Source organism: Nocardioides pymetrozini (genome assembly GCF_046058985.1).
Taxonomy (GTDB): Bacteria; Actinomycetota; Actinomycetes; order Propionibacteriales; family Nocardioidaceae; genus Nocardioides.
In genome coordinates this window covers 1,780,941-1,837,213 of record NZ_CP175556.1, presented here as the reverse complement: position 1 = coordinate 1,837,213, position 56,273 = coordinate 1,780,941, and the positions used below count along the sequence as shown (strand labels likewise).

Genomic DNA, 56,273 nt, shown 5'->3' with positions numbered 1-56,273 from the left:
TTCGCGAACTGGCCGGCCCGGAAGGTCGCCCAGGTGCCGTAGGAGAACTCGTCGTGCACCCAGTCGTGCGCGGCGGCGTCGAGCACGACGGCCTCGGGGCAGTACTCCCGTACGGCGCGCTGCACGTCGGCGAGGTCGGAGACGTCGACGCGGTCGTGCTCCGGCGCGAAGCAGACCAGCACCGTGCCCTCGGGCGAGTCGTGCATGGCTCCGACGTAGTCGAACGAGGTGCCCCAGCCGTAGCCGCTGATGTCGTCCGGCACGTTCTTCGCCAGGGCCCACACCTTCTGCCCCTGGCCGGCATGGTTCTCCCGCGAGGCGGCCAGCTTGTCCGCGGGGAGCGCGGGCTCCCAGGTGATGTCCTTGAGCACGCCGATGGGCACCGTCACGAGGACCCGGTCGGCGGTGGCGACGCCCCCGTCGTAGGAGACGGTCACGCCGTCCTCGTGCTGCGAGACGAGGCGCACGGGCGAGGACAGCAGCAGCTCGCCGTCGATGTCGGCGCGGATGGCGTCGGCGAGCGACTTCGTGCCGTGGGTGAAGGTGTAGCCGAGCACCGACGCCTGGACCATGCCCCACAGCGAGTTGTCCATCGCGGCGCACCAGCGGATGATGTCGAGCGCCGAGCCCACCGACTCGTGCGCGTTCGCGCACCCGCAGAACCAGGAGATCAGCAGCTCCCGGGCGTTGCCGGTCAGCCCCGCGTTGTCGGCCCACTCCTCGATCGGCACGTCGAGGTCGGCCAGGTCCTGCTCCGACAGCGGCCGGGTGTAGTCCAGCCGGTCGCCCGCGGCGAGCAGCTGGCGCACCGCGTGCTCGAGCTCGCCGTACTCCGCGGGCGTGCACGGCAGCAGCGTGTCGAGGACCTTCCCACCGGCGGACCAGGTCATCCGCTCCGGCAGCACCGAGTCCTGGATCGGTACGCCGTAGCGCTCGACCTCGCCCCAGACGTGGGTCTGCTGCGGCACGATCCAGGTGCCGCCCATCTCCAGCCCGACGCCGCCGAGGAGGTCGGTCCGGTACCAGGTGGAGCCGCCGATGCGGTCGCGCGCCTCGAGGACGAGCACTCGGCGACCGGCCTTCCCCAGCTCGCGGGCCGCGGTCAGGCCGGCGAAGCCGGCGCCGATCACGATGACGTCAACGTGCGGTGGGTTCATCGGACACTCCTGGTCGAAAAACTGAGTACCCGTTCAGGGTGAGCCACGCCACGACCCACAGCACAGGGGGCGATCCTCCAATATCGACGAAGGCCGTTGGAGGAATCTCCAGCGTCAGCAGGCGAACTGGCGCCGGTAGCTCTGCGGGCTCACTCCGCGCACCCGCACGAAATGGTGGCGCAGCGTCGCCGCGTTGCCGAAGCCGACCTCGCCGGCGATCCACTCCACGGGCTGCTCCGTGCGCTCGAGCAGCTCCTCCGCCGCCGCGACCCGCTGGCGGGTCACCCAGTGGTGGGGGGTCGTCCCGGTCTCCTCGCGGAAGCGCCGGGCGAAGGTGCGCGGCGACATCAGGGCCCGCTTGGCCAGGGCCTCGACCGAGTGGTCCTCGCCCAGGTTCTCCACGATCCAGGTCAGCAGCGGCCGCAGCGTGTCGGCGTCACAGTCCGGTACGGCGCGCGCGATGTACTGCGCCTGCCCGCCGTCGCGGTACGGCGGCACGACCGCACGCCGCGCGACCACGTTGGCCACGGCGGCGCCGTACTCCTGGCGCCAGATGTGCAGGGCCGCGTCGAGCCCGGCGGCGCTGCCCGCGCCGGTGACGATCTGACCGGCGTCGACGTAGAGGACCTCGGGGATCACCTTGGCCTTCGGGAACAGCCGCTGCAGCCGCTCGGTGTGCATCCAGTGGGTGGTGCACTCCAGGCCGTCGAGCAGGCCCGCCTGCCCGAGGACGAACGAGCCGCTGCACACCGACATCAGCCGCGCGCCTCGGTCGTGCGCGGCGCGGATCGCCTCGATCACGGCGGGCGAGGCCTCGACCTCCTTGATCGCCGGGATGCCGACCAGGTCGGCCTCGGCGACCCGGTCCAGTCCGTGCGCGGCCTGCATGGTGAAGCCCATCGAGGTCCGCAGCGGGCGGTCGTCCTCGGCGCACACGGCGAAGTCGATCGCGGGCACGCCGTCCTCGGTCCGGTCGATGCCGAACGCCTCGCACAGGATGCCCAGCTCGAACGGGGCGACGCCATCGAAGGCCAGGACGGCCACATTGGTCAGCACCGGACCACTGTCGCAGGCGTGTGGCAGAAAATCAACGTAGTCCGTCTTTTCTGCCACTGGTGGCAGGATCTGCATGGGAGAAGAATTTCTGCCATGACCACGGCACTGATCTCCCTCCTCCTGACCCTGATGCTCCTCTCCGCTCTGGCGGCCCTCGTCGCCTGGGCGCGCCACGACCGGCTGTCCGCCGGCCGCGTCCTCCCCGACCACCGGGCCGCGGCGCACCGCGAGCGTCGACCCAGCGCCGCCGAGCTCGCCGAGGCGGGGACCACCCGGCGTTCAGCCCTCCCCCGCGCCGTCCGCACGGAGCGGCCCCGCGCCGCGCACCGGCCCCGCACCACCCTGACCCACGCGTCCTGAGCGAAAAGCCCGAAGGCCCCGACCATCCGGTCGGGGCCTTCGTGCTGCTGCGGGTGTCAGTTGCCGCCGGTCAGCTTCTCGCGAAGCGCCTGGAGCGCCTCGTCCGAGGCGAGCGAGCCGCCGCTGGTGTCCTCGGCCGGAGCCGAGGAGTACGAGCTGGCGTCGCCGGCCTCGATCTCGGCCTGCTTGGCGTCGGCCTGCTGCTTGACGTGGGCCTCCCAGCGAGCGTGCGCCTTGGCGTACTGCTCCTCCCACTTCGCACGCTGCTCGTCGAAGCCCTCGAGCCACTCGCCCGTCTCCGGGTCGAAGCCCTCGGGGTAGATGTAGTTGCCCTGCTCGTCGTACGTCGCCTCCATGCCGTACAGCGTGGGGTCGAACTCCTCGACGTCCGCGGCGGCGGCCGTCTCGTTCGCCTGCTTGAGCGACAGGGAGATCCGGCGACGCTCGAGGTCGATGTCGATGATCTTGACCATGACGTCGTCGTTGACCTGGACGACCTGCTCCGGGATCTCGACGTGGCGCTCGGCCAGCTCGGAGATGTGGACCAGGCCCTCGATGCCCTCCTCGACCCGCACGAACGAGCCGAAGGGGACGAGCTTGGTGACCTTGCCCGGGACGATCTGACCGATCTGGTGGGTCCGGGCGAAGTGCTGCCACGGGTCCTCCTGGGTCGCCTTCAGCGACAGGGAGACGCGCTCGCGGTCCATGTCGACGTCGAGGACCTCGACGGTGACCTCGTCGCCCACGGTGACGACCTCGGACGGGTGGTCGATGTGCTTCCAGGACAGCTCCGAGACGTGGACGAGGCCGTCGACGCCGCCGAGGTCCACGAACGCACCGAAGTTGACGATCGAGGACACGACACCCTTGCGGATCTGGCCCTTCTGAAGCTGGGTGAGGAAGCCGTGGCGCACCTCGGACTGGGTCTGCTCGAGCCAGGCGCGGCGCGACAGGACCACGTTGTTGCGGTTCTTGTCGAGCTCGATGATCTTGGCCTCGAGCGTCTGGCCGACGTACGGCTGCAGGTCGCGCACCCGGCGCATCTCCACGAGGGAGGCCGGGAGGAAGCCGCGCAGGCCGATGTCGATGATGAGACCGCCCTTGACGACCTCGATGACGGTGCCCTCGACGACGCCGTCGGCCTCCTTGATCTCCTCGATCGTGCCCCAGGCGCGCTCGTACTGGGCGCGCTTCTTGGACAGGATCAGGCGACCCTCCTTGTCCTCCTTCTGGAGGACCAGGGCCTCGACCTTGTCGCCCACCTGGACGACCTCGGACGGGTCGACGTCGTGCTTGATCGACAGCTCGCGCGAGGGGATGACGCCCTCGGTCTTGTAGCCGATGTCGAGCAGGACCTCGTCACGGTCCACCTTGACGATGGTGCCGTCGACGATGTCGCCGTCGTTGAAGTACTTGATGGTCTGGTCGATGGCGGCCAGGAAGTCCGCCTCCGAGCCGATGTCGTTGATCGCGACCTGGGGCGCGTTGTCATCGTAGGCGCTCGGCAGCGGGGTCGAGAGGGTGCTCGTCATGTAGTCGGTCAGTCCTTGGAGTGGGCAGAAGTAGTCGGAATAGTGCGTTCGCGACCTCGCCGCCACGAGGGCAGGCGGGGACGCAGACGTTCCAGAGTACGCGCCGCCGCAGTCGGGAGTCCAACCGGCGGGCACTATCCTCTGCAAGCGTGCAGGACCGCCAGGACGTCGAGGCATGGCCGCATCCGCCCGTGACCGCCCACCGGCGGGTCGCCGACGAGGATGAGTCGCGGCGCGCCAACGGCGCCGACTGGGACCGGTACGCCGACGAGTACCAGGCCACGCACGGCGACTTCCTCGGCGACGCCGGCTTCGTCTGGGGCCCGGAGGGCCTGACGGAGGAGGCGGCGAGGATCCTCGGCGAGGTCCGGGACCGCGACGTGCTCGAGGTCGGGTCCGGAGCCGGCCAGTGCTCGCGGTGGGTACGCCGCCAAGGAGGCCGTGCCGTCGGGCTCGACCTGTCCTACCGCCAGCTGCAGCACTCCCGCCGGATCGACCAGGCCAGCGGACTCGTCGTCCCCAGTGTCCTCGGCACGGCCACCGCCCTCCCCTTCCCCGACGACAGCTTCGACGTGGTGTTCTCCTCCTTCGGGGCGCTGCAGTTCGTGGCCGACATCGACCTGGCGGTCGCGGAGACCGCGCGAGTCCTGCGCCCCGGGGGGCGCTTCGCCTTCTCGATCACCCATCCCACGCGGTGGATGTTCCCCGACGACCCCGGCGAGGAGGGTCTGACGGCCACCCAGTCCTACTGGGACCGCACTCCCTATGTCGAGGTCGACGACGAGACCGGCGCGACGTCGTACGTCGAGCACCATCGCACGCTCGGGGACTGGGTGACGCTGCTCTCCGACGCCGGCTTCCGGATCACCGCGCTCCTCGAGCCGGAGTGGCCCGAGGGCCACGAGCGCCTCTGGGGCGGCTGGTCAGGGACCCGCGGCCGGCTGACGCCGGGCACGGCCATCTTCGGCGCCGACCTCCTGAGCGGTCAGGACTCGCCACTCCCCTAGGCCCTTGGGCCCAGCCGCCTCCGGGGCTTAGGTCCTGATTGCCAGCCGATCGGGCCGACAGCCCTGCCAGGCAGCCGCTCCCTCGCCAATAGTGGGACCAGGAACCGTGCTGGAGGGAGCACCCCATGTCCGTATCTCAGGCTCGCCGGCGGATCAGGTCCGTGGCGATGTTCGGAACGTCCGTCGCCACGGCGGCGACCTTCGCCCTGGGGGTGCCGCTCGCGACCCCGGCGCACGCCGACCCGCTCCCGGCCGCGTTCAGCGGCTCGGCCCACGCCGACCTGGTCAACGTGCCGGCGGACGTGCTCGACGCCGCGGCGGCGAGGGTTCCCGTCGGGCACTCCGCCACCAGCGTCGACAGCAGCGCTCCGTCGGCCAACGTGACGGCGTCGGGCGCCAACCTCGACGCCGCGCTGCTCGGCCTGCCGATCGCCGTCGACGACACGTCGGTCACTGCCCCGCCCTCGGCGAGCGCGTCGGGTCCGCTGGACCCGGTCACCGTTCCGGTCCTTGCCGACCTGGGCCTGATCACCAGCGCCGTCGAGGCGAACTACGTCAGCGCGATCGAGTGCCCGCCCGCTGTGGGCGGCGAGCGCCTGCTCGGGCGCTCGACCACCTCGGTGGCCTCGCTCGGCCTGCTCGGTGGGGTCGCCCAGGTCGACGCGGTCCAGGCGACGACGACGACCAAGCTCGTCGACGCCGACGCGGACGGGTCCTCCACCATGGTGTCCGAGACCTCCACGTCGGTCGGCGACGTCCGCCTCCTCACCGCGGTGGCCGGCGGCATCACCGTCCGCGTCTCCGACGATGTCGTCACTCGTGCCACCTCGGACGGCGCGACCGGCACCGCCGGCGTCGTGACGCCCAACCTCACCGCCGACGTCATCGTCGGCGGCATCACGGTCGCCGAGGTCACCGCGAACGGCGGTCTGGTCGACGTCCCGATCACCCTCGGACTGGCCAACGTCTCGCTCAAGATCGGCCTGGCCAACTTCACGGACTCCTCGACCGGGGCGAGCGGCGCGGGGGCGCTCGACGCGGTCCTTCGGATCCAGCTGGCGGCCGACCTGCTCGGCACGGACCTCGCCGACCTCGACCTCTCGATCGGCGCCGGCAGCGTGCAGGCGACGGCTCCGACGGGCGGCGTCGAGTGCGACGAGCTCGACCCGGCCGCCACCGTGATCGCCACACCCGCCGACGGCGCCACCGTCACCGACGCCACCCCCACCATCACCGGCACCGGCGAGCCCAACTCCACCATCACCCTCGTCATCGACGACGGCACCCCCATCACCGTCCCCGTCGACGCCACCGGCAACTGGACCCACACCCCCACCACCGACCTAACCGAAGGCAGCCACACCATCACCGCCGACGGCAACGCCAACGGCACCGGCATCGACGACACCACCACCTTCACCGTCGACGCCATCCCCGCAGCCGCCACCGCGATCACGACACCCGCCGACGGCGCCACCGTCACCGACGCCACCCCCACCATCACCGGCACCGGCGAGCCCAACTCCACCATCACCCTCGTCATCGACGACGGCACCCCCATCACCGTCCCCGTCGACGCCACCGGCAACTGGACCCACACCCCCACCACCGACCTAACCGAAGGCAGCCACACCATCACCGCCGACGGCAACGCCAACGGCACCGGCATCGACGACACCACCACCTTCACCGTCGACGCCATCCCCGCAGCCGCCACCGCGATCACGACACCCGCCGACGGCGCCACCGTCACCGACGCCACCCCCACCATCACCGGCACCGGCGAGCCCAACTCCACCATCACCCTCGTCATCGACGACGGCACCCCCATCACCGTCCCCGTCGACGCCACCGGCAACTGGACCCACACCCCCACCACCGACCTCACCGAAGGCAGCCACACCATCACCGCCGACGGCAACGCCAACGGCACCGGCATCGACGACACCACCACCTTCACCGTCGACGCCGTCACGCCGCCGAAGGACTCCGACGGCGACGGGTTGGACGACGAGGCCGAGAAGGCGGCGGGGACGGACCCGACGAAGGCGGACACCGACGGCGACGGGCTCGGCGACGGCCGTGAGCTGCGCGGACCCACCGGCTGCGTGACGGTCGGCGGGGCCCTGGGCCACACCGACCCGCTGCGGCCCGACACCGACGACGACGGCCTGGCCGACGGTGCGGAGGTCAAGGGGATGGACCTCCAGCAGGCCTACTCCACCAACCGCGGCCGGCCGAAGAGGACCAAGGCCAAGGTCATCGGCGTGGTCCGCACCAACCCCTGTGTCCAGGACACCGACGGCGACCGCCTCACCGACTACCAGGAGGTCGTCGGTATCCGGGTCGGGCAGCGGATCGTGCGCTCGAAGGCCAACGGTGGTCCGTACAAGGTCAAGGTCCGGATGACCGACCCGACCCGACCCGACACCGACCGCGACGGCCTCACCGACCACGAGGAGGTCACCGGGTCGAAGAACAAGCGCTACCAGAAGCGCAAGACCGACCCGACCCTGGCCGACACCGACTGGGGCGGCGGTCGTGACGGCCGCGAGGTGCGTGGGAAGACCGACCCGAGCCGCCACGGCTGAGTGGGCCCACCCGAACTAGGGTGGCGCCGTGGATGCGGAGGAGATCGCCAAGTCGGCCGCGCTCGAGCACCGGCACTGGTGGTACGCCGCCCGCCGCGCCCTCGTGCGACGTACGGTCCGCACGTGGCCGGCGGGCCGAGCGATCGACGTCGGCTGCGGCATGGGCGGGAACACCGCGGTCCTGCGTGAGCTGGGCTGGCAGGCCGTCGGCGTGGAGTACACCGACACGGGCGCCGGCATCGCCGCCGGCCGCGGGATCCCCGTGGTCCGGGGAGACGGCCGTCGGCTGCCGGTGGCGGACGCGTCGGTCGACCTCGTGATGTCCACCGATGCCTGGGAGCACATCGACGACGACGTGGCGGTCGCCCGGGAGACGGCGCGGGTGCTGCGCCCCGGGGGCAGGGTCCTGGTCGCCGTGCCCGCCGGCATGGCGCTGTGGAGCGGGCACGACGTCGCCCTCGGTCACGTCCGTCGCTACGAGCGGCAGCAGCTGGCCGACCTGGTGACGGGCGCGGGACTGGTGATCGACGACCTGTGGTCGTGGAACGTGCTGCTCCGGCCGGTGGTGCGCGCCCGGCGGCGGAGGAAGCACGCCGCCGAGAGCGAGATGGAGGAGGTCCACCCGGTCCTCAACGCAGGTCTGCGCGCCACGCTCGCCGTCGAGCGCGGCCTGCCGGTCCGCCGCCTTCCGGGGGTCAGCCTCGTCGTGGTGGCCCACCGCCCCGCAGAGGCCGGAGGGGGTGGCTAGAGGCGGTAGATCCTTGGCTCCAGCAGTGCTCCGTCGCCACGGCGCAGCTCGGGTCGGACGATGTCGTCGAACGCGACCGGCGTACGTCGGCGTGGCCTGCGCAGCGTGAGGACGGAGGTGAGCGCCCGCGCCACCAGTGCCTCCGCGCCGCGGGTGTGGTGTGCCTGGGCGTTCACGGTCCGCTCGACGAAGGCGGGGTCGTGCGTGCCCTCGGTGCGCACCGGCTGGGTCCCCGTCCAGCGCAGGGCGATGACGTTGTGGTGGTGCCGACTGTCGATCAGCCGCTTGACCGGCTGGGCCAGGTCCGTGCGCTGCAGGTACGCCTCGATCTCGGGATCGAAGCTGGGCGCCCGCTTGGCCTCCAGCACCAGGGTCGGCGGCTCGGTCGACCGGTCGAGGCGACACCACCACAGGTGGCTGGGGAAGTCGATGATCTTCGCCGCGGACGCCTCGGGCACCTCGATGTAGCCGGCGCGTGCCACGCGGGTCAGCTCGCCGACCACGGCGACGGGGTCGGTGACGTGCTCGAGCACATGTGAGCAGATGGCGTAGTCGAAGACCCCGTCGGCGAAGGGCATCGCGGCCGCGTCGGCGTCGAACAGCGGCCGGTCCACGCGCGTGCGTCCCGTACCGGACCGCTGTCCCGCGAACGCGTCGTCGGGATAGCGGTCCAGCAGCACGTCCGCGCGCCAGGAGGGCTTGTCACCGCTGCCGACGTCGAGGACCAGGCCGTCATCGGGGATCGGCAGCCCGATCCGGCTGTCGTAGAACGCCCGCAGCCGCTGCGTGATCTCCATGGTCCGTCCAACCTAGACGACAGGCCCTCCGATGGCTCAGACGCCGGCGAGCTCGTGGTCCCGGCGTCCGGCGCGGCGGTCACCGCCGCGCCCTGCGTGCCGACCGAGGAGCAGACCGCCGACGAGCAGGCCTGCGCCGAGCAGCACCAGCAGGGCCGGGAACATCAGCCGCATGCCGCCGAGCAGGGTGCTGTTGGACTTCGCGTCCGCCACGAGGTCGTCGACCTGGGCCTCGGTGTAGTGCACGGTGCCGGTGAAGGCGGGGACGCTGGTGCCGTCGTACCGCAGCTCCTGGACGCGGTCCTCGACCCGGTTGACGGGCGAGCCGGTCGCCGGCTCGACGTAGAAGGTCCGGGTCATCTCGTACCACATCTCGGCGTCGACGGAGGCCTCTGGCGAGCCGAAGACCGAGCCGGGCACCTCGCGGGTCTCGACCATGGTCGGCTCGACGTGCTGCACGAACTTGTAGACCGTCAGCCCGTCGATCTTCTCCTCGCCCTCGAACTTCGCGTCGACGGCCTTGCCGACGGTGCCGTCCCAGACCGGGTACGCCGTCTTCTGGGTGTCGAACGGGAACTTGTAGATCTGGCCCTTGCGCAGGGCCGGCTCGCGCTCGCCGGCCGCGACCTCGGTCCAGGAGTCGCAGGTCTTGCAGTCCACGGCCGCACCGCTGGTGCCGTCGAAGGGCGCGCGCTCACGGGACTGCTGGAAGACCGAGCCGTCGGCGCGGGTCACCGTGGTCGAGTTGACCCACACCACGACGCCGTCGGGGGTCTTGGCGCCGCTGTCGGCGATGGTGCGCGAGCTGATGTCGAGGTCCGTGGTCTCCGGCGCGAGCACCTGGGGGTCGGAGTTGAACACCTGCGCGTCCTCCGCCTCGAGCTTGGTGACGCCCTCGTAGTCGGGCGGGACGGTGGCGAGCACCGGGTAGGCGTAGAAGCGGACCAGGGCGGCCGCGACGATCAGGAAGACACCGAGTCCGACGGACACGGCGGCGAGCTTGCTGCGCATGGACGGAGAACCTCTCAGACGGCCACGCGAGCGTCGCGTGGGTGGTGACGGTCGGGCAGCGCGGAGACGCGCCCGAGGAGATGGATGGTCAGGTCGGCGGCGTGGAGGCGCATCTGCGACCAGTCGTACTTCGCCGCCCAGGCGCGGCACGCGTCCGCGCGCAACTGCCGGGCCCGCGGGTCGGCGGCCTCCGCGAGCGCGCCGGTGAGCGCGGCGGTGAGGCGCTCGACGACGTCGCTCGGCTGCTGGCTGTCAGGGACCAACCAGCCGCTCTCCCCCGGCCGGATGGAGTCGCGCAGGCCGGGGACGTCGCGGGCGACGGTCGGCACGCCGTGGGCGGCGGCGTCGATCACCGCCTGCCCCCAGCCCTCCGCGTCGGAGGCGCACACGTGGACGGAGGCACGCGCGAGGAGGGCGTCCTTGTCCGCCGTCGGCAGGAAGCCGTGGAAGGTGACCTGGTCGGCGAGGCCGAGGTCGGCGGCCAGGGCGACCAGCCGCTCCTGCTCGGGGCCGCGCCCGACGACGTCGACGCTCAGCCGGCGACCGGCCAGCTCGGCCCGCTCCTGGGCCCGACGAATCGCCGTCAGCGCGAGGTCGACCCGCTTGTGGGCCACGAGGCGGCCCAGCACGACGATCCGGTCCGGGTCCTTCGCCGCGGCGTCGACCTGCTGGGGGTCCGGCAGCTCGGCCCCGTTCTCCAGGATCCGGATGTCGCCGGTCCAGCCCAGCTGGTCGCGCATCTGGGCGACGGTGGAGGCCGACACGGCCGCCGTGACGTGGCGGCGGTAGACGCGACGCATCGCGACGCGCTCCATCCAGCGCCCGAAGGCGGCGACCGGCGCCGGGAAGTGCACGGCGAACTGGGCCTGGTGCACGTGGTGCACGACCAGCAGCGCCGGCGTGCCCCGCCGCAGGACGAGCGGGGAGAACGACGGGAGGCCGCAGGCCGGGTCGATGACCGCGTCGATGCGGCGCCGGTGCCGCAGCAGCCAGGCCAGCGCGAACAGGTAGAAGGTCAGCGGTCCACCGCCACGACGTACGGCGATGCCGTCCCGGTCCTCGCGTGCGGCCTGCCCGCCGTCCCTCCCGCGCTCGCGGGCCGTGACGAAGTGGACCTGCGCGCCGGCCTCGGCCAGCGCCCGCGCGAACTGCCAGGCGTAGATCTCGGCGCCGCCGGCGAGCGAGTGGTCCAGGTCGCGCCAGTTCACGACGACGACGCGGGCGCCGGTCAGCGGCTCGGGGGCCCTCATCCGCGGCTTCCGGCCAGCGCCACCGCGGGCACGGAGACCGGCGCGGGGCGCTCGAGCGCGCGGCAGCGCCACGCGATGCGCGCCAGCTCGGCGAAGGACGCGGCGCCGTGGCGGGACGGGACGAACGTCGATCCGGGCACGTCGGTCCAGGTCACGGGGATCTCCTGGATGTCGGCTCCGGCGGCGCGCAGGCGCACGAGGAGCTCGACGTCGAACGAGAAGCCGGCGGTCTCCAGCTGCCGGGCCGCCTGACGGGCCAGGGGGCCGCGCAGGAGCTTGAACCCGCACTGGGTGTCGGCGATGCCGGGCACCAGCCGTCCGGCCAGGCTGCGGTAGGCCGCGGCTCCCACCGACCGGGTGCGACAGTGCCGCGCCTCGGTGCGGCTCCCGGCGACGGCACGCGAGCCGATCACGACGTCGGCGCCCAGCAGCAGGCGCCGCCAGGCCTCCTCGATCGCCTCGAGTCCGGTGGCGCCGTCGGCGTCCATGAAGCACACCAGATCCGCGTCGGTGGCGAGCAGGCCGGCGCGCACGGCGGCGCCCTTGCCGCGACGGGCGCAGCGCACCACCCGCACGGGCAGCGCGGCCGAGTCGGCCGCGCGCGCGACCTCGGCGGTGCGGTCGGAGCTCGCGTTGTCGACGACGAGCACCTCCACGCGCCCGAGCACCCCGCGGTGCGCCGTCACGTGACGGCGCAGCTCCCGCAGCGTGCGCGGCAGCCGGCGCTCTTCGTTGTACGCCGGAATGACGATCTGCAGCATCGGACCCTCCCAAGCCGTCTGCTCGACCCGCCTCCCTGCGGGGGCGGGCATACGACGAGCCGTTCCGCCGGGGACGAGCCGTCAGCAACGGCGTCCGCGGGGCGCGGCGAAGGGCGACCTACTGGTCGGCGTAGCTGTAGAGCTTCTCGTTGCTGACGGTCTTGTGCTCACCCTGCGCGGCGTTGACGCCGGCGACGAGGACGGCGGTCGAGGCGAGGGCCCCGACGACGGTGGCGATGATCGTGTTCATGCGACGGTCCCCTCCCAAAGACCGGCACAGAGCATCACTCCCCATGACTCTCATGACTGTGATGCCCGTTACTCCCAGACCGGAGTATCCATGCGGCACCGGTCAAAAGCAAAAGAATCGCGGAAGTATGGCCGATCGACACCAGGGCCTGGCGCGATCGGTCGGTTTCCGCCCGGGCCTCGGCCACCGGACCGTCGGCCGCGAGGTCCACGAGAAGGAGCCCGCCGTCGTCGTACGCCACCCGGCCGGTGGGCACCTCGGGTCGGCCCATCCCGCGCTCGACCAGGACCCAGCGCACCCCGAGTGCCCGCAGGGCGCCCGCGGGCTCGGGGTCGGCCAGGGCCAGGGTGGCCGCGACCACCCGCGGGTCCTCGGGCGGGACGACCTGGTCGGCCAGCAGTACCCGGTCGTCGACGAGCACCTCGCCGGGCAGCAGCCGTGGCGCGGGGTCGAGGACCGCGCGACGGTGGTTCCAGGCCCAGCCGCGGTAGGAGCCGGCCCACGGCAGCACGACCGTGGTGTCGTCGTCGCCGACGAGCGCGGCGACGTCCTTCCACGCCTGCGGGTACGACGACCGCTCCAGCTCCCCCAGGCCGCCCCAGGCGAGGCTCGGAAGCAGCAGCAGCGGCGCCGCGACGACCAGGGCGACCGCGCTCCACAGGGCGCCCGTCCCCGGACCGATGCGCGCGCGCAGCGCGGCGACGCCGTGCGCGGCCCCGACGGCCAGCACCAGTCCGAGCGGGGCGAGGAAGCGGTGCGAGTCGCGCAACAGCGCGAGCCCGGGCACCGGCCCGGCCAGCTGCTCGAGCAGGTCGGCGCCGGCGGGCACGGCCGGGACCAGGGCGACGAGCACGGCGCCCGCGCCCAGCAGACCCCACCGCCAGCGGTCCGGCCCGCTGCGCGTCAGGCCGCCCAGCGCCCCGAGGCTCAGGAGGCACGAGAGCAGCACGATGACGGCGCTGGTGCGCTCCTCCGGGACGATCGAGGTCTTCCAGATCCCGCCGAGCGAGAGGACGCTGGCCGCCGTACCGGCAGCGGACTCCGCGCGCGCTGCGAAGCCCTCGAAGACGCCGTCGGTCGTCACGCTCGCGGTGCGCGCGGTGAGCGCCGGGACCGCCCAGGTCAGGTTCGCCGCGACGGCCAGCACAGCCGCGCGCCACCAGACCCGGGCGTCCGTCCCGAGGGCGAGCACGGCGAGGACGCCGACGGCCATCACCCCGCTCGACGGGCTGCAGACGGCCGCGAGGACCAGCGTGACGGCCGCCGGGCCCCAGTCCCGCGGGTCGGCCCGCAGCCGCAGCCCCGCACGCGCGACCCAGGGCAGGAGGAGGTAGCCCACCAGGATGGCCCACTGGCCGATGAGCAGTCGCTCGGCGACCCAGGGATTCCAGCAGAACAGCGTGATCGCGGCCGCGCGGGCGTACCACGCCTGCGTCCGCACGAGGCGGGCCACGCCGAGCCCGCCGGCCAGGAAGCCCCCGACCAGCAGCAGGCGCTGGACGACGCTGCCCGGAACGACGTGGGTGGCGAGGGAGACGAGGGCGTCCATGGGGACCGCACGCGGCAGCGCCCCGTCGAGGCCGAGCCAGGAGCTCTTCCACGGCTGGCGGTGCACGAAGACCATGTCACCGAACAGCCAGTATCCGCCGCCGGCGAGGAGGGGCCCGAGCACCAGCGCGGTGACCGCGGTGGTCACGGCGACGTCGGGGCCGGGCCGCCTCACCGCGGCTCCGGGGTGGACCGCCGTACGGCGAGCGCGGCCGCCAGCCCCAGCGCGATCGCCGCGCCAGTCACCAGGTCGACCGGCCGGGCGGGCAGCGCGGGCCCGTCGGCCAGGGCCCGCGTCAGGGCCAGCAGCGCGCCGACGAGCAGGGCCGCGACGATCGCCTGGACCACCCGAGGCCACCGTGACAGCACGACCCCGAGCGCTCCGGCGACGGCGACCACCGGCCCGCCCACGGCGCCGGCGACGAGAGCGGCGACCACCAGCGCCACCGCCAGGCGCCGCCGCGACATCGGTACGTCGAGCGGGGCGGGCTCGGCCGGCGCCTCCGGGCTCGGGGCGCCACCGGGGCGCCCGCGCAGGCGCCGCAGCGCACCGGCGAGCAGGATGCCGAGCGCGGCGAGCAGCACCGCGCCGAGCAGGCCGAGTCCCGCCACCAGGGCGACGAGGTAGCCCCGCTGCGGGGCGAAGGTCAGCTCGACCTCGCCGGCGGCGTCGGCCGGGAGCAGCCAGCCCTGGGCCCAGCCGTCGACCGTGATCCGCTCGAGCTCGCGGCCGTCGACCGTGGCCACCCAGCCGGCGTTCACGTTGTGGGGCGAGGACAGCAGCGCCGACTCCCCCGCGCCGACCTCGAGCCGCACGCGGGTGTCCGACGCCGACAGCAGCCGGACGCTGCGCGAGCGGGCCGGGCCTCGCTCCGGCTCGGCGCCGCCGTCGACGGAGTCGAGGGTGAGGTTGACCGGCTGGAACTGCTCGGTGGAGCGCAGCTCGACCCGGTGCTCTCCGGGGCTCAGCCGCAGTGGTCCGGTGCCGTCGCAGGGCTCGAGGGCGAGCTGGCCGGCTGCCACGACGTCGCCGAGGAGCCCGTCGACCCGCGTGTCGACGGTCCGGCCGTCGACGACCAGCTGCGGCCCGAGACCGCACACGGCACCCGTCGCGCCTGCGCCGTCGAGCGGCATCCGGGCCCGCCCACCGACCAGCCGGAGCTCGCCGATCCCCAGCGGGGTGCCCTCGATGCGGCCCGCCGTACGGCCGAAGGTGACGGTGAGCCGGCGCGCTCGGAGGGGCTCGAAGGCGCCGTAGCCGGTGAGGTCGACCTCCCGGAGCTGCTCACCGGAGGCGGTCTCGGCCCGGATCACCGCGTGGTCGGGGCGCACGGCGACGCCGGCGGGCGGGGTCACGACGAGGCGCCGCAGCGTGCGCTCGCGGCCCAGGTCCACCGTGAGCATCGGCTCCTCGTCGCGGGGGTCCGCCACCCACGAGGTGGCGGCGTTCCCGTCGTGGGCCATGCGGGGCGAGACCGCGGGGTCGACAGCGAGCCACGACGAGCCGGTCATCGTCGCCCCCGCGAGGGGCTGCAGCAGGGTTGCCGTGGCGGGCCGGCTGCGGCCGACGACGAGGCCGCGGACGCGGAACCGGCCCCCCGTGCCGAGGGTGAAGGTGCGGTCGATGCCGGTGGCCTCCTCGGCCGCCCGGGCGCGATAGCGCCCGCAGTCCGGGCCGAGCAGGGTCAGCACGCAGGCGCGCGCCTCGGGCGCCGCCGAGAGGATCAGGTCGGGTGGTCCGTCGGTCGACGCCTCCGGCAGCACCAGGGTGCGCCGCGGGGTGACCCCGTCGATCTGCAGCTCCGCCACGCCCACCGGCGACTGCTCGGACGCGGCCTCGAGGACCTCGACCCGCACGCGGTCGGCGCGGACGTCCAGCCGCACCGCGCCGGCGCCGGTGAAGGGGTCCGCCCGCAGCACGCGGCTCTCGCCGCCGGCGGAGACCCGCCACCGCGCCACGCGGTCCACCCCCTCGTCGCCCGGCTGGGACAGGCGCACGGTGCCCACGCTGCGCTCACGACCGAGGTCCACCTCGAGCCACTGGTCCTCGGCGTCGACATACGGGCTGGGTCGCCAGTACGTCGACGGGTCCCCGTCGAGCGCGGACCACGGAGCGTTCTCCGGGTGCACGGCGCCGAGCGAGCTGGTCCAGGCGCGCGACGACGACGCGTCGACGCCCGCGACGCCCTCGTAGCGCGCCGCCACGGGCTCGGCGCCGGCGGCGCCGGGATAGTTCGGGACCACCCGGTCGCCGTGGTACGGCTCCCCCGGCGCCATCACGTTGCTCTCGGCGTCCTGGATCCGCCCGAACGCGCGCTCCCGCAGCCGGTAGCCGTCCCCGACCACCTGGGCGGCACGCTCCCAGCCGGGCTCGCCGGCGAGCACCATCGCCTGGGCGGGTCCGACCAGCCCGCTGCCGACCGCCGCGACGGCGGCCTCGACGGAGCCGGCGACCGTCACCGTGTCGGCGACGTCGCGCACGTCGTACCCGCCGGTGCCGACCTGGGCACCGATCGCCGGCTCGACCTCGAAGACCTCGATGGCCGGCCCGAAGTCCAGCCGGCCGAAGGTCGCGACCGAGTGCAGGCCGGGCGAGCGTCCGAGCGCGACGCCGACCAGGCTGGCCGACGTGGCCTGGGAGACATCCGGGTCCAGGTCGTGGCGCACCAGGACCGTGTCGATGCCGATCCGGTTGAGCAGGTGACGCAGGTACGGCGACCCGGATCCCGTCTCCAGGTAGGTCTCCATGGCGGAGAACAGCCGGATCGTCGCGGGCGGCGTGAGCGGGACCTGGGAGCGGGTGATCCACGGGCTCCGGGCCACGGCCTCCATCGGCTCCTCCATGGTCCAGCCCCACTGCTGGATCCCGAAGCCGGAACCGGGGATGACCCAGGTGGCACCGGCTCCCTCGGTCGCCTCCGAGCGCTCCTCGAGGAAGGTCGCCGCCTCCCACCAGTACGACGGCAGCTCCTTCCACCCCGGCGTGCGGGTGTCGGCGGTCGCGATCGGCTGGACCATCGCCAGCAGGCCGCCGGCGAGGGCCACGGCGAGGCCGCCGGCCGCCAGGCGCCGGACGCGGGGGCGCCACCGGCTCCGCGCGGGCTCCGCGGCACGGCGGCGACTCAGGGCGCGGAGCAGGTCGTCCACGAGGACACCGAGGCCGACGGCGATCGGCACACGCAGCACGGGGTCGGCCTTCGGCACGTTGCGCAAGGGAGCGAGCGGACCGTCGAGAAGGTCGCGCAGGGCCTGGCTGAACGGCCCGTCGAGTGGTCCGGTGTGGGCGATCACCTGGCAGGTGAGGCCGAACCCGGCCGCGAGCAGCAGCGGCGTGCGCCAGGCGCTGCGCATGCGCAGCAGCCCGACGAGACCCGCGACCGCGACGATCCCGGTCCCCAGCACCAGCCACGGCTCGTAGCCCAGGTCGTAGCCCGCCGGCCACCAGCGGTCGCCGCCGACGGAGATGAAGCCGACCCAGTTGCTGGCCCCCCGCAGGACGGAGGCGAAGCCGGAGCTCGAGGTGGTCGCGCGGGCGTCCTCGACGAAGTCGTAGAAGGGCGGGCTGTAGGCCCCGAGCCGCAGCAGGGACAGGATCCACCAGGCGCTGACGGCACCGACGAGGGCGAGCCAGCCGACGCCGAAGCGCCAGCTGAGCCGGCGGCGCAGCACGGCCCAGACCACCACGATCGCCAGCAGTGCGGCAGGCGCCGCCGTGGCGGTGCCGTTGACGCCCCCGGAGCACGCGAAGGCCGCCGCCGAGAGGACGGCGGCGTTCCGCGGCCGCATCCTCCCCTGGGCGGCGAGCACCAGCGGGAGAGCCGCCCACGGAAGTACCGCTCCGGGAAGGATCTCGGCGCTCCGGGTGCCGATCTCGGTGACATGGCGCGGGGTCAGCCCGTAGGCCAGGCCGGCGACCGCTGCCGCGACCGGACCGACGCCGAGGGCCACCGCCAGGCGGCGGAGCCCTTCGCACGCCACCAGCAGCACCAGCACCGACCAGAGCCGCTGCGCCACCCAGCCGGGCGTGCCGAGCAGCTCGGCGAGCCAGAAGAAGGAGCCCTGCGGGAAGAGGTAGCCGTACGCCTGGTTCTGCAGCTCCCCCAGGGAGACGTCCGGGTTCCACAGGTGGAGGGTGCCCGCGAGATGGGGGCCGGGGACCTCGGTCAGCTCGAAGCGGGTGTCGCTGGTCGAGCGTCCCCACTTCTCGGCGAACACCATCACCGACAGCGCGGCGTACAGGGTCACCAGCAGGACCCGACCGCGCCGATCCTCCCGCATGCTGCCTCCCTCTCCGCGGGGGTCACTGTATGCGGAGGCACCCTCGGCTGACCGGATCGGTGGAGCGACCCCCTAACCTGCTCTGGTGACGACGACCCCTCACGCCGCGGGCTCCCGCCTCGCCCGGCTGCTGCGCAGCAGCGCCGGCATCGCGATCGCGATGGCCGTCATGAACGTCGGCACCTACGGCTTCCAGATCGTCTCCGCGCGCCTCCTGGGCCCGGGCCAGTACGGCGCCCTCGCCGGCGTGATGGCCCTGCTGATGGTGCTGTCGGTGCTGCAGCTGGGTCTCCAGGCGACCTCGGCCCGCCGGATCGCGGCGGACCCCGAGCACGTCGCCGCGGTCGAGGCGGCCGTGCTCCGGACCGGCTGGCGCGCGGCCTTCGTGCTGGGCGCGGTCGCGGTCCTCGCCGCACCGCTGGTCACCGAGCTCCTGCGACTCGACGGCCTGCTGCCCGCCCTGCTGCTCGGCCTCAGCGCGGTCCCGGCGACCGTCATGGGCGCCCAGGCCGGGGTGCTCCAGGGTGAGCGGCGCTGGCTCCCGCTCAGCCTGGTGTACCTCGCGGTCGGCGTGCCTCGGGTGGTCCTCGGGCTGGTCTTCCTGTTGGTCTCGAGCACCGAGACCAGCGCGATGCTGGCGGTGTTCCTCTCCTCGTGGGTGCCCGTCGCCGTGGCCGCGTGGGCGCTGGGCCGGCACCCGCGTCCTGCCAGCCGGGTCAGCGAGTCGGAGATCCGACGCGACGTGCTGCGGGAGACCGTCGGCAGCTCGATCGCGCTGCTCGCCTTCTTCGCGCTGTCCAACCTCGACGTCGTGGTGGCCCGCAGCGTGCTCGACTCCCACGACGCCGGTCTCTACGCCGGTGGGCTGATCGTGACGAAGGCGGTGCTCTTCCTGCCCCAGTTCGCCGTCGTCGTCCTGTTCCCGTCGATGTCGGAGGGCTCCGAGAGCCGCGCCGCGCTCGCGCGGGGACTGGCCTTCCTGACCACCCTCGGGGCCGCCGGCGTCGTGGCGACCTATCTGCTCTCCGACCTCGCTCTGGTCTTCATCGGCGGGGACGACTATGCCGAGGTGCGCGACCGCCTGTGGATGTTCGCGGTCCTGGGCGCGCTGCTCTCCCTGCTCCAGCTGCTCGTGTACGCCGGTCTGGCCGCGCGCGGCGTCGCGACCAAGTACCTCGTCGGCGTCGGAGTCGTGGCGCTCGTCGGCGCCGGCGCGCTCGCCTCGAGCGTCACCGAGCTGGCCGCCACCGTCGCGGTGGTCGACCTCGCCGTACTGCTCGTTCTCATCGTCCTGCAGGTGGTTCGCCACCGTCGGGACGACGACGCCGCGAAGGCGGTCTGACGCGCTGGCCGGTTCGCCGGCCGCTGGCCCAGCGGTGCTGTAACTAGCTGTTCGTGCTGCTACCTGACCCGCAGACGGGTCAGCTTGTGACGCGAACAGGTAGTTACAGCACCCCCGCGTGCCATCCGACTAGTGCGCGGCGGCGTGCCAGGAGCGGCCGGTGCCGACGGAGACGTCGAGCGGCACCGTCAGGTCGGCGGCGCCCGCCATCTGCTCGCGCACGAGCGTGTCGAGCGCGTCCCGCTCGCCGTCGGCGACCTCGAACACGAGCTCGTCGTGGACCTGGAGCAGCATCCGCGAGCGCAGGCCCGAGGAGCGCAGGGCCGCGTCGGTGCGCAGCATGGCCACCTTGATGAGGTCGGCGGCCGAGCCCTGGATGGGGGCGTTGAGGGCCATCCGCTCGGCGCTCTCGCGACGCATCCGGTTGTCGCTGGTGAGATCGGGCAGGTAGCGCCGCCGGCCCATGATGGTCTCGGTGAAGCCGCTGCGCCGGGCCTCGTCGACCACGCCGGTGAGGTAGTCGCGGATCCCGCCGAAGGTCTCGAAGTACTCCGTCATCAGGCCGGCGGCCTCGCCCGGCTCGATCCCCAGCTGCTGGGACAGGCCGAAGGCGGACAGGCCGTAGGCGAGGCCGTAGTTCATCGCCTTGATCTTGGCCCGCATCTCCTGGGTGACGTCGTCGGGCGCGACGTCGAAGACCCGCGAGGCGGTCTCGGCGTGGAAGTCCCGCCCGGTGCGGAACGCCTCGATGAGAGCCTCGTCCTCGGAGAGGTGCGCCATGATCCGCATCTCGATCTGGCTGTAGTCGGCGGTCATCAGGCACTCGTAGCCACTGCCGACGACGAAGCTCTCCCGGATCCGGCGGCCCTCCTCGGTGCGCACCGGGATGTTCTGCAGGTTGGGCTCGGTGCTGGAGAGCCGGCCGGTCGCCGCGATCGTCTGGTGGAAGGTGGTGTGGATCCGCCCGTCGGGCTGGACCGTCTTCAGCAGGCCCTCGATCGTCTGCCGCAGCCGGATCACCTCGCGGTGACGCAGCAGGTGCAGCAGGAAGGGGTGGGGGTTGCTGGCGGCCAGCTTCTGCAGCGCGTCGGCATCGGTGGTGTAGCCGGTCTTCGTGCGCTTGGTCTTCGGCATCCCGAGCTCGTCGAACAAGATCACCTGCAGCTGCTTGGGCGAGCCGAGGTTGATCTCCTTGCCGATCACGGCGTACGCCGCCTCGGCCTCGGCCCGGACCTCGTCGCCGAAGTGGGCCTCCAGGCCCTCGAGATGGTCGATGTCGACGGCGATGCCGGTCTGCTCCATGCCGGCGAGGACGCCGACGAGCGGCATCTCGACCTCGGTGAGCAGGCCGCGCCCGCCCGCCTTCTCGACCTGGTCGGCCAGCTCGGCGGACAGGTCGAGCGCCGCGCGCGCCTGGACCATGGACGCCTTGGCGAGGTTGGCGTCCTCGTCGAAGAGCATCCCCTGGTCGTCGTCCTCGGCGACGGTCAGCTCGCGGTGCAGATAGCGCAGGGAGAGGTCGGCGAGGTCGTAGGAGCGCTGGTCCGGGGCGACGAGGTACGCGGCCAGGGCGGTGTCCTCGACGACGCCGGCGAGCGTCCACCCCTGGGCGGCGAGGGCGTGCAACGGGCCCTTGGCGTCGTGGAGCACCTTCGGGCGGGTGGTGTCGGAGAGCCAGGCCGCCACGGCGGCGTCGTCGGCCGGGCTCATCGTCTCCACGTCGACGTACGCGGCGCGGCCGTCGGCCAGGGCGAGCCCGAGCCCGGCCACGCGGCCGGTGCCGCTGCCCCAGGTGCCGCGCACCGACAGTCCCACGGTCGCCTCGCCGATCTGGTCCAGCCAGGCGGCCACCGCGTCCGCGCCGAGAGTCGTCCCGTCCAGCTCCACGCCCGCCGCGACCGGGGTGTCCTCCCCGGGGGCCACGACGTCGAGGATGCGGGTGCGCAGCTCGCCGCGGAACTCCAGCTCGTCGAGCAGCTCCAGGGCCGCGGAGCGGTCCCACTCCCCCAGCACCAGGTCGTCGATGGAGACACCGAGGTCGAGGTCGCACACGAGCGCGTTGAGGCGGCGGTTGCGGATCACGTCGCCGAGATGGGCACGGAACGCCTCGCCCTTCTTCCCGGTGATCTTGTCGGCCTGCGCGATGACGTTGTCGAGGCCGTCGTAGGTGTTGATCCACTTGGCGGCGAAGCCGGCGCCCACGCCCGGGACGCCCGGCAGGTTGTCGGACACCTCGCCCACGATGGCGGCCAGCTCGGGATAGCGGTGCGGCGGGACGCCGTACTTCTCCTCCACGGCGGCGGGGGTCATCCGGGCCAGGTCGGAGACGCCGCGCATGGGGTAGAGGACCGTCGACCGTTCGGTGACCAGCTGGAGGGAGTCGCGGTCGCCGGTGAGGATCAGCACCTCCAGGCCGCTCGTCTCGTCGGCGAGAGCCTGCGTGACGAGGGTGGCGATGATGTCGTCGGCCTCGTAGCCGGGGACCTTGAGGAAGGGGATCGCGAAGGAGGTCAGCATCCGCTCGATCAGCGGCAGCTGGCTGCTGAACTCGCCGGGCGTCTTGTTGCGCTTGGCCTTGTAGTCGGCGTACTCCTCGGTGCGGAAGGTCTGCCGCGAGACGTCGAAGGCGACCGCCACGTGCGTCGGCTGCTCGTCGCGCAGCACGTTGACGAGCATGGAGGTGAAGCCGTACACCGCGTTGGTGTTCTGGCCCGTCGCGGTCGAGAAGTTCTCGACCGGGAGGGCGAAGAAGGCGCGGTAGGCCAGCGAGTGGCCATCGAGGAGCAACAGGCGGGGGCGCACGGAACCAGACGAGGACTCGGACACCCGGCGACTCTACCGAGGCCCTCCGACTAGCCTTCACGTCCATGACGAGCATCGACGAGATCGCCGACCTCATGCGCTCCAACATGGGCGCACTCAACGAGCGGATGGGCATCGAGCTCGTCGAGGTCACCGCCGACCGGGTCGTCGCCACGATGCCGGTGGAGGGCAACACCCAGCCCTACGGCCTGCTCCACGGCGGCGCCTCGGTGGTGCTCGCGGAGACCCTCGGCTCGGTCGCTGCGGCCATCCACGCCGGGCCCGACCGCTTCGCCGTCGGCACCGACATCAACGCCACCCACCACCGGTCCGCGACCTCCGGGGTGGTCACCGGCGTCGCGACGCCGCTGCACCGCGGCCGCACGATGGCGAGCTTCGAGATCGTCGTCAGCGACGACCAGGGACGCCGCGTGTGCACCTCGCGCATCACCTGCGCGCTGCTGGAGCGCGACCCCGCGCGGACGTAGCGCGGGGCGCTCCGGTCACTCCGGGAGGGCGAGCCGCTCGGCGCGCGCCCGGCGCAGCGAGCGGCGGGCGGCCAGGACCCGGCTGCGGCCGCCGTCCCCACCGAGGGGCTGGCGCTGCGGCGACACCCGGCTGCGCAGCAGCGCCGTCGGTGCGATCCGGTACATCACGACCGGCGCCAGGCCCAGGCGGGCCATGAAGCGGTTGGACTCGCGCGAGGAGTGCGGGACGGCGGTGACGACGTGGAGGATGCCGTTCTCCTCGGCGAAGGCGGTCGCCGCCTCCATCAGCGCGTGACCGACGCCGTGCCGCCGGGAGTGGTCGAAGACCCGGGGATGGATCGACTGCACGCAGGGCTCGAGGTTGAGCGGCGAGAGCGTGGTGATCCGCAGGTAGACCGCGCCGGCCACCTGGCCGTCGTACTCCACGACGACGAGGCGCTGCTCGGGAGAGGCGGCGGCGCCCTTGACGATGAGCTCGAGGTCGGCGACCTGCTCGGCGCGGTCGGCCCGGCGCACGGCGTCGCTCCACAGATCAGCGAGCACCGCCGCGTCGTCGCGCGTGGCCACACGCGTCGTCAACGAGTACCGACTCATCCGACCCCTTCCTCCTCCACCCCAGGAAACGGCGACCGCACGGTCCCGAACGGTCCGGCAGCAGAGACTACGCCCCTGCTGCCGGGCCTGGAAGCCGAACCAGCGCATGCGATTTTTCGGCAAGCCCTTGATCTCGGATCCGAGAAGTGTGTGCTGCGCCACCTGTCGCGGCCCTCGGAGGCAGGGGCCTAGAGTTCGGGCTATGCAGAAGTCGCGTCTCTCCGCCCTCGCCCTCACCGCCCTCGCCACGTTCGCGCTCAGCGCGTGCGGCTCGGACGACGGCGGCACGTCCGCGAGCGGCGCCGACCTGGTCAAGAAGGACACCCTCACGGTGTGCTCCGATGTGCCGTACCCGCCGTTCGAGGACTTCGACAAGACCAGCGAGACAGGCTTCAAGGGCTACGACATCGACATCGTCTCCGAGATCGCGGAGCGGCTCGATCTGGAGCTGGAGGTCAAGGACTCCTCCTTCGACGCCCTCCAGAGCGGCCAGGCGCTCAACGCCGGCCAGTGCGACCTCGCGGCGTCCGCGATGACCATCACCGAGGACCGCAAGAAGAACCTCGACTTCTCCGACGGCTACTACGACTCGAAGCAGTCGCTGCTGGTCCCCGCCGACAGCAAGATCGCCTCGATCGACGATCTCGACGGGGTCAAGGTCGGCGTCCAGCAGGGCACCACCGGCAAGACCTACACCGAGGAGAACGCCACGGGCGCCGAGGTCGTCACTTTCCCGAGTGACGCCGAGATGTTCCAGGCCATCAAGGCCGGCCAGGTCGAGGCCCTGCTGCAGGACCTGCCGGTCAACCTCGACCACACCACGGACGGCACGTTCAAGGTCGTCGAGACCTACGAGACCGACGAGCAGTACGGCTTCGCCATCAAGAAGGGCAACGAGCAGCTCGTCGAGGACGTCAACGGGGCTCTCGAGGAGATGCGCGGCGACGGCACCTACGACGAGATCTACAACTCCTACTTCTCGACCGAGAACTGATCCGCGCACCCGGTCGAGAAGGGGACAGTGGAGTGAGCCGTAGGGAGCGCGCCCTCCTGGTCCAGGGCGTCCTGTACGCCGTGCTGGTGGCGGCGGTCGTCGTCGTGGCGCTCGTGGCCGACTGGGCCGTCATCAAGGAGAACTTCTGGAACGGCGCCGGCATCAGCTGGGCCGATGGCAACTGGGGCGACCTGATCGCCATCGGCATGGTGAACACGGTGAAGTACACCGCGATCGCCTTCGCCGGCGGCCTCGCGCTGGGACTCGTACTCGCGCTGATGAGGCTCTCGCCGGTGGCGCCGTACCGGTGGATGGCCACGGCCTACATCGAGTTCTTCCGCGGCCTGCCCGCGCTGGTCGTCATGATGTTCATGGGCTTCGGCCTGCCGATCGCCTTCCAGTGGACGCCACCCGGGGGCACCGTCGGCGCGGGGCTGATCGGCCTCATCCTGGTCGCCGGGGCCTACATGGCCGAGACCCTGCGCGCCGGCATCCAGGCGGTGCCCAAGGGGCAGACCGAGGCGGCCCGGTCGCTGGGCATGCGCCCCGGCGCGACGACCGTCAAGGTCGTCCTGCCCCAGGCGTTCCGCATCGTCATCCCGCCGCTCACCAACGAGTTCGTGCTGCTGATCAAGGACACCGCACTGCTGTTCCTGCTCGGGGCCGCGGCCAGCCAGCGCGAGCTCACCTCGGTCGCTCGGGACTTCCTGACGAGCGGACCCTCCGCCGGGACGGCCACCAGCCTGATCCAGGCCGCACTGCTGTACCTGATCATCACGCTGCCGCTCACCCAGCTCGTCGCCTGGCTCGAGCGTCGCCAGAGGAAGGCGGTCCGATGACCGAGCAGCCCCAGCCCGACCCGGGCGCCCCGGCCATCCAGGTGCGCGGCCTGCACAAGCACTACGGCCGTCACGAGGTCCTCAAGGGCATCGACTTCCACGTCGACGCCGGTCAGGTCGTCTGCGTCATCGGCCCGTCGGGGTCCGGCAAGTCGACCCTGCTGCGCTGCGTCAACCGCCTCGAGGAGCCCACCTCCGGGCAGATCCTCATCGAGGGCATCGACATCTGCGACCGCAAGGTCGACCTGGACGACGTGCGCTCGCGGATCGGCATGGTGTTCCAGCAGTTCAACCTGTTCCCGCACCTGTCGGTCCTCAAGAACCTCACCCTGGCCCAGCGCAACGTGCGCCGGCGCAGCAAGGAGGAGGCGGTCGAGATCGCTCGGCAGAACCTCGCCAAGGTGGGCCTCTCGGAGAAGGAGTCGGCCTATCCCGCACACCTCTCCGGTGGCCAGCAGCAGCGCGTGGCGATCGCCCGGGCCCTGTCGATGAACCCCGACATGATGCTCTTCGACGAGCCCACCAGCGCGCTCGACCCCGAGCTGGTCGGCGACGTCCTCGCCGTGATGAAGGACCTGGCCCAGGAGGGCATGACGATGATGGTCGTCACCCACGAGATGGGCTTCGCGCGCGAGGTCGGCGACAAGCTCGTCTTCATGGACGGCGGCGTCGTCGTCGAGGAGGGCCTGCCGGTCGACGTACTGTCGAACCCGCAGCACGAGCGCACCCAGTCGTTCCTGTCCAAGGTCCTCTGACCTGGACCACGACGCCACCGCGACAGCACCGCGACAGCACCGCGTACGACGAAGGCCCCGGGCGCACGCCCGGGGCCTTCGTCGTCGTACGGCCGGTTGCTACACGTCGCCGCCGAGATAGGCGGCCTTGACGGCCGGGTCGACCGCGAGGTCGGCGCCCTTGCCGGAGCGCACGATCTCACCGGTCTCCAGGATGTGCGCGTCGTGGGAGCGCTTGAGCGCCTGGGCAGCGTTCTGCTCCACGAGGAGCACGGTGGTCCCCTGCTGGTTGATCTCCGTCACGATCGTGAAGATCTGCTGGATCAGCTTCGGCGCCAGGCCCATGGACGGCTCGTCGAGCAGCAGCAGCCGCGGCCGGGACATCAGCGCCCGGCCGATCGCCAGCATCTGCTGCTCGCCGCCCGACATGGTGCCCGACACCTGGTCGATGCGCTCCTCGAGCCGGGGGAAGAGCGACAGCACCCGCTCCATGTCCTCCCGGTAGGCCGCCGACTTGCGGTCCTTGCGGGTGAACGCGCCCATCTCGAGGTTCTCCCGGACCGTCATGCCGATGAAGCAGCGCCGTCCCTCCGGGGACTGCCCGATGCCGAGCTTGACCCGGTCGAACGGCTCGACCGAGGTGATGTCCTTGCCCTCGAACCGGATCGAGCCGGCGCGGACCTTGCGCAGCCCGGAGATGGTCTTCAGCGTCGTCGTCTTGCCGGCGCCGTTGGCGCCGATGAGGGTCGTGACGGTCCCCTCCGGGACGCTGAAGCTGATGTCACGGATGGCCTCGATGTGCCCGTAGTTGACACACAGGCCCTCGACCTCAAGAAGCATCTTCCTCGTCCACTCCCAGGTAGGCGGCGATCACCGCGGGGTTGTCACGGATCTCGGCCGGGGTTCCCTCGGCGATCTTGCGCCCGAACTCCAGTACGACGATCCGGTCGGTCACGCCCATCACGAGCTTCATGTCGTGCTCGATGAGCAGGACGGTGTAGCCCTGGTCGCGGACGCGGCGGATGAGGTTCATCAGCTCGACCTTCTCGGCCGGGTTGAAGCCGGCCGCGGGCTCGTCGAGGCAGATGAGCTTCGGGTTGGTCGCCATCGCCCGCGCGATCTCCAGGCGCCGCTGGTCGCCGTACGAGAGGTTGGCGGCCAGCTCGTCGGCCTTGCGGTGGATGCCCATGAACCGGAGCAGCTCCATCGCCCGGTCGTGGCCCTCCTTCTCCTCCCGGCGGTGCTTCGGCAGCCGGAACAGCGCGGACAGCATGCCCGTGCTGTGCTGCGCGTCGGCGCCCACGAGCACGTTCTCCAGCGCCGTCATGGTCGGGAAGAGCCGGATGTTCTGGAAGGTGCGCGCGATCCCCTGCTGGGTGATCTTGTGCTTCTTCAGCCCGACGATCGACCGGCCCTGGAAGCGGATGGCTCCGCTGGTGGGCCGGTAGACACCGGTGACCGCGTTGAAGCAGGTGGTCTTGCCGGCGCCGTTGGGCCCGATCAGGCCGAGGATCTCGCCCTCGGTGATGTGGAACGACACGTCGTCCAGCGCCGTGAGGCCGCCGAACTTCAAGGTGACGTTCTCGACCGCGAGAATCGCCTCAGACACGAGCGTTCTCCTCTCCGTCGCTGCCTTCCTCGAGCTGCTCGAGCTCCTGCTCCATGTGCTTGGCGCGCAACGTCCGTTTCGGCGGCAGCAGTCCCTCGGGCCGCACGGTGGCGAGCACCACGAGCGCGAGGCCGAACACCAACACCCGGAAGTCGTCGAACTCCCGGAAGCGCTGCGGCAGGTAGGCCACCAGCGTGGCGCCCACCAGGACGCCCCAGCGGTTGCCCTGCCCGCCCACGACGACGGCGGCGAGGTAGAGGATCGAGAAGAGCAGCAGGAACGACTGCGGGTTGATGAAGCCCTGGCGGCTGGCGTACAGACCACCGGCGAGACCGCCGATGAAGGCACCGGTCGCGAAGGCGAGCAGCTTGAACTTGAACGTCGGCACGCCCATCAGCTCGGCGGCGTCCTCGTCCTCGCGCGTGGCCTCCCAGGCCCGGCCGACCCGGCTGTTCTTGATCAGGATGTCGGCGATGAGCACGACGATGACGGCGGTGAGACCCATCCAGTAGTACGGGATCTGGTCGAGGACGCCGAAGAACAGGAACTTGGTCTGGTCCTCGGTGTCCACGAGCACGGTGCCGTCGCCCCAGAACAGGTGCGGGATCTGGAACCAGCCCTCCTCGCCCCCGAGACCCGGCGGCTTGGCGATGTTCTTGATGCCGCGGGTGTCGCCCAGCCACTCGGTGTTGACGGCGACCAGGCGGATGATCTCACCGAAGCCGAGCGTCACGATGGCCAGATAGTCACCGCGCACCCGCAGCGTCGGGGCGCCCAGCAGGATGCCCGAGACCATCGCGGCGAGGACGCCGACCGGGATGGCGAGCAGCAGCGGCCAGCTGGCGTGGAAGGACGTCAGGATCGCGACGGTGTAGGCACCGATCGCGTAGAAGCCGACGTACCCGAGGTCGAGCAGGCCGGCGTAGCCCACGACGATGTTGAGGCCGAGCGCGACCAGCGCGTAGATGCTGACCGTGAAGAGCACGCCGCCGAAGTCGACGCCGGGCGTCGAGATGAGCGGGGGCTCGAGCAGCGGCAGGGCATAGGCGAAGAGTGCGACCAGGATCCACAGCAGGATCTTGACCGGCCTCGGCAGGCTGGTGATCTTGTTCTTCATGCGCGTGCCTTTCCGAGCGACTCGCCGAGCAGGCCGGTGGGCCGGACGAGCAGGATCAGGACCAGCAGCACGAACGCGATGACGTCGCGCCACTCGGTGCCGAACAGGGCGGAGCCCCAGTTCTCCGCCACGCCGAGGACGAGTCCGCCGAGCAGGGCGCCGCGCAGGTTGCCGATGCCGCCGAGGACCGCGGCCGTGAACGCCTTGACGCCGAGCAGGAAGCCGACGTCGAAGCGGGTGGTGTCGATCTTGAGCATGTAGAGGAAGGCCGCGATGCCGGCCATCAGTCCACCGATCAGGAAGGTCACCTGGATCGTGCGCGTCGGGTTCACGCCCATCAGCGAGGCGGTCTCGGCGTCCTGGGCGGTGGCCCGGATGCCCTTGCCGAGGCGCGAGCGGCGCACGAACTGGTCGAGGAGCACCATCATGCCGACGGCCGCGACGATCACGATCATGTCGATGCTCGAGACGGAGACGCCCGCGACGTCGAAGCGGGGCTTCTCGATGACGCCCGCCATGCTGTTGTTGATGCGCGCCCCGGACACGTAGTCGCTGAGGTCGTCGTCGAGTCCGAGCCAGCCGGCGATCTTGTCGCGCAGGCCCATCAGCTCGGCGAGCACGAAGGACGCACCGATCGCGGAGATGAGGGCGATCAGTCGCGGCGCATTCCGCTTGATGAGCGGCCGGTAGGCCACCCGCTCCAGGACCAGTGCGATCACCGCCGACAGCAGCATCGCCGCGAACAGCGCGGCGATGAGGATGGCGATCAGCTTCACCCCGTCCGCCTCGGCGCCGTTGAGCGCCATGACGGTCCAGAGCATCGCGAAGGTGCCGTACATGAACACCTCGGAGTGGGCGAAGTTGATGAGCTGCAGCACGCCGTAGACCATCGTGTAGCCCAGCGCGACGAGCGCGTAGATCGCACCGAACGCGAGCCCGGTGATGGTGAGCTCGGGAAGGTTGTTGAAGAAGAATTCGAAGTTCAAGGCTGTGGGCCCCCAGTTCTGGACAGGGACGCGGCCGGGGACTCAGTCCCCGGCCGCGTCGGCTGTCATGTCGGACGGATCAGCGAGCGATCACTTGATCTCGCCCTCGGGGACGATGGCCCCGTCCTTCACGGTGTAGGCGTAGACGTGGACGTCGGCCGGCTCACCCTTGTCGTCGAACTTCAGCTGCTTGGTGATGCCCTTCTCGTCGTAGTCGTTGACGAAGGCGAGCATGTCCTCGCGGTTGTCGACGCCGTCCTCGATGCCGGCGAGGAAGATGCTCGCGGCGTCGTACGCCTCGGCGGCGTAGGTGCCGGGGGCCTCACCGAACTCGGCCTCGTAGTCCGCGGCGAACTCGGCGACGGCCGGGTCGGTGTCCGGGATGCAGGGGCAGGTGATGATGGTGCCCTCGGCGGCGGCCTTGGCGTCGAGGAACGCGGGGTCCTTCACGCCGTCGGCGACGACGAAGGTGCCGTCGAAGCCACCGTCACGCAGCTGGCCGATGAGGATGGTCGCCTCGGCGTAGTAGCCGCCGAAGAAGACCGCGTCCGGCTTCGCGTCGGTCACCTTGGTCACGGTCGCGGAGAAGTCGGTCTGCTTCTGCTGGATCGTGTCGGTGCCCTTGACCGCCGCGCCGAGGTCCTCCTCGACGATGCCGGCCAGGCCCGCGCCGTACTCGGAGGCGTCGTCGATGACGAACACCGAGGCAGCCTTCAGCGTGTCCTTGATGTAGCGCGCGGCGGCCGGACCCTGGGTCGCGTCGTTGCCGAGCGCGCGGTGGAAGGTGTCCCAGCCGTTGTCGGCCAGGGTCGGGTTGGTCGCCGAGGGGGTGATCGTCGGCAGGCCGGCCTCGGCGAAGGTGTCGCCGGCGGCGGCCGACTCGCCGGAGAACGCCGGGCCGACGACGCCGATGAGGTTCTCGTCGCCCGCGGCCTCGGTCGCCAGCGCCGGCGCCTCGTCCGGGCTGCCCTGCGAGTCGTACTTGACGAACTCGATCTCGCAGTCGGCGTCCTCGTTGTACTGGTCGACCGCGAGCTGCGCGCCCTGGATGATCGGCTTTCCGAGGCCGGCCGCGTCGCCGGTCTCGGGACCGAAGAAGGCCAGCTTCAGGTCGCAGGCCGCGTCGCCGCCGCCACCGTCCCCGCCGTCCTCCGTGGTGCCGCATGCCGTCAGGCTCAGACCGAGCGCCAGCGCTGCGACGCCGGCCGCGAATACCTTGTTACGCCTCAAGACAAGTCCCACTTCCTTGTTCGAACCCGCGGGCAGCGGTCGCCGCCCACCGGAGATGTCCTGCGGCGGGAACCTACACCGGCGGGAGGGGCCGGTGGAAGCAACTCGGTGGCCCAGGTCACAAATCATGACGAATCTGTTACCTGGACGACCCGAACGTCGGACGATTTGCGTCCGGTCAGCTCGGCGAGCCGCCCGGCACGCCGTGGGTCACGACGCCCTCGGCGACCTCGCGCATCGACATGCGCAGGTCCATCGCCGTCTTCTGGATCCAGCGGAACGCCTCGGCCTCGGAGAGGGACAGCTGCTCCTGCAGGATGCCCTTGGCCCGGTCGACGGCCTTGCGGGTCTCGAGCCGCTCGGTGAGGTCGCTGACCTCGCTCTCGAGCTGCCGGATCTCCGCGAACCGGCTCACGGCCATCTCGATCGCCGGCACGAGGTCGGACTGGGAGAACGGCTTCACGAGATACGACATCGCCCCGGCCTCGCGCGCCCGCTCGACCAGCTCGCGCTGGGAGAAGGCGGTGAGCATGACGACGGGGGCGATCCGCTGGCCGGCGATCGCCTCGGCGGCGGCGATGCCGTCGAGCACGGGCATCTTCACGTCGAGGATCACCAGGTCGGGCCGGAGCTCCTGCGCGAGCTCGATCGCCCGCTGCCCGTCGCCCGCCTGTCCGACGACGTCGTAGCCCTCCTCGGCCAGCATCTCGGCCAGGTCCATCCGGATCAGGGTCTCGTCCTCGGCGATGACCACGGTGCGGGGCCGCGACGGGGCGGGCTGCTCGGTCGGGGCGGTCTCGGTCACGGGGTCAGGCTATCGGTCCGGGCGGTGTGGGTTCGGAGCACTGTCTCGGCTACCGTTTCCCCCGACCTGGCCGGGTTGGCGGAACGGCAGACGCGATGGTCTCAAACACCATTGTCCGAAAGGGCGTGTGGGTTCGAATCCCACACCCGGCACCCGGCCTCAGCCCCGGTACTCCCGGAGGAGTTCTGTCGGACCGTCGTAGGACCCTGTGCCATGGTCCACGTCCGTCCCACCGACGTCGTCAAGAGCGCTTTGCGCGACTCTGACGCCGGCCTCTCCGACGCAGCGAATGCAGCCAAGCACGGCGTCGCGATCAAGACAATCCGTCGGTGGCGACGGCTCTACCAGCGTCGTGGCCTGCCCCGCGGGCAGACACACACGTCGGTGCCCTGCCCGCGCTGCGCGGGGACCGACCTCGACCGTCGTGCCTATGCGGAGCTCCTCGGGTGGTATCTCGGCGACGGCCACCTCTCCCGCGGTCGTGGCACCGTTTGGAACCTGCACGTCTTCAACGACGAGAAGTACACCGAGGACAACGCACACCTTCTGGATCTGATGAGGCGAGTCAAGCCCGGCGGCCGGCCGCACACCCGGCGGGCACCAGGCTGCGTCATCACGACGGTCTCGTGGCAGCACTGGCCCTGCCTGTTCCCCCAGTACGGCCCCGGACGCAAGCACGAGCGGCCGATCGTGCTCGAGGACTGGCAGCGCTCGATCGTCGAGGCCCACCCCGGCCCGTTCCTGCGCGGCCTGTTCCATTCCGACGGCTGCCGGGTCGACAACTGGGCGCGGCGCCTCGTCGCCGGGCAACCGAAGGTCTACCGCTACCCGCGCTGGCAGTTCGTCAACGCGTCGCGGGACATCCGCGAGCTGTGCTGCTGGGCCCTCGACCTGGTCGAGATCCCGTGGCGCCAGTCCAACAGCCGGGTGATCAGCGTGTCCCGCCGCGAGGCGGTAGCCCGGCTGGACGCGCTGATCGGGCCGAAGACCTGAGCGGGGTCAGCGGCTGCGGCGGTACGCCGGGGCGACCTCGTTGATCGCGTCGCCCATGCGGTGCACGCGCAGCGCGTTCGTCGAGCCGGGGATGCCCGGCGGGCTGCCGGCGACGATGACCACGCGGTCGCCCTCCTTGACCCGGCCGATCTTGAGCAGCTCCTCGTCGACCTGGCGGACCATCTCGTCGGTGTGCTCGACCGTGGAGGTCTTGAACGCCTCGACGCCCCAGCTGACGGCGAGCTGCGAGCGGGCGCGGGCCTCGGGGGTGAAGGCGAGCACGGGGATCGGGCTGCGCAGCCGGGCCAGCCGTCGCGCGGAGTCGCCCGACTGGGTGAACGCCACGACGTACTTGGCGCCGACGCGCTGGGCGACCTCCTCGGCGGCCTTGGTGATCACGCCCGACGTCGTGTGGGGGTCCCACTCGATCCGTCCGAAGCGGCTGAAGGTCTCGTCGACGAGCGCGTGCGCCTCCGTCGCGGCGATGATCCGCGCCATCGTCTCGACGGTGTGCACGGGGTGCTCCCCCACGCTGGTCTCGCCGGACAGCATCACCGCGTCGGCGCCGTCCAGGACGGCGTTGGCGACGTCGCTGGCCTCCGCGCGCGTCGGCGCGGGGTTCGCGACCATCGACTCCAGCATCTGGGTCGCGACGATCACCGGCTTGGCGTTGCGCCGCGCCGCGACGATGACCTTCTTCTGCAAGAAGGGCACCTCCTCCAGCGGGCACTCCACGCCGAGGTCGCCCCGGGCGACCATGAACGCGTCGAAGGCGTCGATCACCTCGTCGAGGTTCTCGATCGCCTGCGGCTTCTCGATCTTCGCGATGACCGGGACCATGATCCCCTCCTCGCGCATGATCGTCCGCACGTCCTCCGCGTCCGCGGCGTTGCGTACGAAGCTCAGCGCGATGAAGTCGACGCCCAGGCGCAGCGCGAAGCGCAGGTCCTCGGTGTCCTTCTCCGACAGGGCGGGCACGGACACCGCGACACCCGGGAGGTTGATGCCCTTGTTGTTGCTGACCTTGCCGGCGACGAGGACCTCGGTCACCACGTCGGTCCCGTCGACGACCTCGACCACCCGCAGGCGCACCTTGCCGTCGTCGATCAGCAGCGGGTCCCCCGGCGCGACGTCCCCGGGCAGCCCCTTGTACGTCGTGCCGCAGATCTCGGCGTTGCCCTCGACGTCGCGGGTCGTGATCGTCCAGCGCTGGCCGCGCTGCAGCTGCACGGGACCGTCAGCGAACCGCTCGAGCCGGATCTTCGGACCCTGGAGGTCGGCGAGGATGCCGACGCCGTGGCCCGACGCGTCCGAGGCGGCGCGGACCAGCCGGTAGGCCTCGGCGTGCTGCTCGTGGCTGCCGTGGCTCATGTTGAGCCGGGCGACGTCCATCCCCGCGTAGACGAGCTCGCGGATCCTCCGCTCCGAGCTGGTGGCCGGCCCCAGGGTGCACACGATCTTGGCTCTCCGCACCCCTAGAGCCTATCGGTCAGTTGGAACGTGAAAAAGCCGGCCCGCCCCGATCGACGGGGCGGGCCGGGGGTTTCGAGGCTCGCTTCGCTCGCACCTCAACCAGCGAGGGGTCAGACGACCAGCGGGCGTGCGGTCGGCGGGATCGGCGCGGGCAGCTGCGTGCTGCCGGTGAGGTAGGTGTCCACCCCTGCCGCGGCGGCGCGGCCCTCGGCGATCGCCCACACGATGAGGGACTGGCCGCGACCGGCGTCGCCGGCGACGAAGACGCCGTCGACGTTGGTCGCGTAGGAGTCGTCCCTCCTGATGTTCCCGCGCTCGTCGAGCTCCAGGCCGAGCTGCTCGACCAGGCCGCCCTGCTCGGGCCCGACGAAGCCCATCGCGAAGAGGACCAGGTCGGCCGGGATCTCGCGCTCCGTGCCCTCGTGCTCGACGAGCTTGCCGCCTTCGAAGGAGACCTCGACCAGGCGCAGGGCCCGGACGTTGCCGTCCTCGTCGCCGAGGAACTCCTTGGTCGACACGGCGTACACCCGCTCGCCACCCTCCTCGTGCGCGGAGGACACGCGGTAGGTCATCGGGTACGTCGGCCAGGGCTGCCCGTCCGGACGGTCCTCGGTCGGCTGCGGCATGATCTCCAGCTGCGTGATGGACGCCGCGCCCTGCCGGATCGAGGTGCCGAGGCAGTCGGCACCGGTGTCACCGCCGCCGATGATCACGACGTGCTTGCCGTCGGCTCGGATCTGCTCCGAGCCGTCCGTCGTCGGAGCCTCGCCGAGCGCGGCCCGGTTGGCCTGCGGCAGGAACTCCATCGCCTGGTGGATGCCGCGCAGCTCGCGCCCGGGCACCGGCAGGTCGCGCGGCACCGTCGATCCGATGGCCAGCACGACGGCGTCGAACCGGTCGCGCAGCGCGTCCCCGGTGAGCTTGCCCGTGCCGACCTCGACGCCCGAGCGGAACACCGTGCCCTCACGCCGCATCTGGTCGAGGCGGCGCTCGAGGTGCGTCTTCTCCATCTTGAACTCGGGGATGCCGTAGCGCAGCAGTCCGCCGGGCTGGTCGGCCCGCTCGTAGACGGCCACGGTGTGACCGGCCCGGGTGAGCTGCTGGGCGACGGCCAGGCCGGCGGGCCCCGAGCCGACCACGGCCACGGTCTTGCCGGTGAGCCACTCGGGGGGCTGCGGCCGGACGAAGCCCGACTCGTAGGCCCGGTCGATGATCGAGACCTCGATGTTCTTGATCGTGACCGCGGGCTGGTTGATGCCCAGCACGCAGGCCGTCTCGCAGGGCGCGGGACACAGGCGACCGGTGAACTCCGGGAAGTTGTTGGTCGCGTGCAGGCGCTCGATGGCGCCGTCCCAGTCGTCGCGCCAGACCAGGTCGTTCCACTCCGGGATGATGTTGCCCAGCGGGCAGCCGGAGTGGCAGAACGGGATGCCGCAGTCCATGCAGCGGCTGGCCTGGGTGTTGATGATCGGCAGCAGCGCGCGGCCGACACCACCCGGGTAGACCTCGTTCCAGTCCTGGACGCGCTCCTCCACCGGGCGCCGGGTCGCGACCTCGCGCCCGTGCTTCAGGAAGCCCTTCGGGTCAGCCATGGAGCACCTCCATAATCCGGTTGGCGGCGGCATCGGCATCGAGGCCCTCGGCCTCCGCCTCCGCCTGGACGGCCAGGACCTTCGCGTAGTCCCGCGGCATGACCTCGGTGAACCGCGGCAGGGCGGCCTCCCAGTCGGCCAGCAGCGCCTCGGCGAGCTCCGATCCGGTCTCCTCGAGGTGGGTGCGGACCAGCTGCTGGAGCTCGTCGGCGTACCGCTCCGAGACCGGGCCGAGGTCGACGAGCTCGGCGTTGACCCGGAACTCCTTGAGGTCCAGGACCCAGGCGATGCCGCCCGACATGCCCGCGGCGAAGTTGCGCCCGGTCTTGCCGAGGACGACCACGCGGCCGCCGGTCATGTACTCGCAGCCGTGGTCGCCCACGCCCTCGGTGACGACCTTGGCGCCGGAGTTGCGCACGCAGCAACGCTCGCCGACGCCGCCGCGGATGAAGATCTCACCCGAGGTCGCGCCGTAGGCGATGGTGTTGCCCGCGATGATGTGCTCCTCGGCGCGGAAGGTCGCGCTCCGGTCGGGTCGGATCGCGATCCGGCCGCCCGAGAGGCCCTTGCCGACGTAGTCGTTGGCGTCGCCCTCGAGCCGCAGCGTGATGCCCTTCGGCACGAAGGCGCCGAAGGACTGGCCCGCCGAGCCGACGAAGGTCAGGTCGATCGTGCCGTCGGGCAGGCCCGCGCCGCCGTACTTCTTGGTGACCTCGTGGCCGAGGATCGTGCCGACGGTCCGGTGCACGTTGCGGATGGCCAGCTGCGCGCGGACCGGCTCGCCCGTCGCAATGGCCGGTGCCGCGAGCGGCAGGATCTCCGTGACGTCGAGCGACCTGTCCAGGCCGTGGTCCTGGACGCCGGTGTTGCGCACGTCCTGGTCGGGGAAGTGCGTGTCGGCGACCTCGACCTTGTGCAGGATCGGCGCGAGGTCGAGGCCCTGCGCCTTCCAGTGCCGCTCGGCGTCGACGGTGTCGAGCGCCTGCACCTGGCCGACGGCCTCCTCGATCGACCGGAAGCCCAGCTGGGCGAGCAGCTCGCGGACCTCCTCGGCGATGAACTCGAAGAAGTTGACGACGTACTCGGCCTTGCCGCTGAAGCGCGAGCGCAGGGTCGGGTTCTGCGTCGCGACGCCCACCGGGCAGGTGTCGAGGTGGCACACCCGCATCAGGATGCAGCCCGACACCACGAGCGGCGCGGTCGCGAAGCCGAACTCCTCGGCGCCGAGCAGCGCGGCGATGACGACGTCGCGGCCCGTCTTCAGCTGGCCGTCGGTCTGTACGACGATGCGGTCGCGCAGGCCGTTGAGCAGCAGGGTCTGCTGGGTCTCGGCGAGGCCGAGCTCCCAGGGACCGCCGGCGTGCTTGAGGGAGGTCAGCGGGGAGGCACCCGTGCCGCCGTCGTGACCCGACACGAGGACCACGTCCGCGTGCGCCTTCGACACGCCCGCCGCGACCGTGCCAACGCCGACCTCGGAGACCAGCTTCACGTGGACGCGGGCCGAGGGGTTGGCGTTCTTGAGGTCGTGGATCAGCTGCGCCAGGTCCTCGATCGAGTAGATGTCGTGGTGCGGCGGCGGGCTGATCAGACCGACGCCGGGCGTGGAGTGCCGGGTCTTGGCCACCCACGGGTAGACCTTGTTGCCGGGCAGCTGGCCGCCCTCACCGGGCTTCGCGCCCTGCGCCATCTTGATCTGGATGTCGTCGGCGTTGGTGAGGTACTCCGAGGTGACGCCGAAGCGGCCGGAGGCGACCTGCTTGATCGAGCTGCGGCGCTCGGGGTCGTAGAGCCGCTCCGGGTCCTCGCCGCCCTCGCCGGTGTTGGACTTAGCGCCCAGCCGGTTCATGGCGATGGCGAGGGTCTCGTGTGCCTCACGGGAGATCGAGCCGTAGGACATGGCGCCGGTCGAGAACCGCTTGACGATCTCGGAGACCGGCTCCACCTCGTCGATCGGGATCGGCGATCGCCCGAAGGCGCCGGCGTCCTTGAACTTGAACAGCCCGCGCAGGGTCATCAGCCGCTCGGACTGGTCGTCGACGGCCTTCGTGTACTGCTTGAAGATGTCGTAGCGACCGGTGCGCGTCGAGTGCTGCAGGCGGAAGACCGTCTCCGGGTTGAACAGGTGCGGCTCGCCCTCGCGACGCCACTGGTACTCGCCGCCGATCTCGAGCTCGCGGTGCGCGGGCGCGATGCCCGCCGGCGGGTACGCCTTGGCGTGGCGCGCGGCGACCTCCTGCGCGACGACGTCGAGCTCGACGCCGCCCAGCTTGGAGGTGGTGCCGGTGAAGTACTTGTCGACGACCGACTGCGACAGACCGACGCACTCGAAGATCTGCGCACCGGTGTACGACGCCACGGTGCTCACGCCGATCTTCGACATGACCTTCACGACGCCCTTGCCGAGCGCCTTGACGAGGTTCTTCACCGCCTGCTCGGGCTCGGCCTTGACGTAGTAGCCCTCGCGGGCGAGGTCCTCGACGCTCTCCATGGCCAGATACGGGTTCACCGCGGCCGCGCCGTAGCCGACGAGGAGCGCCACGTGGTGCACCTCGCGGACGTCGCCGGCCTCGACCAGCAGGCCGACCTGGGTCCGGGTCTTCTCCCGGACCAGGTGGTGGTGGACCGCGCCGGTGAGGAGCAGCGACGGGATCGGCGCGAGGTCGGCCGTGGCGTGCCGGTCCGAGAGCACGATGATCCGGGCGCCGGACTCGATCGCGGCCGACACCTCCTGGCAGATCTCGTCGAGCCGCGCCGCCATCGCGGCGCCGCCGCCGTTGACGTCGTACAGGCCGCGGGCGACGTGGGTCTGGAAGCCCGGGTGGTCGCCGTCGCGGTTGATGTGGCGGATCTTGACCAGGTCGTCGTTGGAGATGACCGGGAAGGGCACCACGATCTGGCGACAGGACGCCGGACCGGGCTCGAGCAGGTTGGCCTCCGGGCCGATGGTCCCGTTGAGCGAGGTGACGAGCTCCTCGCGGATGGCGTCCAGGGGCGGGTTGGTGACCTGCGCGAAGAGCTGGCTGAAGTAGTCGAAGAGCAGCCGGGGCTTGTCGCTCAGTGCCGCGATGGGGGTGTCGGTGCCCATCGACCCGAGCGGCTCGCCACCGGTGTTGGCCATCGGCGTGAGGATGACCCGCAGCTCCTCCTCGGTGTAGCCGAAGATCTGCTGGCGCCGGGTGACCGAGGCGTGGGTGTGCACGATGTGCTCACGCTCGGGGATGTCGTCGAGGTGGATGATGCCGCCGTGCAGCCACTCGCCGTACGGGTTCTCCGAGGCGAGCTGCTCCTTGATCTCCTCGTCCTCGATGATCCGGTGCTCCTCGGTGTCGATGAGGAACATCCGGCCCGGCTGCAGGCGGCCCTTGCGGACGACCGTGGCGGGGTCGAGGTCGAGCACGCCGACCTCGGAGGCGAGGACGACCAGGCCGTCGTCGGTGACCCAGAAGCGCGACGGGCGCAGGCCGTTGCGGTCCAGGACCGCACCGATCTGGGTGCCGTCGGTGAACACGACACACGCGGGGCCGTCCCACGGCTCCATCAGCGCGGAGTGGAAGCGGTAGAAGTCGCGCCGCTTCTCGTCCATCTCGGTGTGGTTCTCCCACGCCTCCGGGATCATCATCAGCACCGCGTGCGGCAGGCTGCGACCACCCATGTGGAGGAGCTCGAGGACCTCGTCGAAGGACGCCGAGTCGGAGGCGCCCGGGGTGCAGATCGGGAACAGCCGCTCGAAGTCGCCCGGGATCTCGGCCGACGACAGCAGGGCCTCGCGGGCGCGCATCCAGTTGCGGTTGCCCATGACCGTGTTGATCTCACCGTTGTGGGCGATGAACCGGAAGGGGTGCGACAGCGGCCAGCTCGGGAAGGTGTTCGTCGAGAACCGGGAGTGGACGACGGCGAGCGCCGAGGCCATCCGCTCGTCGACCAGGTCAGGGAAGAAGTGGTCGAGCTGGTCGGTCGTCAGCATGCCCTTGTAGGCCAGGGTGCGCGAGGACAGCGACGGGAAGTAGACCTCCGTCTCGCGCTCGGCCCGCTTGCGCAGGCAGAAGGCGAGCCGCTCCAGGTCCATGCCGTTGAGGGGGCCACCTGCCGCCTGCACGAAGAGCTGGGCGAAGGTGGGCATGACGCTGAGCGCCATGGTGCCGAGGATCGACGGGTCGACGGGGACCTCGCGCCAGCCGAGCACGACGAGGCTCTCCTCGGCCGCGATCTCCTCGATCCGGGCGCGGGTCTTGGCGACCTGGCCCTCGTCGCCCGGCAGGAACGCCGTGCCGACGGCGTACGTGCCCGCGGCGGGCAGCGTGATGCCGGCGTCGGCGGCGACCGCGCGCAGGAAGGCGTCGGGGACCTGCATGAGGATTCCGGCGCCGTCTCCGGAGTTGGGCTCGGCCCCCGCGGCACCGCGGTGGTCGAGGTTGCGAAGGGCCGTCAGGGCCTTGGCCACGATGTCGTGGCTGGCCTCACCGGTCAGCGTCGCGACGAAGGCGACGCCACAGGCGTCGTGCTCGTGACGCGGGTCGTAGAGACCCTCCGGCGGCGGGAACGCGTGCATAGAGGGCACCTGGGTTCTCCCGTCGACTACGTCTGTGTCCGGATGTCCTCGACGGATCGGACCACAGAAGGTGGGGCGCAGGGGACAGCATTGGCCCACGCGGCGGAGCCCTCAGGTTAGCAGCATGTCAACTGCGTGTGTTCAACCGTTTTCGTCCGTGGATGCGTCGCCGGTCACATCGGCCCGCTCGGCCCGCTCGGCCGGGTCCGCGGGCTCCTCCGTGTCGGGTTGCTGCGCGTCGGGGTCCCGGCCGTCGACGTACACGCTCTCCTCGCGGCCGGGCCGGTGGCGCAGCGACCACAGGTAGTACGCGGCGGCCAGGACGAAGAGCACGATCGAGGTCCACACGTTGAAGCGCAGGCCGAGGACGTCGTCGAGCTGGACGTCGTCGATGCGGATGTACTCGATCCAGCCGCGCCCCAGGGTGTAGGCCATCACGTACGCCGCCATCACCCGGCCGTGGCCCAGCCGGAGGCGCCGGTCGAGCCACACGATGAGCGCGAACGCCGCGAGGTTCCACAGGCACTCGTAGAGGAAGGTGGGGTGGAAGGTCACGAACTCGGGAGGGATGCCCCCGTTCGCGGCCAACGCGTCCTGGTAGTCCTGCGACGCCTTGTAGGCACCGCTGAAGTGGTCGCTGTCGATCTTCAGGCCCCACGGGAGGTCCGTCGGGCGCCCGTACAGCTCCTGGTTGAACCAGTTGCCCCAGCGGCCGATCGCCTGCGCGACCAGCACCCCCGGCGCGAGCGCGTCCAGGAGCGGCAGCAGCCGGATGCCCTTGCGGCGCGCGCCGATCCAGGCGCCGACAGCGCCGAGGCCGACGCCGCCCCAGATGCCGAGCCCGCCGTGCCACACGTAGAGCGCCTCGACCGGGTTGCCGTCCGCACCGAAGTAGTTCTTCCAGTCGGTCGCGACGTGGTAGAGCCGCGCCCCGACCAGGCCGAACGGGACCGCCCAGATCGCGACGTCCTGGACCTCGCCGATCGTGCCGCCGCGCGCCTTCCACCGGCGCTCTCCGATCCAGATCGCGACGACGATCCCGAGGATGATGCACAGCGCGTAGCCCCGCAGCGGGAACGGCCCGAGATGCCACACGCCCTCCGCGGGGCTCGGGATGCTGGCGGTGATGAGCTCGGGAAGCACGGCGACTCCTGGTCGTTCGGGGTGGTCAGTCCTCGGTCAGCAGCGTGTGGATGTCCGCGGCGAACTCCGCGCTGGAGGTCTCCTGGTTCCACAGCGCGACCGCCTGGTGGTCGCTGTCGAGAGCGAGGGTGAAGGTGGAGTGGCCGCCGAGGTCGTAGCCGCCCGAGGGCAGCTTGACGCCGTCGTTGACGTAGACGTGCAGCGGGTCGCCGACCTCGATGATGCTCTCGAGGTCGCCGGTCAGGCCGATGAACTCCTTGTCGTAGCCGTCCAGGTAGGCCCGCAGCGTCCTCTGGTCGTCGCGGGCCGGGTCGGTGGTCACGAAGACGACGTCGACGCGTCGGCGGTCCGCGGCGTCGAGGCGGTTCATGGCCGCCGCGAGGTTGTTCATCACCATCGGGCAGAAGTCCGGGCACTTGGTGTAGCCGAAGAACACGATCGTGAGCGGCTTCGTGGTGTCCGCGCCGAGGGAGTACGGCGCGCCGCTGGTGTCGGTGAGCGCGATGTCGGCGGCCTGGTAGGGGTTCTTGAGCCGGCTGCCCGTGAAGCTCTCCTCCGGCTCGCTGGTGCAGGCCGAGACGACCAGGCCCAGCAGTACGACGAGGGCCGCGAGCCTACGCACGGACACCCCCCGCGAGGTCCTCGGTCAGCGCGGTCAGCGCGGCCAGGCCGGCCGCGCGGTCACCGGGGTGGTCCTGCAGGGCGCGGACGAAGGCCGAGCCGACGATGACGCCGTCGGCGCCGATGCCGTCCTTGGCGGCCACCTCGGCCGCCTGCGCGCCGTTGCTCACCCCCAGGCCGACGCCGACCGGCAGGGGGGAGCCGGAGGGCCCGAGCGCCTTGGCGCGCGCCACGAGGGGGCCGGCGAGGTCACTGGTCGTGGCCCGTGCGCCGGTGACCCCCATGACGGCCGTCGCGTAGACGAAGCCGCGACAGGCGGCGGTGGTCATCGCGACCCGCTCGTCGGTGGAGGACGGCGCGACCAGGAAGACCTTGTCCAGGTCGAGCTCGTCGGCGGCGGCGATCCACTCCGGGGCGAAGTCCGGTGTCAGGTCCGGGGTGATCAGGCCCGCTCCCCCGGCGCTGGCGAGGTCGCGAGCGAACCGCTCCACGCCGTACCGCTCGATCGGGTTCCAGTAGGTCATCACGAGGGTCGGCGTGCCGGTCGCGGCGACCGCCTCGACCACCCGCAGCACGTCGGTCGTGCGCACGCCGGCCTCGAGCGCCTGCTGGGCGGCCGCCTGGATGGTGGGGCCGTCCATGACCGGGTCGCTGTAGGGCAGGCCGATCTCGATGACGTCGCAGCCTGCCGCGACCATGGCCCGGAGCGCGGCGATGCTGCCCTCGACGTCGGGGAAGCCGGCGGGCAGGTAGCCCACCAGGGCCGCGCGGTCCTCGGCCCGCGCCTTCTCGAACGCGGTGCTCGTGCTGCTCAACTCTTCTCCCCCGCCGTGCCCAGGCCGAAGTACTCCAGGGCCGTGCCCATGTCCTTGTCCCCCCGCCCCGAGAGGTTGACGAGCAGCGTCTGTCCGGGCCGCTCCGCGGCCACCTTGAGCGCTCCCGCCACCGCGTGCGCCGACTCGATCGCCGGGATGACGCCCTCGGTGCGCGCCAGCAGCGCCATCGCGTCCATCGCCTCCGCGTCGGTCACCGGGAGATAGGTCGCCCGCCCCGCCGCCGACAGCGCCGAGTGCTGAGGCCCGACCCCGGGATAGTCCAGGCCGGCCGAGATCGAGTGCGACTCGATGGTCTGGCCGTCCTCGTCCTGGAGCACGAAGGTCCGCGCGCCGTGCAGGACGCCGATGGAGCCCGCGAAGATCGTGGCGGCATGGCGACCGGTCTCGACGCCGTCGCCCCCGGCCTCGAAGCCGTAGATGTCGACCTCCGCGTCGTCGACGAAGCCGGCGAAGAGCCCGATCGCGTTGGACCCGCCGCCCACGCAGGCCGCGATCGCGTCGGGGAGCGCGCCGGTCAGGTCGAGGCACTGCTGGCGGGCCTCGTCGCCGATCCCTCGCACGAAGCTGAGCACCAGGCTCGGGAAGGGGTGCGGTCCGGCGGCGGTGCCGAAGAGGTAGGCCGTCTCGTCCACGCTGGCGACCCAGTCGCGCAGCGCCTCGTTGATGGCGTCCTTGAGCGTGCGCGAGCCGCTGGTCACCGGGACCACCTCGGCACCGAGCAGCTGCATCCGCGCCACGTTGAGGGCCTGCCGCTCGGTGTCGACCTCGCCCATGTAGACGGTGCAGTCGAGCCCGAGGTACGCCGCGGCGGTGGCCGACGCCACGCCGTGCTGCCCGGCTCCGGTCTCCGCGATCACGCGGCTCTTGCCCATCCGCTTGGTGAGCAGCGCCTGGCCGAGCACGTTGCGGATCTTGTGCGCGCCGGTGTGGTTGAGGTCCTCCCGCTTGAGCAGGATCCGCGCGCCCGCGACCTCGGAGAGCCGGGTGGCCTCGTAGAGCATGCTCGGCACGCCGGCGTACTCGCGCAGCAGCCGGTCGAACTCGCCGGTGAAGGCCGGGTCGGCCATCGCCTCCTGCCAGGCCCCGTCGAGCTCGTCGAGCGCCGCGATCAGCGCCTCCGGCATGAAGCGGCCGCCGAACGCGCCCGCACCACCGAACCAGCCGAGCGTGTCGGCGTCGTACTTGCTCATGCAGAGATCCCCGTCATTGCTGCGACTGCCTGGCGCGGCGCGCCGTCCTTCACGAGTGCCTCGCCGACGAGGACGACGTCCGCGCCCTCGCCGACGAAGCGGGCGACGTCGTCGGGTCCGAGGATGCCGGACTCGGCGACCTTGACCCGGTCGTCCGGGATGAGCGGCGCGAGCCGCCCGAAGACGTCGAGGTCGACCTCGAGCGTCTTGAGGTTGCGGGCGTTGACGCCGACCAGCTCGGCGCCGACCTCGACGGCCCGCGCCGTCTCCTCCTCGTCGTGCACCTCGAGCAGGACCGTGAGGCCGAGCTCGCGCGCGAAGTCGTGGAGGCGGCGCAGGCGCTCGCCGGGCAACGAGACCGCCATGAGCAGAGCCAGGTCTGCCCCGGCAGCACGCGCCTCGAGGAGCTGGTACTCGGTGACGATGAAGTCCTTGCGCAGCACGGGCACGTCGACCACCGCGCGCACCGCCCGCAGGTCGTCGAGGCTGCCGCCGAAGCGACGCTGCTCGGTGAGGACGCTGATCGCGCCCGCGCCGCCGGCGGCGTACTCCTGGGCGAGGGCGGCAGGGTCGGGGATGTCGGCGAGCGCGCCCTTGCTCGGGCTCCTGCGCTTGACCTCCGCGATCACGCTCGAGCCGGGAGCCCGGAAGCCGGGCATCGGGTCGCGGGCGGGGTCGACGTCGGCGAGAGCGGCGCGCAGGTCCGCCTCGGACGTCACGGCCTGGCGGGCGGCGAGGTCCTCGAGGACTCCGGCGACGATCCCGTCGAGCACCGTGGGCTGGGAGGCCTGGGGGGCCGACATGTGACGCCTCCGTGACGATCGATTCTGGTTGGTCCGCTGGGCAGGTTTCGCGGACCCGCCGCGAGGGGCAGGGTCCGACGGCACCGAAACACCGACGCGTGGTGTCGAGTGTGGCACGCGGCCGTTAGGGTTCCACACACCGCCCGGAACTCGGTCGGGCCGCCCGACACCCGCAGACCTCCTGAGAAGGGACCCACTGTGAGCTACAACGAGCCGCCGAACTACGGCACCCCGCCCCCGCCGCCCGCCGGTGGCTACGGCGCCGGAGGATTCACCACCGGAGGGGACCACCCGAAGGGCACCACGATCCTGATCCTCGGCATCCTCAGCCTGGTGTGCTGCGGACTGTTCACCGGCATCCCGGCGATCATCATGGGCAAGAAGGCCCTCGAGGAGAGCAAGACCGCGAACTACAACAACGCCGGCGTCATCAAGGCCGGCTGGATCTGCGGCATCATCGGCACGGTCCTGTCCGCGCTCGGCATCATCCTCAACATCATCCTGCTCGCGGCCGGCGCCTCCCTCTACTGACGGCACCTCCAGCGACACCCTCGAGCGGGGTCGGGCACCAGCCCCGGCCCCGCTCGCGCGCTCTCGACGAAGGACGACCATGAGCTACCACGAGCGCCCGCCGTACGGCACGCCTCCGCCTCCGCCGGGCGGCGAGCCCGGCGGGTACACCCCGTACGGCGGTCCCGGCGGCTACGGCGGGTACGGCGGTCCGGGCGCGCCCGGCGGCTACGGCCCGCCCGGCTACGGATACCAGGCCCCCCAGCAGTCCGTCCTGGCCGTCGTCTCGCTGGTGGCGGGCATCGTGGGCCTCGTGGGGGTGTGCTGCTGCGGCATCCTCGGCGTGGTCGGACTCGGCGGCGTGATCTGCGGGATCCTCGCGAAGAAGGAGATCCGCGACGCGCACGGCATGAAGACCGGCGACGGTCTCGCGCTGGCCGGCATCATCACCGGCGCGCTCGGCATCGCGCTCGGCATCGCGAGCGTGATCCTGGTCTTCGCGGTGGGCGCGTTCGACTACAGCTACTACAGCTGACCCGTCGGCGGAGCGCTCAGGGCGCGAGCCACGACCCGGCGGGCAGGTTGCGCAGCACCGTGAAGACCGCCATCGCGGCGAGCACGACCCCGGCGGTCAACATCGTCGCCCGCGAGGACAGCGCCCAGCCTCGGCCGGTCCACGCTCCCCTCGTCCATCGCCCGAGGGCGTAGAGGACGAGGGGCAGCGCCAGCACGAGCAGCAGGTTGCTCGACGCGGCCGCCCCGAGCTCGAGATGGGTCAGGTCGTTGACGGCGCGCAGGCCGCCGCAGCCGGGGCAGCTGATGCCCGCCAGAGCGAAGGGGCAGGCACCCCAGCTGCCCGAGGTGTGCGGGTCTCGCAGCCGGAGCGCGAGAGTGGCGGCGGCGAGGCCGCCCACGACCACCGCCGGTGCCGCCATCCGTCGCCCGCGGCGGCGAGCCTCGGGACGGACCGGCTCGGCAGCCAGCGTCATGGTCGTGCGGTCCGGGTCAGTGACCGGACTCGTGCAGGCCCATCTTGGCCATGACGAGGAAGACCACTCCGCCGGCGAGGACGACGGCCGTGCCGATCCAGAACAGCGGCCAGTTGAGCGGACTCACGGACATGCCGATCGCGCCCACCACGAAGCCGACGAGCGACACGAGGACGGCGGTCCAGGCCGCGGGGGTGTTGCCGTGGTTATCGGCCATGAGTGGGGAACTCCTCGCTCTCGGTGGATCGGCTTGTGATTCTAGGGGGTCGCGGCGCTCACTCCGCAGTGGGGTCGTGGCCCTCGTCCAGCGACTTCCACAGGTCCAGGTTGGACTGCTCGGCCGGGTCCGCGCCGCTCGCTGCCGGTGTCGCCGCGGCACCACCCGCGGTGGTGCCCGCCGTCGGGGCGTCGTACCGGCTGCCCATCTCAGGCCACGACGGCACCAGGCGCACGGCCGCGCCGGCCGCGAGCATCGCGACCACGGAGCAGGCCAGGGCGACCCAGAGCCACGCGGTGCGGTCGACCTCGACGGCCGCCGCGTTGAGCCCGAGACGCGCGGCCAGGTCGGCCGCCGCGTCGCCGTCCTGGACGAACCCGCCGACGACGACCACGACGAGCATGCCGACCGACGCGACCAGGGCCAGGACCGCCGCCGCGCGGCGGACCAGCCGCCGCGTCACCAGCAGCACGCCCCAGGCCGCCAGCGCGACCAGGGCCGACGCGCCAGCGAGGGGGAACTCGACCGAGCGCTCCTGCAGGGTCGGCGCCAGGCCGCCGGCCGCGGTCAGGGTCGCCTCGGGGATGGACAGCATCTCGCGGTGCCCGGCGACTGCGGCGAAGCCGCTGGCCGCGATGCCGACCAGCGCGACCGGCCCGAAGGTACGGCGGCGCCCGCCGTCGCCGTCAGCCACCGAGCAGGCCCTCGTCGAAGCAGGTCCGGGCGCCGGTGTGGCAGGCGACGCCGACCTGGTCGACCTTCACGAGGAGGGTGTCGCCGTCGCAGTCGAGGCGCACCTCCTTGACGAGCTGCGGGTTGCCCGAGGTCTCCCCCTTCACCCAGTACTCCTGGCGCGAGCGGCTCCAGTAGGTCGCCCGGCCGGTCGTGAGGGTGCGGTGCAGCGCGCTGTCGTCCATCCAGGCGAGCATGAGCACCTCGCCGGTGTCGTGCTGCTGCACGATCGCCGGCACCAGCCCGTCGGCGGTGCGCCGGAGCCGCTCGACGATCTCGGCCGGCAGCTCGGTAGGTCGATCCGGAGAGGTCACCGGCCCATTATCCAACCTCGCACCCCGGCTCACCCGTGCTGGTCACCCCTGCTGGGCGACCCAGGAGGCGTGCAGCCGGGCGTAGGGCGAGTCCTCCTGGCGGACCAGCTCGGCGTGCGGCCCGTGCTGGGCGACGCGACCGCGGTCGACGACGACCACGACGTCCGCCGCCTCGGCGGTCGAGAGCCGGTGCGCGATGGTCACCGAGGTCCGGCCGCTCAGCAGGCGCTCGAGGGCGCGCGCGATCCGGGTCTCCAGCTCGGGGTCGACCGCACTCGTCGCCTCGTCGAGGACGAGCAGGTCGGGGTCGGCGAGCTGCGCGCGCAGCAGGGCGACGAGCTGGCGCTCCCCCGCCGACAGCGCCTCGCCGCGCTGGCCCACCCTCGTCGCGAGGCCGTCCGGCAGGGCCGCCAGCCAGTCGCCGAGGCCGATGGCGTCGGCGGCGTCGCGGATCTCCTCCTCGGTGGCGCCGAGCCGGCCGTACCGGACGTTGGCGGCGAGGGTGTCGTCGAACAGGAAGCCCTCCTGTGGGACGAGCACGACGCTGCGCCGCAGCGCGCTCTCGGCGATCTCCCGCAGGTCGATGCCGTCGAGCAGCACCCGGCCCTCGGCGGGGTCCATCAGGCGGGTGAGCAGCTTCGCGATCGTCGACTTCCCCGAGCCGGTCTCCCCCACCACCGCGACCCGCTGGCCGGCCGGGATCTCGAGGTCGATGCCGCTCAGCACCGGCGGGCCGCCGGGGTAGGCGAAGGAGACGTCCTCGAAGCGCACGTCGATCGCGCCCTTCGGCAGGCTGCGCCCGTCGGGGCCCCGGTCGACGAGGTCCGCGGGCGTGTCGAGGATCCCGATCACCCGACGCCAGCCGGCGATGGCGTTCTGGGCGTCGGTGAGGATCTGGGTGCCCATCTGCACGGGCCCCACGAAGAGGGTGACCAGGAAGGCGAAGGCGAGCACCTCGCCGGCGGTGATCCCCTCGCCCCAGGCGAAGCCCTGGCCGAGCCAGATGCCGACGATCAGCACGCCGGCGTTCGCGAACCCGGCGGAGATGCCGCCGAGGCTGAACGAGAACGCCGTGAAGCCCTGGGCCCGGGTGCTGGCGGCCTTGTGGGCGTCGATGGCGGTGTCGATGCGCTCCTGGGTCCGCGCCTCGATCGCGTAGGACTTCACGACCGCGGCGCCGACGACCGGCTCCGAGACCGCCGAGAGCAGCACGCCGACCTGGCGTCGTACGGTGCCGTAGGCGGCGGCGAGCTTGCGCTGGAAGTAGCGCAGGCTCAAGAACAGCGGCGCGAAGCAGATCCACACGACGAGGGCCAGCTGCCAGCTGTAGACGATCATCACGACGGTCGCGATCAGCATCTGGCCGACGCTGACGACGAAGATCAGGCCGCCGAAGACGAGGAACTGGCTGACCTGGTCGACGTCGCTGGTCACCCGCGAGACCAGGGCGCCGCGACGCTCGGTGCTCTGGGTCAGCAGCGGCAGGTCGTGGACGTGCCGGAAGGCCTTGACCCGCAGCGTCGCGAGGCCGCGCTCGGCGGTCGTGAACAGCCGGGCGGTCATGGCGTACGACGCCCAGCTGGTGACGACGATGGCGACGGCCGCGGCGAGGGCGAGCCAGGTGGCGAACGCGGGGTCGGGACCGCCCGGGCCGCGCAGCCCCTTGTCGATGGTCTGCTGGACGGCGATCGGCACGACCACCTGGCCGACGGAGGCCAGCACCGCGAGGGTCAGCGTCCAGCCGATCCCCTCGACCAGCTCCGGCGAGTGCCTCACGCCGCGGCGGATGGTCTCCCACGCACCGATGTCCTCGCCGGTGGAGAGCTGGGTCTGCGCGGGAGCGCGGAGGGCGGTGCTCATCGGGGTCCCGTGGGGTGGTTCATGCGGTGGCGTCCTCGTGCTCGGTCTCGTAGGCGTTGACGAGGCGGGCGTAGTCGGGGTTGCGGGCGACCAGCTCCTCGTGCGGACCGCGGTCGGCGATCCGGCCGTCGACGAGGTAGAGCACCTCGTCGGCCAGGCCGATGGTCGCCTTGCGGTAGGCGACCACCACGAGCGTCGTGTCCTCCTCGCCGAGGCCGGCGAGGATCCTGGCCTCCACCTCGGGGTCGACGGCCGAGGTGGCGTCGTCGAGGACGAGCAGGCGCGGTCGACGGACGAGAGCGCGGGCCAGGGCGAGACGCTGCCGTTGACCGCCGGAGAGCGAGGTGCCTCGCTCGCCGAGGCGGGTGTCGAGGCCGTCGGGCAGGGCTGCCACGAAGCCGTCGGCCTGGGCGGTGCGCAGCGCCGCCCAGATCTCGTCGTCGGTCACGTCCGCCCCCAGCGTCACGTTGCCGCGCACGGTGTCGTCGAACAGGAACGCGGTCTGCGGTACGACGGCCAGCACCTCGGCGAGGCCGCCGCGGCGCAGCTCGCGCAGGTCGGTGCCGTCGACGCGGATCGCGCCCTCGTCGACGTCGACCAGGCGGGCGATCAGCGTCGTGAGCGTGCTCTTTCCCGAGGCGGTCGCGCCCACGAGCGCGACCGTGCGGCCGGGCGCGACGTCGAAGGTCAGCTCGCGCAGCAGCGGTCGGCCGGGGACATAGCCGAAGGCCGCGCGGTCGACCTCCAGCCGGGCGCCGCCGGTCTGCGCGGGCGGCGGGCGGTCGCCGTACTCCATCGCGCCGGAGGCGGCCAGCACCGCGCTCACGCGGCGGTAGCCCACCACGCTGCGGGGGAAGTCTCCGAGCAGCCAGCCGATCGAGCGGATGGGGAAGGCCACGACGGTGAGCAGGTAGGACACCGTCACCACGTCGCCGGCGACGGTCGCGCCGGACACGACGCGGTGCACGCCGATCACCAGCACGACGAGGACCGCCAGGCTCGGCAGCGCCGCGAGCGTCGGGTCGAAGGCGGCGCGGATCCGGCCTACCCGGATGTTGGCCTCGCGCAGCTCCTCGGCCTTGGCCCGGAAGCGGGCGGTCTCCTCGGGCTCGCGCCCCAGGGTCTTGACGACGAGCGCGCCGTCGAAGGACTCGTGCGCGATCTCGGAGAGCTCGGCGCGCAGCTCCTGCGCCCGGGTGGCCCAGCCCTGCGCGAGCCGCTGGTAGACCACGTTCACCCCGATCACGACGGGGAAGACCAGCAGCCCGACGGCGGCGAGCACCAGGTCGGTGAGCAGCATCTGCGCCACCGCGATCACCATCATCGCGACCGTGCCGACGGCCATCGGCAGCGGCGCGATCGGGCCCCAGGCCGCCTCGACGTCGGCGTTGGCGTTGGACAGCAGCTCGCCGGTGGGATGCCGCTGGTGCCATGCCATCGGCAGGCGCAGGTACTGCCGGGTCACCGCGCGGCGGCTGCGCGCCTGCATGCGGTACTGCATCACGCCCGCGCCGAGCCGCCGGGCGACGATGCCGACGGCGCGCAGGATCGCGACGCCGATGAAGAGCCCGAGCACCGCCCACAGCAGGCCGGCGCCGATCTCCCCGTCGCGGAAGGCGGGGAGCACGACGTGGTCGGTCGACCAGCCGAGCACCCAGGCGTCGGCCACCGTCAGCGCGCCGAAGAGCACGCTGCCGATCGTCGAGACGGCGAAGATCCACGGCTCGCGCTTGATCGCCACCCAGAGCACGCCGAACCCGGCGGACGTCGTACCCGTGGTGCTGCCTGCCGTCGCCACCTGTTCCCTGCTCCCGCCGCCTGCGCGCCTCGCGGCGTGCGGGGCGCAACGAGCCGTAACTGTGGCACGCGGACGGCTATTCCGCCGCGTCCGGGGCACCGAGCGATGCGTGAGGATCGACGAGGACCCTTCGTGATGCAGGTCGGCTACCACGCGTCGCACGAGCAGTTCGCGCCGTCACGCCTGCTCACCGCCGCCGCCCGTGCCGAGCAGGCCGGCTTCGCGGCCGTGCTCTCCTCCGACCACCTGGCGCCGTGGAGCCTGCGCCAGGGCGAGTCCGGCCTGGCCTGGTCGTGGCTGGGCGCCGTCCTCGCGACGACGTCCCTCCCCGCTGGTGTGGTGACCGCACCCGGCGACCGCTACCACCCGGTGATCCTCGCCCAGGCGATCGCCACGCTCACCGAGATGTTCCCGGGTCGCCTGGTGCCCGCCCTCGGGTCCGGGCAGGCGCTCAACGAGCACGTCACCGGCCGGCCCTGGCCGCCCAAGGCGGTGCGCAACCGACGGCTCGCCGAGTGCGCCACCGTCATCCGTCGCCTCCTCGCCGGAGAGGAGGTCACCCACGACGGGCTGGTGAGCGTCCAGGCGGCGCGGGTGTGGTCCCTACCGGCGGAGCCCCCGCCGCTGTTCGCCGCCGCCCTCTCCCCCGCCACCGCGCGGGAGGTGGCGAGCTGGGCCGACGGCCTGATCACCGTGAACGCGCCCGACCGCGACCTGACCGCCGTCGTCGAGGCCTTCCGCGAGGGCGGCGGGGAGGGCAAGCCGGTGCACGTGCAGGCCCACCTGTCCTGGGCGCCCGGCACCGAGGAGGCCGAGGCCCAGGCCCTGGACCAGTGGCGCGCCAACGCGCTGCCCCCGATCCTCAACGAGGAGCTCGCCCTCCCCGAGCAGGTGGACGCCGCCTCCCAGCACATCGGCGTCGACGGCCTGCGCTCGAGCGTGTGGATCGAGACCGACCCGGAGTGGTACGTCGAGCGGCTGGCGGCGTACGCCGAGCTCGGGGTCGACCGTGTCTACCTCCATCAGGTGGGCCGCGACCAGGAGCGCTTCCTCGACACCTTCGGCGAGCGGGTGCTGCCGCGGCTGCAGCGCCGGGACCTGTGAGGCCGCTAGCGTCTGCGTCGTGGACGTCGAGACCCTGCTCGAGCACTGCCTCGCCAAGCCGGGCGCATGGCCGGACAACCCCTGGGACCACGAGTTCCCCGTCGTGAAGGTGGGCGAGGGCGAGCGCGGCAAGATCTTCGCCTTCCTCGCCCGTGACCACGTCGGCGTCAAGGCCGGCGCGACCCGCGAGGTGGCCGACGAGTGGCTGTACCGCTATCCCCACGATGCCAGCGTGATGCCGTACATCGGCCGCTCCGGCTGGAACGACCTCGCCCTCGCGGGCGCCATCCCCGACGACGAGTTGCTCGACGCCGTCGACGCGTCGTACGCCGCCGTCGTCGGCAAGCTCCCGAAGTCGCAACGACCGGCGGGATGGGACGCCTGACGCCACCGGACAGGACGTGCCGACGGCCCCGCAGGTGGTGGTCCTGCGGGGTGCGGGGCGGGGTGCCTAGACCGGGTGGGTGCCGCGGTGGTCGACGCGGAAGGCGTGGCCGTTCGGGCTGGTCCAGACATAGGTGCCCGCGGTCGGGGTGTCGTAGCACCATGCTGAGTGGGTCTTCGCGCGGTGATGGCGTCGGCAGAGGGGGACCTCGTTGCAGGGGCAGGTCGGTCCGCCGTCGCCGTGCGGCTGGGAGTGGTCGATGTCGCAGCGGGTCGCGGGGCGGGTGCAGCTGGGGAAGCGGCAGGTGTGATCCCTGAGGGCGACGGCTCGTTTGTGGCGGTCGGGGACCTCGTAGCTCGTGACGGGGATGTGGTCGGTCAGGTCGATGACCGGGCGGACGGTGATGGTGGTGTCGTGGGCCTGCAGCCATTCCCGGATCTGCTCGCTGCTGATGGGGCCGTTGCCCTGCTCCCACCGACCGACCGGGTTGTCTCCGGTGAGGGTGGTGTCGGTGATGTGGACGTTGAGCTCCACCTTCCGCCCGGGAACGGTCGCGACGACCTCGCCGGTGTCGGGGTCAGGGATGAGGAGATCGAGGGCGAGGTCGGCGCGGGCGAGCTCCGCGGCGGCCTTGGAGCGGCGTACGTCGAGCGAAGACTGGTCGCCGAGCCGGCCGAGAACCTCGGCACGCCGTGCGACAGCGAGGTTGAGGTCGTGCCCGTCGGCGGCGTCCAACAACCCCGAGATGGTGACGAGGCCGTGGTCGTCGACGTCGGCGTCGATGTCGAACCGCCGCCCGTCCGCGGCCTCGGCTCGTTCGGCCTCGGCGGTGGCCGGGTCGAACCGCAGCACGGCTTCGGTGACGAGCCGGTCCAGTTGGGCCCACCCGACACCGGTGGCGTCGAACAGCTGACGGTCCACGAACCCGGCCGCGTCGGCGTTGAGGCCGTGGGTGCGTTCGGCGATCCGCTCGGCCCGCCACGGCGCAAGACGTCCGGCGACCACCGCGTCGTAGACGTGGGGCAGTCGCCAGGCGCACTCGATCACCCGGCCGACGTACGCCCTCCCACCATCAGGGCTGCGGCCGAGCACCGCGATCAGCTCCATCAGCCCGAACTCCGACACCAGCGGAGCCCCCTCACCCGCGAGCGGAACCCCGGTGTCGAGATAACCCTCCGTGATCGTCGCCGCACCCTCCGGACCGGCAACCACATGGGCGCTGGCCCACTCCACGATCCCGACCCACTCCCGGACAACCAGGGCTTCACGGTCCTGGACACCCGCACGCAGCTCGGACAGCAGCACTGCTGTCGAACGAGCCGTGGTCCCGAGATCCATGACTGGATTCTCCCACCGACCTACGACACAACGAACGGGAGAAAACCCGCCTGGGGACAGGCGAAACCCGTCCGGCAGGGTGTGAACAACCACTGCAACATGACGTGACGAAGGTGGACCGAGACCACCGCAACCACAGGGGTCAGACGGGCACATTCCTGACGCCCAGCAGCGGCGTCCAGCCAACCAGCTCAACCGAAGCGGCGCGCAACCACGTCCATCGAAAGATCAACCTGGCACCCAGCAAACCCGAAACGGACACGACACCAACCCGCGGGCCAGAACCGACGACTCGACGGGTCGGAAGTGACGACTCAACCCTCAGCACCACCCCTGTGGATAGACGGCACCACGCTGGTCGCGAACGAGCGATCCTGTCGGCATGGACATTCTCGGTATCCGCCTCGGGGTCCTCTGCCTGACCGTCGCCGTCGTGACGAGCGGCTGTGCCGGCGCCGGCAGGGACGGGCCTGACCTCCGCACACCGCCGGCCCGCGACGTTCCGACGGGCGGCGCGGGCGACCTGGCCGACTCCGGGGCGGACGGGTTGTCCGCTCCCTAGACCACTACGCCTGGACCGGGGCCACGATCCGCACGCTCATGTGGAAGGTGGACGCCGCACCCACGATCACGACCAGGAAGCCGTCCGGGCCGTCCCGGAAGATCTCGCGCTTGCGCTCCGACCACGGGTCGGGTGGGCTGAACTCGCGCGCGGCGCGCGCCGCCGCGAGGATCGCGGTGGCCCGGTCGGCGTGCTCGGTGCGACCGATCTGGACGAGCGTCGGCGGCTTGGCCTCGCCCTTGTTGGAGTACTCGATCGCCACCCGCCACGGGCCGTCGCTGCCGGGTCCGTCGCTGCCGGTGGGCGCGGGCTCGGGCGCCGCGCCCGGCTCGTACACGTCGTAGCTCATGGCCGGACCCTCCCCGGTCAGCGGACAGGCACACCTGCGGCGGACAGCGAGGCCTTGACGTCGGCGATCCGCAGGGTGCCGAAGTGGAAGACCGTGGCGGCCAGTACGGCATCGGCGCCGGCCTCGACCGCGGGCGGGAAGTGCTCGACTGCCCCCGCGCCGCCGGAGGCGATGACCGGGATGGAGACCTCGGCGCGGACCTGACGGATCAGCTCGAGGTCGAAGCCGTCCGTCGTGCCGTCCGCGTCCATGGCGTTGAGGAGGATCTCGCCCGCGCCGAGCTCGGCGGCGCGCACGGCCCACGCGATGGCGTCGATGCCGGCCGAGGTGCGGCCGCCGTGGGTCGTGACCTCGAAGCCGGAGTCCGTGCGGACCTCCGATCCCGCCGGCACGCGGCGAGCGTCGACGGAGAGGACCAGCACCTGGTTGCCGAAGCGGTCCGCGATCTCCGCGATCAGCTCGGGCCGCCGGATGGCGGCGGTGTTGACGGCGATCTTGTCGGCGCCAGCACGCAGCAGCCGGTCGACGTCCTCGACCGAGGAGACTCCCCCGCCGACGGTGAGCGGGATGAAGACCTGCTCGGCCGTCGCGGAGACGATGTCCATGGTCGTGGCCCGACCCTCGTGCGAGGCGGAGATGTCGAGGAAGGTCAGCTCGTCGGCGCCCTCGGCGTCGTAGGTCCGGGCCAGCTCGACCGGGTCGCCCGCGTCGCGCAGCTCCTGGAAGTTCACGCCCTTGACGACCCGGCCGGCGTCGACGTCGAGGCACGGGATGACCCGCACCGCGAGGCTCATACGAGCCCACCTCTGGTGAGGGCCAGGGCGTCCTCGAGCGTGAACTGCCCGGTGTAGAGGGCGGTGCCGGCGATGGCACCCTCGACCCCGAGGGGGACCAGCTTCATCAGCGCGCGGATGTCGTCGAGCGTCGTGACCCCGCCGGAGGCGACGACGGGTCGCGAGGTCGCGGTGCAGACGTCCTCCAACAGCTGCAGGTTCGGGCCCTGGAGCATGCCGTCCTTGTTCACGTCCG

The 56,273-nt window shown here is 71.9% G+C and carries 51 protein-coding genes and 1 tRNA gene (2 of these 52 cut by a window edge); 16 read left to right on the top strand and 36 right to left on the bottom strand.

What is annotated here, in order from left to right; translation table 11 throughout:
• Together ACJ5H2_RS08955 and ACJ5H2_RS08950 are read right to left on the bottom strand one after the other, a co-directional pair.
• A protein-coding gene (locus ACJ5H2_RS08955) for a flavin monoamine oxidase family protein (RefSeq protein WP_408899220.1) crosses the window boundary here: on the bottom strand, positions 1 to 1,157 show its 5' portion. Its footprint begins 166 nt before the window's first position; only the first 1,157 of its 1,323 coding nucleotides appear in the window; the start codon lies at positions 1,155 to 1,157; the stop codon falls past the left edge of the window.
• 114 nt (positions 1,158 to 1,271) lie between these two features.
• Complete coding sequence (locus tag ACJ5H2_RS08950; protein WP_408899219.1) at positions 1,272 to 2,213, bottom strand: helix-turn-helix domain-containing protein; 942 nt, start codon at positions 2,211 to 2,213, stop codon at positions 1,272 to 1,274.
• Positions 2,214 to 2,306: 93 nt separating this feature from the next.
• Between ACJ5H2_RS08950 and ACJ5H2_RS08945 the strand changes: the two genes are divergently transcribed.
• Positions 2,307 to 2,573, top strand: coding sequence for a hypothetical protein (locus ACJ5H2_RS08945; protein ID WP_408899218.1), 267 nt, complete (start codon positions 2,307 to 2,309; stop codon positions 2,571 to 2,573).
• Between the two features lie 56 nt (positions 2,574 to 2,629).
• Here the strand turns inward: ACJ5H2_RS08945 and rpsA are convergent, their stop codons facing one another.
• A complete protein-coding gene (gene rpsA, locus ACJ5H2_RS08940) occupies positions 2,630 to 4,105 on the bottom strand; it encodes a 30S ribosomal protein S1 (RefSeq protein WP_408899217.1) in 1,476 nt (491 codons plus the stop codon).
• Between the two features lie 149 nt (positions 4,106 to 4,254).
• Here rpsA and ACJ5H2_RS08935 point away from each other — a divergent pair, with 149 nt between their 5' ends.
• The 3 genes from ACJ5H2_RS08935 to ACJ5H2_RS08925 all read left to right on the top strand — a co-directional run bounded on the left by ACJ5H2_RS08935 (position 4,255) and on the right by ACJ5H2_RS08925 (position 8,451).
• Positions 4,255 to 5,112 (top strand): class I SAM-dependent methyltransferase, encoded by an 858-nt coding sequence (locus ACJ5H2_RS08935; protein ID WP_408899216.1) that lies wholly within the window; start codon positions 4,255 to 4,257, stop codon positions 5,110 to 5,112.
• A 167-nt stretch (positions 5,113 to 5,279) separates the two neighbouring features.
• Positions 5,280 to 7,703, top strand: a complete 2,424-nt coding sequence (locus ACJ5H2_RS08930) for an Ig-like domain-containing protein (RefSeq protein ID WP_408899609.1) — start codon at positions 5,280 to 5,282, stop codon at positions 7,701 to 7,703.
• A gap of 28 nt (positions 7,704 to 7,731) precedes the next feature.
• Positions 7,732 to 8,451, top strand: coding sequence for a class I SAM-dependent methyltransferase (locus ACJ5H2_RS08925; RefSeq protein ID WP_408899215.1), 720 nt, complete (start codon positions 7,732 to 7,734; stop codon positions 8,449 to 8,451).
• Here the strand turns inward: ACJ5H2_RS08925 and ACJ5H2_RS08920 are convergent.
• The 7 genes from ACJ5H2_RS08920 to ACJ5H2_RS08890 all read right to left on the bottom strand — a co-directional run bounded on the left by ACJ5H2_RS08920 (position 8,448) and on the right by ACJ5H2_RS08890 (position 18,346).
• Positions 8,448 to 9,248, bottom strand: coding sequence for a class I SAM-dependent methyltransferase (locus ACJ5H2_RS08920; RefSeq protein ID WP_408899214.1), 801 nt, complete (start codon positions 9,246 to 9,248; stop codon positions 8,448 to 8,450). The two genes, ACJ5H2_RS08925 and ACJ5H2_RS08920, sit on opposite strands and share 4 nt — an antisense overlap.
• A gap of 36 nt (positions 9,249 to 9,284) precedes the next feature.
• Positions 9,285 to 10,259: a DUF3068 domain-containing protein gene (locus tag ACJ5H2_RS08915; protein WP_408899213.1), complete on the bottom strand. Its 975-nt coding sequence runs from the start codon at positions 10,257 to 10,259 to the stop codon at positions 9,285 to 9,287.
• Between the two features lie 14 nt (positions 10,260 to 10,273).
• The gene (locus tag ACJ5H2_RS08910; protein WP_408899212.1) at positions 10,274 to 11,509 is read right to left on the bottom strand and encodes a glycosyltransferase family 4 protein; all 1,236 of its coding nucleotides are present in this window, start codon (positions 11,507 to 11,509) and stop codon (positions 10,274 to 10,276) included.
• Positions 11,506 to 12,270 carry a glycosyltransferase gene (locus tag ACJ5H2_RS08905; protein WP_408899211.1) on the bottom strand — a complete coding sequence of 255 codons (765 nt, stop codon included), beginning with the start codon at positions 12,268 to 12,270 and terminating at the stop codon, positions 11,506 to 11,508. Before ACJ5H2_RS08905 ends, ACJ5H2_RS08910 begins: the two co-directional genes overlap by 4 nt.
• A gap of 118 nt (positions 12,271 to 12,388) precedes the next feature.
• Positions 12,389 to 12,520 (bottom strand): hypothetical protein, encoded by a 132-nt coding sequence (locus ACJ5H2_RS08900; RefSeq protein WP_408899210.1) that lies wholly within the window; start codon positions 12,518 to 12,520, stop codon positions 12,389 to 12,391.
• 34 nt (positions 12,521 to 12,554) lie between these two features.
• Positions 12,555 to 14,243: a hypothetical protein gene (locus tag ACJ5H2_RS08895; protein WP_408899209.1), complete on the bottom strand. Its 1,689-nt coding sequence runs from the start codon at positions 14,241 to 14,243 to the stop codon at positions 12,555 to 12,557.
• On the bottom strand, positions 14,240 to 18,346 hold the full coding sequence (locus ACJ5H2_RS08890) for an alpha-(1->3)-arabinofuranosyltransferase family protein (protein WP_408899208.1): 4,107 nt from the start codon (positions 18,344 to 18,346) through the stop codon (positions 14,240 to 14,242). Before ACJ5H2_RS08890 ends, ACJ5H2_RS08895 begins: the two co-directional genes overlap by 4 nt.
• 85 nt (positions 18,347 to 18,431) lie before the next feature.
• On the opposite strand from ACJ5H2_RS08890, the gene ACJ5H2_RS08885 reads away from it, so the two are divergent.
• Complete coding sequence (locus tag ACJ5H2_RS08885) at positions 18,432 to 19,688, top strand: lipopolysaccharide biosynthesis protein (RefSeq protein WP_408899207.1); 1,257 nt, start codon at positions 18,432 to 18,434, stop codon at positions 19,686 to 19,688.
• A gap of 129 nt (positions 19,689 to 19,817) precedes the next feature.
• On the opposite strand, the gene polA is transcribed toward ACJ5H2_RS08885, so the two are convergent.
• The gene (gene polA / locus ACJ5H2_RS08880; RefSeq protein ID WP_408899206.1) at positions 19,818 to 22,514 is read right to left on the bottom strand and encodes a DNA polymerase I; all 2,697 of its coding nucleotides are present in this window, start codon (positions 22,512 to 22,514) and stop codon (positions 19,818 to 19,820) included.
• Between the two features lie 41 nt (positions 22,515 to 22,555).
• Here polA and ACJ5H2_RS08875 point away from each other — a divergent pair, with 41 nt between their 5' ends.
• Positions 22,556 to 22,978, top strand: coding sequence for a hotdog fold thioesterase (locus ACJ5H2_RS08875; protein WP_408899205.1), 423 nt, complete (start codon positions 22,556 to 22,558; stop codon positions 22,976 to 22,978).
• A gap of 15 nt (positions 22,979 to 22,993) precedes the next feature.
• Here ACJ5H2_RS08875 and ACJ5H2_RS08870 read toward each other — a convergent pair whose 3' ends face one another.
• Positions 22,994 to 23,572, bottom strand: coding sequence for an N-acetyltransferase family protein (locus ACJ5H2_RS08870; RefSeq protein ID WP_408899204.1), 579 nt, complete (start codon positions 23,570 to 23,572; stop codon positions 22,994 to 22,996).
• Positions 23,573 to 23,774: 202 nt separating this feature from the next.
• Between ACJ5H2_RS08870 and ACJ5H2_RS08865 the strand changes: the two genes are divergently transcribed.
• Genes ACJ5H2_RS08865 through ACJ5H2_RS08855 form a run of 3 tightly spaced genes read left to right on the top strand, consistent with a single transcriptional unit; the run spans position 23,775 to position 26,160 of the window.
• Entirely contained in the window at positions 23,775 to 24,566 is a 792-nt protein-coding gene (locus tag ACJ5H2_RS08865; protein ID WP_408899203.1) for an ABC transporter substrate-binding protein, read from the top strand.
• Between the two features lie 32 nt (positions 24,567 to 24,598).
• The gene (locus ACJ5H2_RS08860; protein WP_408899202.1) at positions 24,599 to 25,405 is read left to right on the top strand and encodes an amino acid ABC transporter permease; all 807 of its coding nucleotides are present in this window, start codon (positions 24,599 to 24,601) and stop codon (positions 25,403 to 25,405) included.
• Positions 25,402 to 26,160, top strand: coding sequence for an amino acid ABC transporter ATP-binding protein (locus ACJ5H2_RS08855; protein ID WP_408899201.1), 759 nt, complete (start codon positions 25,402 to 25,404; stop codon positions 26,158 to 26,160). Before ACJ5H2_RS08860 ends, ACJ5H2_RS08855 begins: the two co-directional genes overlap by 4 nt.
• Positions 26,161 to 26,259: 99 nt before the next feature.
• Here the strand turns inward: ACJ5H2_RS08855 and ACJ5H2_RS08850 are convergent, their stop codons facing one another.
• From ACJ5H2_RS08850 to ACJ5H2_RS08825, 6 genes are all read right to left on the bottom strand, one after another.
• Positions 26,260 to 26,979 carry an ABC transporter ATP-binding protein gene (locus tag ACJ5H2_RS08850; RefSeq protein WP_408899200.1) on the bottom strand — a complete coding sequence of 240 codons (720 nt, stop codon included), beginning with the start codon at positions 26,977 to 26,979 and terminating at the stop codon, positions 26,260 to 26,262.
• Entirely contained in the window at positions 26,969 to 27,748 is a 780-nt protein-coding gene (locus tag ACJ5H2_RS08845) for an ABC transporter ATP-binding protein (protein ID WP_408899199.1), read from the bottom strand. Before ACJ5H2_RS08845 ends, ACJ5H2_RS08850 begins: the two co-directional genes overlap by 11 nt.
• Positions 27,741 to 28,865 (bottom strand): branched-chain amino acid ABC transporter permease, encoded by a 1,125-nt coding sequence (locus ACJ5H2_RS08840; RefSeq protein ID WP_408899198.1) that lies wholly within the window; start codon positions 28,863 to 28,865, stop codon positions 27,741 to 27,743. The genes ACJ5H2_RS08845 and ACJ5H2_RS08840 overlap by 8 nt, the downstream gene beginning before the upstream one ends.
• Complete coding sequence (locus tag ACJ5H2_RS08835; RefSeq protein ID WP_408899197.1) at positions 28,862 to 29,851, bottom strand: branched-chain amino acid ABC transporter permease; 990 nt, start codon at positions 29,849 to 29,851, stop codon at positions 28,862 to 28,864. The genes ACJ5H2_RS08840 and ACJ5H2_RS08835 overlap by 4 nt, the downstream gene beginning before the upstream one ends.
• A gap of 90 nt (positions 29,852 to 29,941) precedes the next feature.
• Positions 29,942 to 31,081, bottom strand: a complete 1,140-nt coding sequence (locus tag ACJ5H2_RS08830) for a branched-chain amino acid ABC transporter substrate-binding protein (protein WP_408899196.1) — start codon at positions 31,079 to 31,081, stop codon at positions 29,942 to 29,944.
• Positions 31,082 to 31,259: 178 nt separating this feature from the next.
• The gene (locus ACJ5H2_RS08825) at positions 31,260 to 31,886 is read right to left on the bottom strand and encodes an ANTAR domain-containing response regulator (protein WP_408899195.1); all 627 of its coding nucleotides are present in this window, start codon (positions 31,884 to 31,886) and stop codon (positions 31,260 to 31,262) included.
• 69 nt (positions 31,887 to 31,955) lie between these two features.
• Between ACJ5H2_RS08825 and ACJ5H2_RS08820 the strand changes: the two genes are divergently transcribed.
• Both ACJ5H2_RS08820 and ACJ5H2_RS08815 read left to right on the top strand, forming a co-directional pair.
• A tRNA-Leu gene (locus tag ACJ5H2_RS08820) sits at positions 31,956 to 32,038 on the top strand.
• Between the two features lie 61 nt (positions 32,039 to 32,099).
• Positions 32,100 to 32,879, top strand: a complete 780-nt coding sequence (locus ACJ5H2_RS08815; protein WP_408899194.1) for a transcriptional regulator — start codon at positions 32,100 to 32,102, stop codon at positions 32,877 to 32,879.
• 6 nt (positions 32,880 to 32,885) lie between these two features.
• Here ACJ5H2_RS08815 and pyk read toward each other — a convergent pair whose 3' ends face one another.
• The 8 genes from pyk to trpC all read right to left on the bottom strand — a co-directional run bounded on the left by pyk (position 32,886) and on the right by trpC (position 45,086).
• On the bottom strand, positions 32,886 to 34,352 hold the full coding sequence (gene pyk, locus ACJ5H2_RS08810; RefSeq protein ID WP_408899193.1) for a pyruvate kinase: 1,467 nt from the start codon (positions 34,350 to 34,352) through the stop codon (positions 32,886 to 32,888).
• Between the two features lie 110 nt (positions 34,353 to 34,462).
• Positions 34,463 to 35,944 (bottom strand): glutamate synthase subunit beta, encoded by a 1,482-nt coding sequence (locus tag ACJ5H2_RS08805; RefSeq protein ID WP_408899192.1) that lies wholly within the window; start codon positions 35,942 to 35,944, stop codon positions 34,463 to 34,465.
• Entirely contained in the window at positions 35,937 to 40,493 is a 4,557-nt protein-coding gene (gene gltB, locus ACJ5H2_RS08800; protein ID WP_408899191.1) for a glutamate synthase large subunit, read from the bottom strand. Before gltB ends, ACJ5H2_RS08805 begins: the two co-directional genes overlap by 8 nt.
• A 141-nt stretch (positions 40,494 to 40,634) precedes the next feature.
• Complete coding sequence (gene lgt / locus ACJ5H2_RS08795) at positions 40,635 to 41,636, bottom strand: prolipoprotein diacylglyceryl transferase (protein ID WP_408899190.1); 1,002 nt, start codon at positions 41,634 to 41,636, stop codon at positions 40,635 to 40,637.
• A 25-nt stretch (positions 41,637 to 41,661) separates the two neighbouring features.
• Complete coding sequence (locus ACJ5H2_RS08790; protein WP_408899189.1) at positions 41,662 to 42,264, bottom strand: SCO family protein; 603 nt, start codon at positions 42,262 to 42,264, stop codon at positions 41,662 to 41,664.
• The gene (gene trpA / locus ACJ5H2_RS08785) at positions 42,251 to 43,072 is read right to left on the bottom strand and encodes a tryptophan synthase subunit alpha (protein ID WP_408899188.1); all 822 of its coding nucleotides are present in this window, start codon (positions 43,070 to 43,072) and stop codon (positions 42,251 to 42,253) included. Before trpA ends, ACJ5H2_RS08790 begins: the two co-directional genes overlap by 14 nt.
• Positions 43,069 to 44,283 (bottom strand): tryptophan synthase subunit beta, encoded by a 1,215-nt coding sequence (gene trpB / locus ACJ5H2_RS08780; RefSeq protein WP_408899187.1) that lies wholly within the window; start codon positions 44,281 to 44,283, stop codon positions 43,069 to 43,071. The genes trpA and trpB overlap by 4 nt, the downstream gene beginning before the upstream one ends.
• Complete coding sequence (gene trpC / locus ACJ5H2_RS08775; protein WP_408899186.1) at positions 44,280 to 45,086, bottom strand: indole-3-glycerol phosphate synthase TrpC; 807 nt, start codon at positions 45,084 to 45,086, stop codon at positions 44,280 to 44,282. Before trpC ends, trpB begins: the two co-directional genes overlap by 4 nt.
• Before the next feature lie 198 nt (positions 45,087 to 45,284).
• Between trpC and ACJ5H2_RS08770 the strand changes: the two genes are divergently transcribed.
• On the top strand, positions 45,285 to 45,617 hold the full coding sequence (locus ACJ5H2_RS08770) for a DUF4190 domain-containing protein (RefSeq protein ID WP_408899185.1): 333 nt from the start codon (positions 45,285 to 45,287) through the stop codon (positions 45,615 to 45,617).
• A gap of 79 nt (positions 45,618 to 45,696) precedes the next feature.
• Positions 45,697 to 46,131, top strand: coding sequence for a DUF4190 domain-containing protein (locus ACJ5H2_RS08765; RefSeq protein ID WP_408899184.1), 435 nt, complete (start codon positions 45,697 to 45,699; stop codon positions 46,129 to 46,131).
• Positions 46,132 to 46,147: 16 nt separating this feature from the next.
• On the opposite strand, the gene ACJ5H2_RS08760 is transcribed toward ACJ5H2_RS08765, so the two are convergent.
• The 6 genes from ACJ5H2_RS08760 to ACJ5H2_RS08735 are packed head-to-tail and all read right to left on the bottom strand — an operon-like array spanning position 46,148 to position 51,506.
• Complete coding sequence (locus ACJ5H2_RS08760) at positions 46,148 to 46,585, bottom strand: DUF2752 domain-containing protein (protein ID WP_408899183.1); 438 nt, start codon at positions 46,583 to 46,585, stop codon at positions 46,148 to 46,150.
• Positions 46,586 to 46,601: 16 nt separating this feature from the next.
• Positions 46,602 to 46,802, bottom strand: a complete 201-nt coding sequence (locus ACJ5H2_RS08755) for an HGxxPAAW family protein (protein ID WP_408899182.1) — start codon at positions 46,800 to 46,802, stop codon at positions 46,602 to 46,604.
• 58 nt (positions 46,803 to 46,860) lie between these two features.
• On the bottom strand, positions 46,861 to 47,496 hold the full coding sequence (locus tag ACJ5H2_RS08750) for a Trp biosynthesis-associated membrane protein (RefSeq protein ID WP_408899181.1): 636 nt from the start codon (positions 47,494 to 47,496) through the stop codon (positions 46,861 to 46,863).
• Positions 47,489 to 47,848 (bottom strand): phosphoribosyl-AMP cyclohydrolase, encoded by a 360-nt coding sequence (hisI, locus tag ACJ5H2_RS08745; protein WP_408899180.1) that lies wholly within the window; start codon positions 47,846 to 47,848, stop codon positions 47,489 to 47,491. The genes ACJ5H2_RS08750 and hisI overlap by 8 nt, the downstream gene beginning before the upstream one ends.
• Before the next feature lie 42 nt (positions 47,849 to 47,890).
• Positions 47,891 to 49,708 (bottom strand): ABC transporter ATP-binding protein, encoded by a 1,818-nt coding sequence (locus ACJ5H2_RS08740; protein ID WP_408899179.1) that lies wholly within the window; start codon positions 49,706 to 49,708, stop codon positions 47,891 to 47,893.
• A gap of 19 nt (positions 49,709 to 49,727) precedes the next feature.
• Complete coding sequence (locus tag ACJ5H2_RS08735; protein ID WP_408899178.1) at positions 49,728 to 51,506, bottom strand: ABC transporter ATP-binding protein; 1,779 nt, start codon at positions 51,504 to 51,506, stop codon at positions 49,728 to 49,730.
• Positions 51,507 to 51,641: 135 nt separating this feature from the next.
• Between ACJ5H2_RS08735 and ACJ5H2_RS08730 the strand changes: the two genes are divergently transcribed.
• Both ACJ5H2_RS08730 and ACJ5H2_RS08725 read left to right on the top strand, forming a co-directional pair.
• The gene (locus ACJ5H2_RS08730; protein ID WP_408899608.1) at positions 51,642 to 52,610 is read left to right on the top strand and encodes a TIGR03885 family FMN-dependent LLM class oxidoreductase; all 969 of its coding nucleotides are present in this window, start codon (positions 51,642 to 51,644) and stop codon (positions 52,608 to 52,610) included.
• Between the two features lie 19 nt (positions 52,611 to 52,629).
• Positions 52,630 to 52,995 carry an MmcQ/YjbR family DNA-binding protein gene (locus tag ACJ5H2_RS08725; RefSeq protein ID WP_408899177.1) on the top strand — a complete coding sequence of 122 codons (366 nt, stop codon included), beginning with the start codon at positions 52,630 to 52,632 and terminating at the stop codon, positions 52,993 to 52,995.
• Positions 52,996 to 53,061: 66 nt separating this feature from the next.
• On the opposite strand, the gene ACJ5H2_RS08720 is transcribed toward ACJ5H2_RS08725, so the two are convergent.
• Complete coding sequence (locus tag ACJ5H2_RS08720) at positions 53,062 to 54,333, bottom strand: HNH endonuclease (RefSeq protein ID WP_408899176.1); 1,272 nt, start codon at positions 54,331 to 54,333, stop codon at positions 53,062 to 53,064.
• Between the two features lie 382 nt (positions 54,334 to 54,715).
• Between ACJ5H2_RS08720 and ACJ5H2_RS08715 the strand changes: the two genes are divergently transcribed.
• Positions 54,716 to 54,895 carry a hypothetical protein gene (locus ACJ5H2_RS08715; protein ID WP_408899175.1) on the top strand — a complete coding sequence of 60 codons (180 nt, stop codon included), beginning with the start codon at positions 54,716 to 54,718 and terminating at the stop codon, positions 54,893 to 54,895.
• A gap of 4 nt (positions 54,896 to 54,899) precedes the next feature.
• On the opposite strand, the gene ACJ5H2_RS08710 is transcribed toward ACJ5H2_RS08715, so the two are convergent.
• The 3 genes in view from ACJ5H2_RS08710 to priA are tightly spaced (at most 17 nt apart) and all read right to left on the bottom strand, a layout consistent with a single transcriptional unit that may run on beyond the window.
• Positions 54,900 to 55,244 (bottom strand): hypothetical protein, encoded by a 345-nt coding sequence (locus ACJ5H2_RS08710; protein ID WP_408899174.1) that lies wholly within the window; start codon positions 55,242 to 55,244, stop codon positions 54,900 to 54,902.
• A 17-nt stretch (positions 55,245 to 55,261) separates the two neighbouring features.
• Positions 55,262 to 56,038, bottom strand: coding sequence for an imidazole glycerol phosphate synthase subunit HisF (gene hisF, locus ACJ5H2_RS08705; RefSeq protein ID WP_408899173.1), 777 nt, complete (start codon positions 56,036 to 56,038; stop codon positions 55,262 to 55,264).
• Positions 56,035 to 56,273 carry the end of a bifunctional 1-(5-phosphoribosyl)-5-((5-phosphoribosylamino)methylideneamino)imidazole-4-carboxamide isomerase/phosphoribosylanthranilate isomerase PriA gene (gene priA / locus ACJ5H2_RS08700; RefSeq protein ID WP_408899172.1) on the bottom strand. 499 nt of this gene lie beyond the right edge of the window, so 239 of the gene's 738 nt are visible here — the last part of the coding sequence; its start codon lies beyond the right edge, outside the window — the gene reads right to left on this strand; its stop codon occupies positions 56,035 to 56,037. The genes hisF and priA overlap by 4 nt, the downstream gene beginning before the upstream one ends.

Bases quoted from the DNA above. Each gene is read 5' to 3' on its own strand.
- ACJ5H2_RS08815 (WP_408899194.1), top strand. From the start codon at position 32,100: ATGGTCCACGTCCGTCCCACCGACGTCGTCAAGAGCGCTTTGCGCGAC.
- ACJ5H2_RS08765 (WP_408899184.1), top strand. From the start codon at position 45,697: ATGAGCTACCACGAGCGCCCGCCGTACGGCACGCCTCCGCCTCCGCCG.
- ACJ5H2_RS08805 (WP_408899192.1), bottom strand. From the start codon at position 35,944: ATGGCTGACCCGAAGGGCTTCCTGAAGCACGGGCGCGAGGTCGCGACC.
- ACJ5H2_RS08715 (WP_408899175.1), top strand. From the start codon at position 54,716: ATGGACATTCTCGGTATCCGCCTCGGGGTCCTCTGCCTGACCGTCGCC.
- trpB (WP_408899187.1), bottom strand. From the start codon at position 44,283: ATGAGCAAGTACGACGCCGACACGCTCGGCTGGTTCGGTGGTGCGGGC.
- ACJ5H2_RS08945 (WP_408899218.1), top strand. From the start codon at position 2,307: ATGACCACGGCACTGATCTCCCTCCTCCTGACCCTGATGCTCCTCTCC.
- ACJ5H2_RS08920 (WP_408899214.1), bottom strand. From the start codon at position 9,248: ATGGAGATCACGCAGCGGCTGCGGGCGTTCTACGACAGCCGGATCGGG.
- gltB (WP_408899191.1), bottom strand. From the start codon at position 40,493: ATGCACGCGTTCCCGCCGCCGGAGGGTCTCTACGACCCGCGTCACGAG.
- ACJ5H2_RS08875 (WP_408899205.1), top strand. From the start codon at position 22,556: ATGACGAGCATCGACGAGATCGCCGACCTCATGCGCTCCAACATGGGC.
- ACJ5H2_RS08900 (WP_408899210.1), bottom strand. From the start codon at position 12,520: ATGAACACGATCATCGCCACCGTCGTCGGGGCCCTCGCCTCGACCGCC.
- ACJ5H2_RS08855 (WP_408899201.1), top strand. From the start codon at position 25,402: ATGACCGAGCAGCCCCAGCCCGACCCGGGCGCCCCGGCCATCCAGGTG.
- ACJ5H2_RS08910 (WP_408899212.1), bottom strand. From the start codon at position 11,509: ATGAGGGCCCCCGAGCCGCTGACCGGCGCCCGCGTCGTCGTCGTGAAC.
- trpC (WP_408899186.1), bottom strand. From the start codon at position 45,086: ATGTCGGCCCCCCAGGCCTCCCAGCCCACGGTGCTCGACGGGATCGTC.
- rpsA (WP_408899217.1), bottom strand. From the start codon at position 4,105: ATGACGAGCACCCTCTCGACCCCGCTGCCGAGCGCCTACGATGACAAC.
- ACJ5H2_RS08850 (WP_408899200.1), bottom strand. From the start codon at position 26,979: ATGCTTCTTGAGGTCGAGGGCCTGTGTGTCAACTACGGGCACATCGAG.
- ACJ5H2_RS08740 (WP_408899179.1), bottom strand. From the start codon at position 49,708: ATGAGCACCGCCCTCCGCGCTCCCGCGCAGACCCAGCTCTCCACCGGC.
- ACJ5H2_RS08915 (WP_408899213.1), bottom strand. From the start codon at position 10,259: ATGCGCAGCAAGCTCGCCGCCGTGTCCGTCGGACTCGGTGTCTTCCTG.
- hisF (WP_408899173.1), bottom strand. From the start codon at position 56,038: ATGAGCCTCGCGGTGCGGGTCATCCCGTGCCTCGACGTCGACGCCGGC.
- ACJ5H2_RS08755 (WP_408899182.1), bottom strand. From the start codon at position 46,802: ATGGCCGATAACCACGGCAACACCCCCGCGGCCTGGACCGCCGTCCTC.
- ACJ5H2_RS08890 (WP_408899208.1), bottom strand. From the start codon at position 18,346: ATGCGGGAGGATCGGCGCGGTCGGGTCCTGCTGGTGACCCTGTACGCC.
- ACJ5H2_RS08760 (WP_408899183.1), bottom strand. From the start codon at position 46,585: ATGACGCTGGCTGCCGAGCCGGTCCGTCCCGAGGCTCGCCGCCGCGGG.
- ACJ5H2_RS08730 (WP_408899608.1), top strand. From the start codon at position 51,642: ATGCAGGTCGGCTACCACGCGTCGCACGAGCAGTTCGCGCCGTCACGC.
- ACJ5H2_RS08710 (WP_408899174.1), bottom strand. From the start codon at position 55,244: ATGAGCTACGACGTGTACGAGCCGGGCGCGGCGCCCGAGCCCGCGCCC.
- ACJ5H2_RS08865 (WP_408899203.1), top strand. From the start codon at position 23,775: ATGCAGAAGTCGCGTCTCTCCGCCCTCGCCCTCACCGCCCTCGCCACG.
- ACJ5H2_RS08870 (WP_408899204.1), bottom strand. From the start codon at position 23,572: ATGAGTCGGTACTCGTTGACGACGCGTGTGGCCACGCGCGACGACGCG.
- ACJ5H2_RS08930 (WP_408899609.1), top strand. From the start codon at position 5,280: ATGTTCGGAACGTCCGTCGCCACGGCGGCGACCTTCGCCCTGGGGGTG.
- ACJ5H2_RS08840 (WP_408899198.1), bottom strand. From the start codon at position 28,865: ATGAAGAACAAGATCACCAGCCTGCCGAGGCCGGTCAAGATCCTGCTG.
- ACJ5H2_RS08905 (WP_408899211.1), bottom strand. From the start codon at position 12,270: ATGCTGCAGATCGTCATTCCGGCGTACAACGAAGAGCGCCGGCTGCCG.
- ACJ5H2_RS08720 (WP_408899176.1), bottom strand. From the start codon at position 54,333: ATGGATCTCGGGACCACGGCTCGTTCGACAGCAGTGCTGCTGTCCGAG.